Here is a 57,671-nt window from a genome sequence, read left to right on the forward strand (position 1 = left end):
CCAGGGCGAAATCGGGCTGGGCGAAGGGTTCGCCGCCGGACAGGGTCACCCCTCCGCCCGAACGGGCGTAGAACCGTTCGTCCTCCTCCACCCTGCGCAGGACCTTGTCCACGCTCTGTTCCTCGCCGTAGACGATGATGGCGTTGCCGGGGCAGACGCAGGCCAGGGCGAAATCATCCCCCACCATATCGTGGTCCATGCGGATTTTGCCGTCGTCGCCCACGGTGATGGATCCGTCGGCGCGGTGATTCAGGCAGTGGGTGCATTTGTCTGCGCCGATACAGTTGTTGCTGTTGTAGGCGATCTGGGGGGCGAACGCCTGCGATTCGGGATTGGAGCACCATGCGCAGTGCAGGGGGCAGCCTTTCATGAACACGATGGTTCGAATGCCCGGCCCGTCATGGACGGAGTACTTCTGGACACTGAATACGGTCCCGGTCGTCTTCTTGTCTGAAATGGAGCTCATTGCGTTTCCTCGTCCCTCGGAAAAGGTGTGAAAAAGGGACAGGAGTTTCCCCCTGTCCCTTATGGACTGACAGTTGCCGGTTAGATGGTTTCGTGGGCGGTTCTGGCGATCAGGTCGTCCTGGAGGTCCTTGGACAGGTCGCAGAAGTAGGCGGAGTATCCGGCGATGCGCACGATCAGGTTGCGGTACTGCTCGGGATGCTGCTGCGCCTTGATCAAGGTCTCGGCGTTGATGACGTTGAACTGGATGTGCCACAGGCGCAGGTCGCAGTAGGCCCGGATCAGATCGACCAGCTTGCGGGTGCCTTCCTCGCCCTCCAGGCATTTGGGCGTGAATTTGATGTTGACCAGGCGGGCGGCGCGCTCACGGTGATTGAAGTTCTTGGTGGTGTAGTTGGACATGAGGATGGCGGTGGGGCCGTTCTTGTCCGCGCCGTGGGAGGCGGAGGAGCCGTCGGACAGCGGGTACCAGGCCACGCGGCCGTTCGGGGTGGCGGAGACCACGCGGCCGAAGGGCACATGCGAGGTGAAGGGCACGTAGCGGACGTCCAGGTGCACGCCCAGCTCGTCCTGGTACTTCTCGGCGAATTCGACGCTTAGGGCGTCGACGTACTTGCCGATCTCATCGGCGTACGGGTCGTTGTTGCCGTAGCAGGGGGCCGTCTTGAGCAGGGCCTGGACATCCTCGTAGCCCTTGAAGTCGGCCTTGCAGGCGTCGATGACCTGCTGCATGGTCAGCTTCTTGTCCTCGAAGACGAGCTTCTTGATGGCGGCCAGGGAATCGACGACCGTGCCGAAGCCGATGACTTCGAAGTAGCCGAGGTCGATGCCCTCGGGAACGTCGGGCTGATGGATGTCGATGCAGTGCTTGCGGCAGAGGGCGTGCATGGCGTCGGCCAGCGGCGCGGCGAAGTGGTCCTTGCGCAGCTTGATGACGCTGACTTCCTGCGCGAAGCCGTGCTTGAGCAGGTTTCGGTGCTGGACGGTGTAGGCGGCCAGGAAGTCGTCGAAGGTCTCGAACAGGCAGGGGTCGCCGGTGGCGGGAGCGAGTTGCCGGTCGCCGTACTTGAGCATCTTGCCGTTGTACAGGACCATTTCCACGGCGGCCGCGAAGTTGATGTAGGGGCAGCCGGACGTGTAGGTATCCCGGTTGGGCATGCGGATTTCGGCGCAGCCGGAGATGGCGTAGTCGTAGATCTCCGAGAACTTGGCGCCCTTGGCCAGGTGCAGGGGGATGACTTCCTCGTCGTTGATCAGCTTGGGGAAGCCGGAGCCTTCCTTGATGGTTTCCGCGATCTCGGCCAGGAACCGCTGGGGCGCGCGGGCGTGGATGCGGGCCGCCAGGTCGGGGTAGTGGTGCGGGAACTCGCGCTTGGAGCGCAGGAACAGGTAGGACAGTTCATTGGTGGCGTCGAGGCCGTCCTTGGTCTGGCCACCGATGGTCACCGCTTCCCAGTGGGCGTAGCCTTCGTTGAAGTCGCCGCCTTGGGGGGAGATGTAGAGGTCGATGAACTGGGCCATGCTGACGAACATGCATTCGATCAGCTCCATGGCCTTGACCTCGTCCATGGTGCCCGCCTCGACGTCCTTTTCATAATAGGGGTAGAGGTACTGGTCCATCCGGCCGTTGGAGACGATGGTGCCGGTCTTCTGCTCCAGGCGGGAGAACATCTGGGTGAACCACTGGGACTGCACGGCCTCGTAAAAGGTCTCGGCCGGATGCTCGGGGACCTTGCTGCAAATGCGGGCCATTTCCCGCAGCTCGGCCTTGCGGACCGGGTCCTTTTCCTCGCTCGCCTTCTGCTCGGCCAGGGCGGCATGACGGTTGGCCCACAGGATGACGGCGTCGCAGACCAGGATGATGGCTTCGATGAAGGGCTTCTTCTCCACGTTGTCCACCGGGGAAAGCGGATCAAGGGCGTCGAGCTTTTCCTGCATTTCCTTGCGGATGCCGCCGAAACCGCGCTTCAGGATGACTTCGTAGTCATGCACCCACTGGAGGCAGGAGCGGAAGGAGGAGGTTTCATTGACGATGTACCGGGAGTGCAGACCATCGGGGTCGTTGTAGGTCAGGGCGTGGGTCTCGGGGGCGAACGCTTTGTTCAAGGCCTCATGGTAGGTCTTGCCCTTCCAGTATGGGGCGATCTCGTGGACGACGACGTCGGCGTCGGCCTGGGAGATGGTGAACGGAGAGCTTTCACGGTTGGGCAGTTCCTTGAGGGCCAGGTCCAGGAAGTCGCCGTCCAGCTCGGGGTAGAGGATGCCGTAGCGGCCCTGGGCGCCGGCGCGGCCGCAGAGAAGGTTGTCGTCGTCGATGTAGACGTCGATGTTCTCGGCGATGTTGTACAGGGCCTTGGCCCAGCGCAGGGTCAGATGCTCGCCTTCCGTCTCCTGCATGGACTTGGTGAAATACAGGGCGCGCTGGATGTCTATGGAAGGGGTCAGGTTCTCGATGCTTTCAAGAATCTTGAACACGCGTTTGTGGGTTTCCCTATACGGGTTATCGAGTCCCTTGAGCTTGTTTTCCAACATCTGTTCTTGGTGTGAAAGGCAGCATTCCATCTGTCTGTTCTCCTATTGATGTGTTTAAATTATTGCTTCGGTTGCCCCGGCCGTCCGGGCGGTATGATCCCTACTTAAGCATAGTTTGTGCCAATATATTCTGACAGCTAACATGCTTGAATATAAATGCTTTTTTGCATACTGCCGAAGAGGATTTCCTTCGGGGCGCCGGCATGGTGCGGGGGTGCACCATTTTCCGCGTGAAATGAGTTTTATCAAATAAAAAAAAGTAGATAGTTGCATGTTGCGTTTCGGCATCCGTGGGAAAAACGGTGCAAAATAGAAACATGATTCCTAGATAGCCCTCAACGCGCTTTTATAAATGAATTTTTCTTGTTGGATCTTGAATTGCGGCGCGCACAAGAAAAAGCCCTGCGATTGGTCGCAGGGCTTTTTCAATGTGGTTGTTCGGGGGGGTCAGCGGAGGACGAACATGGATATTTCCGGGATGTAGGTCACCAGCAGCAGGACGACGATCATCAGGGCGAGGATCGGCCAGATCTGCTTGCTGATGTCGTCCAGCTTCACCTTGGCCACGCCCGAGGCGACGAAGAGGTTCACGCCCACCGGCGGGGTGATGAACCCGATGGCCAGGTTGACGACCATGATGATGCCGAAGTGGGTCGGGTCGATGCCGACCTGTGTGGCGATGGGCAGCAGGATGGGGACCAGGATGACGATGGCCGCCAACGCTTCCATGAACGTGCCGATGAACAGCAAAAACGCGTTGAAGAGCAACAGGATCATGATCTTGCTGTTGGTCAGCCCCAGGATGTACGAGGCGATCTGCGCGGGAATTTCCTCCACGGTCATGATCTGGCCGAAGACCTTGGCCATGGCCATGAGAATGATGATGATGGCCGAAGTGGCGCAGATGTCCAGCATCGTGGGGATGATGTTGTGTCTGTTCAACCCCTTGTAGACGAACATGCCCACGATCAGGCCATAGAAGGCGGCCACGGCGGCGGCCTCCGTCGGGGTCATCAGGCCGCTGTAGATGCCGCCGAGAACGATGACCGGGACCATGAGGGCCAGCTTGGCGTCCCAGATGGCCTTGACGAAGGTGCCGAAGGTCCGGGTCTTCTTCTCGCCCATCCAGCCCTTTCGCTTGGAGATCCAGTAGCTGTAGCCCATGAGCACCAGGCCGGTGAGCACGCCGGGGATGATGCCCGCGAGGAACAGGTCGCCGATGGAGGTCTGGGACGCGATGCCGTAGATGACGAAAGGATTGCTCGGGGGAATCATGACGCCGATGGCGCCGCCCGCAGCCACGATGGCGCAGGCGAAATAGGTGTTGTAGCCGCGCTCGATCATGGCCGGGATGGTCAGGGAGCCGATGGCGGCAACGGTGGCCGGACCGGAACCGGAAATGGCGGCGAAGAACATGCAGGTGGCTACGGAGGCCATGGCCATGCCGCCCGGGAGCGCGCCCAGCATTTCATCGGCCAGGTTGAGCAGTCGGGTGGACAGGCCGCCCGCGCCCATGAAGATGCCCGCCGCCACGAAGAAGGGGATGGCCATGATCGGGAAGCTGTCAATGGATGTGAAGCTGATCTGGGCGATGTAGCCGAGGTCGATGGTGCCGGTGGCCAGGATGGTCAGCAGCGAGGCCAGGCCCAGGCTGATGCCGATGGGGACGCCGATGGCGATGACCACCAGGAAGTAGCTGAACAGGACGATGGTCGCCGAAGGCTCGAAATTCTCGAAGGCCTGGAAGTCCGGCAGGTACCACAGAATATAAGCCGGAGCGATGATGACGGCGCTGACGGCCACGGCGATGGCCAGGTCCTTCATGCCGCAGGTTTTCACTTCACGGTAGATGTCCTGGAACAAGCGCAGGCTGATCAGCGCAAAGCCCAGGGGGATGATGCTGTAGGGAATATAATAGGGGATCTGCATGGCCGGGGCCATCTGGGGGTAGCGCATGCCCTCGCCGATCATGTGCACGCCCAGGCAGGTCACGTAGAGGCTGAGGAAGAGAAAGCACAGGTCGTTGACGACCCAGAATATGCTCTGCCATCTGGGATTGAATTTGTCGTAGAGAATGTTGACGCGGATGTTGTCCCGGTTCTTGATGGCCAGAGGCACGGCCAGATAGGATATCCAGATGAAGATGAAGCGGGAGAGTTCCTCGGTCCAGACCGCGGCGCTGGCTGTATCCGAAAAGTTGACGATCAGGTACCGATAGGCGGTCTGGAACGTGATGATCAGGATGATCGCCAGAAGCCCGATACACAGAAAGGGCTTCTCCGCGTTGTCGTCAAGCCAGGCCAGCCAGCCTGTTTTGTTGGGGGCAGTGGGGGACGTGGTCATTCTGCGATCCTTTTGACCCGCCGCGTCGCTCCTTGCCGGATGGAGCGGCGCGGCGGGGTATGTCGTTTCCGTGTTCGGGGTTATTGCTGGGTGGCGGCGATCATGTCAAAGAGCTCGGCCGGGATGTCCTGGCGGAACTTGTCCCAGACGGGGCGGGTGAGTTCCTTGAACTCGGCCAGTTCGGGATCGGTCAACTGGTGGATCTGGATGCCCTCGTCGAGCATCTTCTGGGTGGCCTTGGCCTCCAACTCGGTGGAAATGCCGCGCTGGTAAGTCAGGGCTTCCCGGGCCGCCTGCTTGATCCATTGCTGCTGCTGGGGCTTCAAGCCCTTCCACCACTTGTTGTTGCACATGAGGATATGCATGCTGTAGTTGTGCCGGGAATCGACGGCGTACTTGATGACCTCGTCGTGCTTGGCGTCGCAGAGCAGGGAGAAGGTGTTGCCTTCGCCGTCCACGGTGCCCTGCTGCATGGCGGTATAGACCTCGGCCCAGGCGATGGGGGTGGGGTTCATGCCGAGGGCCTTGGCGGTTTCAACCTCGACAGGGGAGGCCGTGGTGCGCACCTTCAGCTTGGCCAGGTCGGCGGCCTTGGTGATGGGCTTGTCGGAAGTCACGAAGTTGCGGTAGCCGTATTCGCTGAACATGATCGGGCGCAGGTTGATCTCCTCGGCCAGGTCGTCGAAGTATTTGCCCAGCGCGCCGTTGTCGAGAGCCGCGTACAGGTTCTTCTGGTATTTCCGGTTGGTTACGTACGGAAGGTCGAATATAAGGAATTTTTTGGAGAAGTTGGCCATGTTCGGGGAGGAACTGGAGGCCATTTCAATGGAGCCGCGCTGGGTCGCTTCCATGCCGTCCCGGTCCGAGCCCATCATGCAGTTGGGGAAGAGTTGGACTTTGATCTGGCCGCCGGAGATGTCTTCCAGGACCTCTTTGAATTTTTCGTATCCCAGGGTCACGTTGTTGCCCGGAGCCATGGGATGGGCCAGGCGGATTTTCAGCTTGCGGGCGTGGGCCGTGCCGGGGGTGGCGCCCAGGACGAAGATCGCGCAGATGAAAAGCATGCCTGCGATCAGGCCTTTTCGGGCTAAAGACTGTGTCATCGGTTCCTCCATGTTTTCGGTTGGGGTATGGTCCTTTTTTCACATGGTTAGCAAGGAGCATTCCATGATGCCGCCGAGGCGGCGAGGACGAATTACTGTCGGGTTGTCTAGATTTTTCCAGGCGTTTCCGGGAGAGAAGGTCCGCCCCCTCTCTCCCGGAAAGCGGCTATTGATGTCGTATTGCACCGTGGTGTTGTGCCGGAATTCACATTTCCCGATTACCGCCATGATTTCCTAGGATATTTTCCCGATGTTGCGATATTGCACCATGTTGCAAAAACGAGACATCAGTGTAACCTGTTGATATAACAGAATTCATTCTGATGGGATTCTCGGAAGATTCTGTTACCAGTTGGCATGCCGGATTACAAACCCAGGATACGGGCCGCGTTTTTGTACATGACCTTTTCGTAGACGTCCTTTTCAAAGGGCAGATTCGCGTATTTTTCGAGCTGTTCGCGGTAGTCGATGAAGGGGTGGGCCGAGGCGAAGAGCATCTTGTCGGAGATGAGTTCGTTGGCGGCCTTGGTGTAGGCTTCGGCGTGGGGCCACAGCTCGTATTCGGACATCTCGATGAAGACGTTCTTGTTGCGCTGGGTGACGATGATGGCTTCGGAAACCCAAGGGTAGCCGCCGTGGCTCATGATAATCTTGAGCTCGGGGAAGTCCCGGGCCACGTAGTCGATGAAGCGGGGGGCGACGTGGTCGATCACCGCGCCGGGAACGAAGCTGGCGGTGCCGGTGGTCATGATGATGGGAATCCCGAGTTCGCAGCACTTTGCGTACACCGGATAATACTTGGCGTCATGGGGATAGATTTTGGCCAGATAGGGATCGATGGCCGCGCCCTGGATGCTTTCGTTGTTCTTTACCGCCTGCTCAAGGTCGCGGATGGCGGCCATGCCCTTGTGCGGGTCGATGCCCCAGAACCCGACGAACGTATCGGGCGCCTGCTTGCAGAACTCCAGCAGGCTGCCGTTGCCGTTGGCCATGGAGGCGTAGGTCGTTTCGCAGTCGCGCCCGGTGATGACGGCCTTGATAACGTGGTGCTGCTCCAATCCCTTGATGATGTCGTCAAAGGGTTCCGGGCGGCATTTGTCGAAGTGGGTGGCCTCGCACAGGTCTTTGAACATGGCGCTGGTGGCGATGCCGTTGACTACTTCCGGGGTATGGGGCCTGAATCTGAAATCAATAACATTCATTAGGATCGCTCCTTTGAGGGTTTTGTGATCAAGTTTTCGGGTAAAAGCAAAAAACAGGCCAATAATTTGGGCCTTTTCCGGCCTGGTTTTTGCTTTTGTGATCCCCAAAACGCTCAAAACGCGAGATTGGAATGACATTGATCGTTTTCGCCGTATCCTGGTGCATCGCCGGGTTTGTGAACCACGTGGTGGGGCTGGGGGCCGCCATGGTGGCCATGCCCATCGTGGTCCATTTCATCCCCCTGAGCCTGGCCGTGCCCAGCTCCACGCTGATCGTGCTGGTGCTGAACCTCCAGCTCGCCTGGAGCTACCGGCAAAGCATACGCTGGGCGCATCTGGCGTATGTCTTTGTGGGCTGCGTCCTGGGGGTGGTGGCCGGGATTTATCTCATCAGGACGTTGAACAACGAGTGGCTGAAGGCGCTGATGGGCCTCTTTCTCATCGTTTACGCCGTGTACTCCCTGTTCTTCGAGAAGCGGGAGCCCCGGAGCATACGGCCTGCGTGGGGCATTCCCGTGGGGGTGTGCTCGACTTTTTTCGGTACGGCCTTCGGCTTTAACGGGCCGCCTCTGGCCGTGTTCTCCACCCTGTCCGGCTGGAACGCGGGCGAGGCCAAGGGCTTTCTCGGCGCGGCCTTCATCCTCAGCGGAACCGCCATCGTCGGCGGTCAATGCCTGGCCGGGCTGCAAACCGCGCAGACCCTGACTTATTTCCTTTTGGCGTGCCCGGCCTCGCTCCTGGGCGGCCTCCTCGGCATCCGGTTTTCCCGGCGGTTCGCCTCGAAGTCCAACCGCCGTCTCCTGCTGTGCGTGTTGCTTTTTGCCGGGATCTCACAGATACTGTCCACCTTTCAGGAGTTTTTCCAATGATTCTCGAAACACCCCATCACCAGCACATCCTACAGAAGCGCAAAAGCCTGATTGCGACATATCTTTGCCATATTTTCGATACCTTGAACGATGGGCTTTACATCACGGACAAAAACGGCGTGACCCTGGCCGTGAACGCCATGTATGAGAACCTCACCGGGTTGAAGTCCCAGGATATTTTGGGAAAGAACGTCTCGGATCTTGTGGCCCAGGGGGTCTTTGACGTGGCGTTGAACGGCGAGGTGGTCCAGACGAAGAAAACCGCCACGGCCGTCCAGATCAACCGCAAGACCCGCAAGGTTATCCTGGTTGCCCATCCCATTTTCGACTATGACGACGACGTCGAGATGGTCGTTACTTACGTGCGCGACATCGCACTCATTTCCCAGCTCAAGAACCAGGTTTCGGCCCAGCGGCAACTGATCGAATCCTTCCAGTACGGCATCTGCCAGGAAAACTCCTCCCTCTATCTGACCCCCAAAAGCCAGATCATGCGGGAGTTGTTCCGTCAACTGCACAAGATCGCCAAGACCGACGCCACGGTGCTTTTCCTGGGGGAAACCGGCGTGGGCAAGGACGTCATGGCCAGGGAGCTGCACAACAACAGCACCCGCCGGAACAATTCCCTGGTCAAGGTCGATTGCACCTGCATTCCCGAGAATCTCATCGAATCGGAACTGTTCGGCTATGCGCCGGGGTCCTTTTCCGGGGCCGATCCCAAGGGCAAGGCGGGGCTTTTCGAGATAGCGGACAAGGGGACCCTGTTCCTGGACGAGATCGGCGAGTTGCCCCTGCCCATGCAGGGCAAACTCCTGCGCGTGCTCCAGGATGGCGAAATCAAGCGGGTGGGGGCCACCTCGGCCAAGAAGGTCAACGTCCGGGTCATCGCCGCAACCAACCGCGATTTGGCGGAGGAAGCGGAGAATGGGGATTTCAGGCGTGATCTCTTTTACCGGCTCCAGGTGGCGGTGATCAACATCCCGCCGCTGCGCGACCGGGGCGAGGACCTGCTGGAGCTGATCTATTTCTTCCTCGAACAGTTCAACGTCCGCTACAAACGGCGCGTCCGCCTTTCGGCCATGGCCGAGGAACTCATGCTCAGCTACGGCTGGCCGGGCAACCTCCGCGAACTGGAGAACCTGATCCACAGCCTCGTGGTCACCTGCGACAGCAACATGGTCCAGGTGGAGGACCTGCCGTGCACCATCGTGGCCAAGAATGCGGCGATGGATTCGCGCAATAGCATCACCCTGGGGCTGAATAATTTCAAAGGCCAGGATTTCAAAACGATAATGGGCCAGCTGGAAACGCAGATCCTGAAAAACGCGGTCTCGGCCTATGGGTCCATTCCCAAGGCCGCCAAGGCCCTGGGCCTGAACAGGAGCACCGTCTTCAGAAAATTGCAGAAGGCGGAGCCCGCCGAATCGGAAGAATAGGCGACGCCGCGTCCGTCCTGGCGGCAGCAAAAAAGCCCCATGGCGCGCCATGGGGCTTTTTTATATAAGGATTGTCCGTCCGGACCGGCTAGAACTTCTCGAATCCCTCGGTGCCGTCGCCATCTTCCCGGGTCGCGCCGGGGAGGGCTCTTGGGCGGGACGGCTGCGCGATCAGGGGGCGTTCATACTTGTCGATCTTGAAGAACGACATGGATTTCTTCAGGTAGCCCGCCTGCGTGGTCAATTCCTCCGAGGTCGAGGCCACCTGCTCGGAGGCTGCCGCGGTCTGCTGGATGACTTGATCCAGTTCCTGGACCGCCCGGTTGACCGTTTCGGCGTTGGCGCTCTGCGCGTCGGAGGCGTCGGTGATGGCGACGACGAGCTCGGCAGTGTGCTTGATGTCCGGGACCATCTTGTCGAGCATGGTGCCCGCGTCCTCGGCGACGGACACGCTGTGGACCGAGAGTTCGCTGATCTCCGCGGCCGCGCCGCCGGATCGTTCGGCCAGCTTCCGGACTTCGGCCGCCACGACGGCGAATCCCTTGCCGTGCTCCCCGGCGCGGGCCGCCTCGATGGCGGCGTTGAGGGCCAGCAGGTTGGTTTGGCGGGCGATCTCTTCGATGATGGAGATCTTGTCCGCTATCTTGCGCATGGCCTTCACGGTCTCGTCCACGGATTTGCCGCCCTTTTCGGCGTCGATGGCGGAAGAGCGTGAAGTCTGTTCCGTCTCCTTGGCGTTTTCCGCGTTTTTGCCGATGGTTGCGGCCATCTCGTCCATGGATGCCGCGACCTCCTCGACGTTGGCCGCCTGCTCGGTGGCTCCCTGGGCGAGGGCCTCGGAAGTGGCGGACAATTCGTGGGCGCTCCTGTTGACGCTGTCGACCGCGCGGCCGACTTCGCCGACGACGTGCCTGAGCCGGTCGCCCATTGCCCGCATGGTATGCATCAACTGTCCGATTTCATCTTCCCGGGTGGAGCCGGATTCCTCCATGGCCCGGAGGTCGCCGCCGCCTATGCGTTGCAGGGTCGCTTTGACCGATTCCAGCGGTTTGAAGATCAGCGACGAAGTGAAGTAGTAAACGATGAGCGCGGACAGCAGCAGGGCGACGATGGCCATGATCGTGTTCAGGTAGAGATTCTTGGTGGAGTCGGCCTTGATTTCGGCCAGCCTTTCATAGGTCCATACCTTCCAGTTGAGCCCGTCGATGACGTATACGCTGCCCTGGTAGGCCTCGCCGTCGATGGTGAATTGGATCTGTCCCGCCGTGGAGCGGTCGGCGTACTTCTTGAGGGAGGGAACGATTTCCCACAGGCTTTTTCCGATATGCTCCTTGTTCGGGCTGGCCATGATGTAGCCGTCGTTTCGTGTCAGGAATATATCTTTGAAATCGAGTACGTTGTTCGTGAATTTGGTGATGTCGGTCAGGCCCAGGTTAATGCACAGGGTACCCCAGACAGCTCCGTTCCGCAGCAGGGGGACGCCTACCGCCATGACCGTTGCGCCGATGGACGAGGTGTAGGGCGTCGTCATGATGCGCTTCTCCCCGGCCCAGATGCGTTTGTACCATTCGCGCTTCACCGCCTTAGCCTTGAAGTTGGGGATCAGTCCCCTGGGCTCGGCGGTGTAGGTGGTGCCGTCCTTCAGGCTATAATAGGCTTCCCCCACGCCAGTCTGCTGTCTGAGCTGGTCCAACAGGTCGATTCGGTATTCATTCAGGGCCGTTTCATCCTGTTGCTGCACCACGTTGAACATCCGCGCCGCAAGCTCCAGGGAGGTGAAATACATCTCCGTCTTTTCGGAGACGGCCTTGCCGACTGCCCTTGCGATGGTGTCGAGGCTCTCCGTTTTCATCTTCTCCGAAGATTCGCTGAAGCTTCGGTACGAGACCGTGCTCAGGATGACGACGACCAGCGTGAAGAACGCGACCATCGCCAAAACCATTTTACTTTTAACACTGATTTTCATGGGTCACTCCTCATCAATTCATAATGGATATTGATCCGCGAATTAACCGATTCTGTATAATACATTGTTTTTATGGCGTTTTCGGCTAAATCAAATGCATGTCGATATACAAGAAAGGTGCCAGGGGCAAGGGCAGTGACGATTTCCGCTGAAATTATAGTTCCCCGATATGATAGTTGTTTTCTGATGGTGCGCGGCTTGGCGCGCGTTGAGGCGTTAAGGGAGGGCCTCGCGAAAAAGGCCGGCGGTCCCACGACCGTCGGCCTTTGTGACGTTGCCGAGTTTTATCCTCGGAGCCGGCTAGAAAAACATGCGGCTGATGCGCATGATCGCCGGGGCGAGGAGGATGACCAGGATGACTCGGGTCATGTGAAAGGTCAGGACCAGGAAGATGTCCACGTTCAGGCCGCCCGCCATGCCGGTCATGGCTGTCATGGCGCCGGGGCTGGTGCTGATGAAGGCCGTTCCCGGGTCGATGCCCCAGAATTTGGTGAAGACCACGGCCATGACGCTGCCCAGGAGGATCAACAGCAGAGCCGAGATCAGGATGGGCACCGCGTAGTGCCCGAGCTGTTTGAGCATGTCCGGGGAGAAGCTCGAACCGACGGTGGCGCCGACCACGATCTGGATGAAAAACGACCACTGCTTGGGCAGGGCCAGGGGAGCCGCCAGGCACAGCTTCAGGAGGATGACGCCGAGCATGGCGCCTATGATGATGCTGCCGGGTATGTTTAGGCGACTGGCGAGCAGACCGCCCGCAAGGGCGGCTCCCATGATCAGTGCGAGATGGATGAGTTGTTGCATTGTATCACCCCGGGGAGCGGTGGCCTGTCCGCTGTTTTTTCTCGCCCGAAGGCAAGGGCCGATTGTTGTCGAGGATGTCGTGTCCGGCCGCCGACGGACGACGATGTCCACCGGGGGCCGGGGAGGACCTGTAGCCCTGTCCCGCCTCGTTGGCAACCGTCTTTTGCGGTCGGGCCCCATGCGCGGGGGCGGACGGCCGGGCCTGTCACCCCGCTCCGGCCAGGGGCGGCAGGGTCAGGGATGCCGCCAGGATGAGGATCAGGAATGCGGCCCCGGCGACCCAGTGTCTGTGCCGGCTCACGGCGCCACCCTCTGCTCCGTGACCCGAACGCCCTCGTACCCGGTGACGCCGTCCGCCGGAGGCTCGCCCAGTCTGGCCGAGTCCAGGATCCGTCGCAGGTCCGCTTCGGGGTAGACACGCACCCGGTCCAGTCGGTCCTTGAACTCCCTGGCGTTGGGGAAGGTGTGCCCGACCAGTTCGTCCAGCCCGGCGACGTCCACGGCCGGGGTCAGGCCTTGAATCTCGGCCGAGGTCAGCCGGTAACGCTCGGGGCGGTAGGTCTGGAGCATGAACACGTTTTGCAGGAAGAACAGGGAAACGAAGCAGATGACCGCGGCCAGCACCGGGGTCACCGCCCAACTGCTGCATATGGCACCCACCGTGCGCCAGCGGATGGCGCGCCCGCCCTTGAGCAGGCCGATGCCGATGACCGCGCCGACGATGGCCTGGGAACTGGATACCGGGACCAGGGGGATGGCGGGCAGACCGACGGAGACGAAGGCGTCGCTCAACTCCTGGGAGGAGAAGATGGTCAGAACCAGGGAGTGGGAGACCACTACGATGAAGGCGGCCACGGGCGAGAGCTTCATGATGCCTCCGCCCCCGACGGTCATGATGACCTTTTTGGAATAGGTGAACACGCCCAGGGCGATGGCCAGGCCGCCCAGGAAGAAGAGCTGCTGGGCCGCGGACAGGGTGACCAGGTTGAAGAGATTGATCTCCGAGAAGTTGGAGATGGGCACGAATACGCCCATGACCGTGGAGATGTTGTTGGCCCCCAGGGCGTAGGAACCGAAGATCCCGGCCGTCAGCAGGCCCATGCGGGTCAGGAAGTCCTGGGTGAGCATGTGCGGCTTGGTCCAGCGGAGCAGTCGGCGGCACAGGAGGTACATGAGCATGGAGAAGAGCGCGGCCAGGATCGGGCAGAAGACCCAGGTGGACAGAATCCGGGTCAGCGCGCCGTAGTCGATGAGCGAGCCCGAGAAGAGGTTCCAGCCCACGATGGACCCAACGATGGTCTGGGAGGTGGACGCCGGATAGCTCGCCTTGGTCATCAGGAACATGGTCACGGCCGAGGCCAGGGCGACCATGAAGGCCCCGGGCATGGCGTTGATGGAGCCCAGCTTGCCCAGGGTCTCGGAGGCGCCGCTTCCGCTGATCACCGAGCCGAGGATGACGAAGACGCTGCACCAGATGGCGGCGGTGCGGAAGCGGATCATCCGGGTGCCCACGGCCGTGCCGAAGACGTTGGACATGTTGTTGGCGCCCAGGGACCAGCCCAGGAAAATGCCGCTGGAGAAGAAAATGGAGGTCATTTCCGGCCTTTCTCCTACAGCGAGCGCTTGATGACGTAGATGGCCAGCTTGTCGGCGACGTCCTCGGCCTTGTCCGCGATCTTGTCCAGGCTGCCCGTGTAGTCGCGCAACTGCATCTTGTGGCTCAGGCGCAGGGTGTCGTCGCGGAAGATGTCCCGCTGCAGGCGCGAGACGATCTTGTCGCACTCGGTTTCCCAGAAGGAGACCTTGTGCATGTGGTTGGTGATCGTGGACAGGTCCTTGAAGAAGGCCCGGGCCGAGAGGACGATGGCTTCGGCGGTCTTGATGACGTTGTCGCTCAATTCGAGGATGCCCGCGTGAAAGCGTTCGGGGATCTCGGGGGATTCGATCTCGATGCGCCACAGCGCGCCCTTGAACCCGCCCAGCAGGTAATCCAGGCTCTCCAGCAGCTCCAGCACGTCGCCGCGCGATTCGGGAATGAGGGTCTTGGAGTACAGGGCCGTCTCGATGGTCCGGCGCAGTTCGTCGCCCCGGTGTTCCTTGCGGGTGATGTCGATCAGTTTGGCCTCGAAGCCTTCGGCGTCGCCCGTCAGATAGGACTCGGTGCCGGACTTGAAGATCAGCCCGGATTCACTGATTTGATTCAGAAATTCGTCTATTTGTCTTTGGATTTTGATGCTGGAGCGCAGAATGTTGATTCCCATGATGCAAATCCCGGAGGTTGGAAGGTTTGAGACAACGGTCGATCGCCCCCGGGCGGATCGACCGGGAAGAAAGTTCACGGCTCCGGAGGCGGAGTCGCGATATGACAAGGAGGTCCGGCGCGGAGGCGGGGTGGACCCTCCGCGCCGGGAAGGGGGCACTACCAGAGTTTGCTGTCGAATCCCATGAGGGGCATGACGTACTGCACCCAGGGGACCAAACACAGCATGACGACGGTTTGCATCACGACGCCGTATTTGAATGACTCGAAACTGGAGTAGTGGTTGGCGAGGTAACAGATGGTTGCCGGTTTGCTGTTGAAGTAGAGGACATAGACCTGGTTGATCAGGAAGGCCATGGGCAGCGCGAAGCCGAGCACGTCCCACCCGAAGTTCTGGGCGACGCCGATGATGATCGGGAAGAAGATCATGGTCCGCGCGGTCTTGCTTTGGTTCAGGATGGACGAGTAGTTGAACAGCGTGGCGAGGACCATGAAGATCAGGAGCTTGTTGGGGTCGCCGTTGAGGCCCATGGAGTCAAACAGGTTGTTGATGCCGATGCCGACGATGTTCGTGGCCTTGATGCCGCCGCCCAGGACGTAGGCACCGAAGCTGAACATGAGCAGGTGCCAGGGGATGTCGGTGTTGTTCCAGTCGATGACGCCGATCTTGGGAAGGCGGGAGAAGGACGGCAGCAGGCAGATGCCCGCGCCGGTCAGGGCCACCGCCGTGGCGCTCAGTCCGTGCAGCTTGTCCGTGGCCCAGAAACCGAGGACCAGGAGAAAGATCACGGCGGCCTTGATTTCATTCAGGGTCACGGGACCCATCTTTTCCAGTTCGCTGCGAAGCCGGTCCAGGCCGCCTTCGATAGAGGGATAGTTCTCTTGGCCCCGGATCGGAAAGACGAACCTCACGCCGATCAGCCAGCCCAGAATGAGCACGATGAAGGCCAAGGGGGCCAGAGCCACGAACCAGTCCATGTAGAAGATTTGGGCGCCCGCGCCCGCCAGCATGCTGGCGGCCACCAGGTTGGCGGCGGAACCGGTCATGTAGGCGCTGCACGACACGTTGATGCCGAGCAGGTTCTGGAGCACGAGGTTGCGGGCGAAGTTGTTGCGCGAATCGCCTCCCGTTGCGCCGTAGATGGCGCTGATGACCATGAAGATGGGCATCAGCAGGGCCGCCTTGGCTGCGGTGGCGTTGATGAACGCGCCGAGTATCAGGTTGAGGATCAGGAAGGTCCAGAAGACGGGCGTCGCGCGATGGCCCGCCTTGATGATGAATTTCAGGGCCAGCCGTTTGGCCAGGCCGGTGGCCACCAGCATGCTGGCGAGGATGAAGCTCGCGATGTTGAGGATCATGACCGGATGGCCGAAGAAGGCGTAAGCCGCCTTTTCCTTGAGGATACCGGAGAAGACCACGGCGAGGATCAGGAATATGGAGGTCAGGTAGTTGGGGATGGCTTCCGAGATCCAGAGGATGAGGGATGCGCCGAAGATGCCGAGCATGGTGTAGCAGTGCGCGGCCGGGACCTTGGTCTGTGTTGCGAAGGATTGTACTTCGAAGAATTGGAAATGGAACAGGCAGAAGAAAAGCACGGCCAGCGGAACGCCGACCATCTTGATTTTTTCCATCAAAGGCCCGGCGGGAAGCGTGGGCAGCTTCTCCAGCGTGTAGTTACGCATGTCCAGGGGATCAAAAGAGACACTGTCGGAAACTGTTTTTGGGGCAGCGGTCATGTCATTCTCCTTCCATCATCGGCACCCGGGGCCCTCACCGGCCCCGGGGGGTCTCTTTCGCACGGTGCTCGGGGCACCAGCAGATATTTACACCATTCCGATGACGCTCTTTGCGGCTTTGAGGTAGTTTCTGTTCTCGAAGGAACCGATTTCCAGTGCTTCAATGGCCTTGGTCATGCCTGCGTAATCTTCGCTTTCGCAGCAGGCGGTCTCCAGGACGGCGCCGTTGAACTCGATGATGCCATATTCGCAAATGATCTTGTCCACGGAGAAGCCGAAGCGCTTCTTGAACACGGACACTGCGGCCAGGCCGGGATGGGCGTTCACGATGGCGATGAAGTCGTCGAGGGTGTACTCATCCTTGGTCAGATCCACCTTGGCCTTCATGTTTTCAAGGATGGTGGCCACTTCGGCCCTGCCCACCGGGAACTGGAACTTGCCGCGCGGCTGGAAAATCTCGTAGCCGTTCTCTGTCTCGCCCACCTTGGTCTTGATGTCGAGCAGGCCGTCGCGGACCTTGACGTTGGCCTCGTTGGTGTAGGCGGACAGGAAGTAGGTTTCGCGGCTTTCGCGGACCTTGAAGAGCTTGGCCTGCGCCTTCCACATGGATTTCTTCACGATGTCGAGGATGCCCTGGCCGAAAACGCGGAATTCCGCGCGGGGGACGATTTTCGAGGCTTCTTCGGCCGAAGTGGCCGTGTTGGCGGTGTATACGTCTGTCATACTTTTCTCCGGATGCTCAGTGGTTACCAGGTGGTGTACGGGTTGGCGACCAGGTTGGAGTTGTAGTAGCGGGGGTCGCCGGTGACTTCCTCGCCGACCCAGGAGGGTTTTTCAAAGGCCTGGTCTTCGCTCTTGAGTTCGATCTCGGCGACTACGAGGCCCTTGTTGACGCCGAAGAACTCGTCCACTTCCCAAATGAATCCGCCGAACTCGATCTTGTAGCGGGCCTTTTCGATGATCGGCTGCTCGGCCAGGTTGTCGAGCATCTCGGTGCAGTCGCTGTGCGGAATCTCGTATTCGTATTCCACGCGGGTCGCGCCGGTGGTGATGCCCTTGATGGTCAGAAAGCCCTTGTCGTCGATGGTCCGGACGCGGACGGTACGCTCCTTGGCGCTGTTCAGGTACCCCTGACGGTAGTGGGTGCCCTTGGCCAACTCGCGCCAGTCGTCGCCGACCAGCAGGAACTTGCGTTCGATTTCTTTAGCCATTGGATTCTCCGATAAAAGTTTTGAGACAATGTTTGGTTGTTCAACAATGGACATTTATTACCGCGTCATTTATGATAAAAACAAATAATATCTAAGCATAATTGGTATGACGTGAAGTTATGAATGAGACATCGCTGAAAGTATTCATGGCCGTGTGCGAGACCGGCAGTTTCACCAAGGCGGCCGGGGAATTGTTCATCACTCAACCAGCGGTCAGCCGTCATGTGCAGGCCCTGGAACACCGCTACGGGGTGGACCTGTTCGAGCGTCGGGGGCGGAGCATCGAGCTGACGCCCAACGGGGAGATCCTGCGGGCCAAGGCGCGGGAGCTGTTTGCCCTGCACGCGGAGGTGGAGTCCTTGTTCGACGACATAGTCGAACTCCGGCGCGGGCGGATCACCATCGCGGCCTCGGCGGCCATCGCCACTTACCTGCTGCCGCCGGCCATCGCGGCTTTCCGCACGCAGTTCCCGGGCGTGACTATCGAACAGCTCTCGGGCAACACCCACGTGGTCAAGCAACTCGTCGGCGACGGCGAGGCGGATATCGGTTTCGGCGGGGCCGCAGGCGTGGAGAGCCGACAGCTTCTCTGGGCCATGGTGCACAAGGAACGGTTGGTCATCGTGACCCGCACCGACAGCGAGATTTGCAAGAAATCGGTGGTCACCCCGGAGGACATGCGGGGATATCAGTTCGTCTGGCGCGAGAAGGGCACGCAGACCCGGCTCTACGTGCGCGAGCTGTTCAAGAACACGCCGATGCAGGAGCCGGGCGTGGTGGTCAACCGCGTGGCCACGGCCAAGCGGTTCGCCCAGGTGGAGGGTTGCCTGACGGCCCTGCCCTATTCGGCGGTCAAGCGGGAGGTGGACGACGGCAGGTTGGCCATCCTGAACGTCAAGGGGTTCGATTTCACCATGGACTTCAATGCGTTCGTCAACGCCAACCGTCGCCTTGGCACGGCCTGCCAGGCCTTTTTGCAACACCTGCTGAACCGGGCCGACTTCACCAATTCACGTTCCCTCAAGAAGCTTCTCCATCTCACCGGGTAGGGGCGGCGGACCGCACTGGGCGCATGAAAGGGGGATGTCTTTCGTTGACGCCTTTTCGCAAACGAGAAAGGCCGCGCCGGATGCGGTGCGTTTCGAAGGGAGCCCCCCGGGCGGATGAATCGCGGCGAAGGCGTCCGATGCTCGCCGCGTGACGGCTTTCGAGAAAAAAGGCTCCAGGCCGGGAATTCCCTGCCTGGAGCGCGAGTTAGAGCCGACCCTCTAGTTGGCGGTCTTGCCGCCGGATCATTTCATCAGCGTCGGGGTCCGTCCACGTTTGACGTTGACCTTGAGGAAGGCCGCGTTGGCGTCGCCCACGGCATTGACGGCTGCGCCCCGGTTGGCCAGGGCAGCCACGATTTTTTTCAGTTCGGTCCGGTCCGGGCCCGCGAAGGCCACAAGTACCCCGTCCTTCATGCCCGCAATGACGGCCGAGCAAGGGCCGGAACCCGGACCGTCGAGCACGACCACCGGAAGCGCCTTGCCGTTCTCCTTCACCAAGGTCTGACGAACCGAACCGGCGGCGGCCCGCTTCCCGTAGGTTGCGGCGACCTTTTCGGCGGCGGAGTCCGTTTTGCCCAGCAGGACGTTCACGGTGCCGTCCGCGTTGCGGCATTGCGGTCCTTCCAGCGCCTTCAGGAAGTCGTCCGAGGCGTGGAACCGTCCGGAGAGGCCGAGGCTTATTTCGGTTTTGGACGCGCCTGGATCGGCCGCCAGCAGGCCGTTTCGCTTGAGCGTGGCGGACAACCATCGGTCGCGGGCGTCCAGCTTGGCCTTCTTCGCAATGTCGCCGGAAAAGCCGATTTCGGCCAGTACGGGAACGGTGTCGCCCTTGACGGTCCAGACCTGGAGCTCGACTCCCTTGCCTTTGAACTCGCCTTGGATGATCGAGCCCTTGAATTTACCCATGCTCATGACCGGGCTCGCGCCGATATTGGCCAGGCCCTGGGCGCGCAGTCCCCGGGTGAGCGCATAGAAGGCGGGGTCCCGCCGTTCGAGGAGCGCGAACACTTCGGCGGGCGTTGTGGTAGTCAGGTCGAGGTCGTCCCGGCGCACAGGGGTGTCCACGGAGTAGGAATAGGCCTCCTCGCCGAAGAACGCGTCGATTTCGCCGCCCGGCTTCCGGCCGAAGAACGTGACCTTGCCCACGTCGGCGCTGCGGGATTTCAGCGTGATCTTGGATTTTTCCGGCTTCTTGAGGTCGAAGCGCACGCGCAGGACCTGGTTGCGTTTCTTTAGGTAGCGGTCATAGGTGTCGATGTAGAACCCTTCCTTGTATGCGGGCTTGTTCTTCCACTTGATGAAGGGGGTTTTCTCCATGAACGCCTTGGACAGCTTGCCCGTGCCCGGAATCAGCGCTCCGGCGGGATCGAGCTGGTAGTGATATTCGATGTCGGTCATGTCGCCCTTGGTGGCGAACTGTTGCCTGGCCCCGTACTGGGGCAGGTACTCCACCTTGACCGCGGAAACGCCGGGGGCCAGGGAAGCGAACAGGGAGGCGGCGTTCTTCAACTGGGCCTCGGTACGGTCCGCGCGCCCCTTGCTGAAACGGCTGGACTTGTTGTTCATGACCCAGGCGTTCTTTTCGTGAAAGAGCTCACCGGCGATGCGGGCGGGTTCGCCTCCCACCAGGGCCGCGTGGCCGTACTTCTCGCTGTATCCGTCGCCTTTGACCGAGCCGTCTTCGGGGCGGACGAAACCGTGCCGGTAGGTCTGTCCCCAGGGCGATTTGGCTTCTTCCCCGAGAATGAAGCGGCCGTCCTTGTCGATGATCCAGATGTAGTCCGTGTCCTCGTCCACGAAGAGGGGAGTCTCGGGGCTTGCTATCTGCATGTAGGGATTGGTGGCGACCCTGCCCGAGTAATCCGTATCGTAATATTTCAGGTAGCCGGGAGCGGAAAGCGCTCCGAATCGGCTGTCCAAGTCCGATCCGGCGAATGCCGTCGCGGCGACGGACGCCGCCAGCAGGGCGGCGGCGCAAAACCGGACCGCCGACCGCATGAAGCCAACACTGTGCATAACACGACCTCTTTGGTGAAAGGGTGAATGGGGACCTAGGGCCTGAATCGCTATCGAGCCGTCCTGAACCGGTATACTCCCGAGGGAGCGTCCACGACGTGGTCATTGCCGCTGATCAGGAGGAACGTGCCGTCGTCCATGAACGCCATCCCTTCCACCTCGGAGGGCATGGCATGCGTGGTGCGGTCCCTGGAAGACGAAACTGCCGCCCGGGCGGTTCTTGCGACGTACTGCAAGGCGCCGCTCTTTTGCTATACAAGGCCAAGCAATGACACCCTATCGGCATGGAAGGAAGGTGGTCCAATACCGTCTCGACATGTATCGCATGCGGGAAAGACATGAATAACGGCGTTTCTTGGCCAGAAAACGGGAATATTCGGGGCGTGCGGATTGCGATCCGCGCTATCCCCGTTGTTCCGCGTCGTTGGTGGAAAAGGCGGGAGGATGACTACAGTTTCAATTCGCTGTTTGTGACCGTGTGAAATGCCGTGCTGCCAATGGGCAACCGCCCGAGGGTCAGGATGCGTCGTTCAGCATGTGGAGTTTGCGGGCGCAGACGGGGCAGAGCCCGTTCTCGTCCAGGGCGGCCGTTTTGGCTCGGCACCGTTTGCAGGTCCCGGTATCGCCCCGGAACAGCACCCGGGGAGAGGCCGCAAGGGATTCGAGGCTTGCCGGAGAGAGGGAGAGAACGCTCGGCAGGCAGACCTTGACGCAGGCTCCGCAGGCGACGCAGAGGGCGGGGGTGAACGTCAGCGTCCGCACGCTGTCTCCGGTCAGCGTTAGCGCCCCGGTCGCGCAGGCTTTGGCGCAGGCCCCGCAGGCCGTGCAGTTGCCGTTGCTTCGCATGGTCCCTGCAGCCATCCCGCCGGGGAGGGGCCCCCGGGCGTCCAGCGTTCGCAAGAGCCCGGCCAGCGATGCCCGTTTGCCTGTGCCGGGGGTCGGGGCCTTGGCGGCGGATTCGGTCCGGCCGCCACGCAGCAAGCCCAGGAAATTTCTTCGAGAGAGCGACACGTCGCCTTCCCGCCGTGGGGGCGCGTCGCTTTTTAACGTCGTCTTCACGGCGAAGGGCTGTGCCGGGGCGTCCTTCGACCGGGCCAGGACGGCTTCGGCCTGGGCCAGGGTGGCCGTGAAGGTGTTGTTCCCGTCGCCGTTTTGGCAGGCGGAGCAATCCCCGGTGAGAAACGTGACGGTTCGCCTGTGGAGAAGCCAAAGGGCGAGCAGGGTCTCAAGCCCGAGGCAGGAAAGGCAGCCCTGGACCCGGTGCTCGCGCTGTTCGGTCGGCCCGGCTTGGGGGCAGCGCAGGACCTGAGCGGCGTGGCCCGTGCCTTTCGGGATATCCCGGAGCAGGACGGCCGCGGCCGGATGGGCCAGCGCCTCCGTGGGGCATACGGAGGCGCAGGCTCCGCAGCGTCTGCACGCATCGGCCTTGATGGCCGGTTCGCCGTGCAGACTGAGCGCCTCCGTCGGGCACGCCGCCAGACATCGTCCGCACCGGACGCCGAGGCGCTCCGGGCAGCGCGAGGGGGTGATGACTGGCGTATCGAGTATGGCGGCGTCCCGATGGAAGCTAGGCTTGCCCAGGTTGCAGGAGGTCGGCAGCCTGGGCCAGGGTGTCGGCGCAAAGGATGGAAACGGCCTTGTAGAAGGACGCGTTCTCGTGGTTGGCGACCACCTCCAGGAACCGGGTGGCCCAGCGCGAGAGGTGGGCGTTCACGAATCTGCCGGCCATGGCGAAGTGCTTGGCCGCGGCTTCCGTGTCGTCTTGCTCGGCGGCTTCGGCCAAACAGCCCATGACACCGCCGAGGAAGGATACTTCAAGGCCGAAGTGGTCGTCGGGCTCATGGTCGGGGTTGGGCGAGGCGAGGCCGTATTCGGCGTAGGCGTCGCGCACGTCGAACATGGGCCCGTCGAAGAGGAGCCGGTCCTTGGTGGTCCAGACGGATTCCCAAAGGGGAATGGCGTTGTCCGGGCCGATGAAGAGGGCGGCATATTCCGCCAGCAGCGCGGTCTGGGCCGCTTCGTCGTGGGTCGCGACGCCCTCCTTCAGGAAAAGCAGCGCCTCGGCCGAGTCCTCGTTCGACGGTTCGAGCGGCCATTCCTCAAAGACCTTGTTTTCGCGGACCAGTTCGATGAAACGGGCGTCCGGCGGTTCGATGAAGAGCCGGGCGAGGAAATTCAGTGTAAGGGCGCAAGCGCCGATGTTTGCTGCGTTCATGGTGTCCGTGGCGGCCCGGAGGCGAACCTCCGGGCCTTGTTTTCGTTTAGATGCCGATGCGCATGTAGGTCCCGTAGAACATCAGCCTGTCGATGATCTCCCCGGCCATGATCAGCGCGAGGGCGCACAGGGCGGGGTTCGTGGCCATGCGGAGCTGCTTGGCGCCGATGGCCTTGAGGCCGAACCAGGTGAAGATGCCGACGCCCGCGCAGATCATGGCGATGCGGACCACCAGCACGGTCAGCCCTTCGCCCGCCACCATGTCGAGGCCGCTGACTCCGAGGCTGTCGACACTGCTCAGGGCGACCATGTTCAGGACGATGGCGATGAACTTGAGGGCGAGGCCGACCTGCGCGGAGACGCAGAGCAGCCCGGTTACGGAAGCGCAGGGCTCGCCGCATTCCTTGCCGCTGTTCTCGATGCTGCCGATCACGCCGCAGACGACCGCTCCGGCCAGGAGCGTGGTCCCGTAGAAACTGAAGGCGGTGGCCACGGTGTTCCAGACGGGAACGGTTTCCAGCAGGTAGACCTTGGTCATGACGAAGACCGCGAACAGCCCCAGGAGCATGGCGAGCAGGGAAAGGGGTGCGGCCTTGGCCTCATCGTTGCGCATCCGCACGAAGGCGAGCGCGAGGATGGCGGCGAAGAAGGCGGACACGGACAGGATTTCCCGGCTGAGCCACGAGTGCCCGAGGTTCATGATGGTGAACACGCTGTGCAGGGGGGTGCCGAGGTGGGTCAGGGACAGGACCAGGCCGAGGGCGGTCAGGACGCATGCCACCGGAGTCTGCAGGCGCAACGCGGCGCCTTTTGCGCCGGAGAAGAGCCGGGCGCCTTCCGTTATGACCACGATCCCCACCGCGCTCTGAACGAGGATGGTGAACAGGACGAGGCTCCAATCACTGGAAAACATGCTACACCTCCTCGGGGTTGCTGATTTTGCCCATTCTCGAACCGCCGGGCTTGGCGGTCGGGCCAGGCGTGACGATGATGTTGGGCTGGGTTATTTTCGGATCGGGCAGGGGCGCGACGATGTTCAGTTTGCCGTACTTGGCGACAAGGTCCTCGTATTCCCCGAAGTCGAGCGCGCGACAGGGGCAGGCGGCGACGCAGGCGGGCTCCTTGCCCTCCTGGAGGTAGTCGCGGCAGAAGTCGCACTTGGTCATCTTGCCGATCTCCGGATTGTACTGGGGAGCGGAATAGGGACAGCCCCATTCGCAGTAGCGGCAGCCGACACATTTGTCGTGATCGACGGAGACGATGCCGTCCTCGCCCTTGTGCATGGCCGTGGTGGGACACGAGCGGACGCAGATGGGGTTTTCACAGTGGTTGCAGGAGATGGACAGGTAGTAGCTGAACACGTTTTGCGTGTACGTGCCGTCAGGGCGTTCCACCCACTCTCCTCCGACGTATTCGGTCACTCTCCGCCACATGACGCCGAGAGGCAGATCGTGCTTGTCGATACAGGCGACCATGCACGTCTTGCATCCGGTGCAGCGGGAGATATCTATATGAAAAGCTGGACGCTTCAACATGAACTTCTCCTTAAGCCTTCACGACTTCGACGAGGTTGGTGTGCTGGGGATTGCCTTTGGAGAGCGGGCTGGGACGCTGCGAGGTCAGCATGTTCACGCAGCCGCCGTGGTCCGCCCCGTCGGCACCGGGCGTGAACCAGGCTCCCTGGGGCAGGCTGAGGACGCCGGGCATGATGCGCATGGTCACCTTCGCCGGGATGAAGACCGTGCCCCGGTCGTTGAACACCTTCACCATTTCGCCATGCTTGATGCCGCGTCTTTCCGCATCCAGCGGGTTGATCCAGAGCTCCTGCGGAGCGACCTGCTTCAACCAGTCCACGTTGCCATAGGTGGAGTGCGTGCGCTGCTTGTAATGGTGGCCGATCAACTGGAGGGGGAAGTCCTTCCGCTTGGGGTCGCCGACGCCTTCCCAGGTGGCCAGGTATTCCGGCAGCGCCGGAATGCGGTCGCCCTTGGCCAATTTCCAGGTTTGTCCGATGTCCCACAGCTTCTTGCTGAAGAGTTCAATCTTGCCGGAAGGCGTGGGCAGCGGGTTGGCTTCGGGGTCTTCCCGGAACGCCCGGTAGGGCACGGGGGTCGGACCCTCGATCTTTTCCTTGTACACGCCGACCTTGAAGGCGTCTTCGATCGTGGGGGGCAAGGTCGGAAGGTTCGCTCGGGAATCTTCGTAGATCTTGCGCAGCCATTGGTCGCGCGTCCGCCCCTCGGTGAAGGCCTGTTCCACGCCCATGCGCTTGGCCACGCCGGCGCAGATGTCGTACACGGAACGCGATTCGAAGAAGGGCTCGACCGCCTTCTGGGCGAAGATGACGTACTTGAGGTACGCGCTCTTCCCGCCGTTGGCGAAGTCATCCTCTTCCAGGTTTGCGGTCCCGGGGAGCAGGATGTCGGCGTAGCGGGCGCTGGAGGTCAGGAAGTTGTCGATGACCACGATGGTCTCGCACTTGCTTTCATCTTCCAGGATGCGCCGGGTGGTGGTGATGTCGGAGTGCTGGTTGATGATGCAGTTGCCCGCGAAGTTCCAGATGAACTTGATGGGTACTTCCAGCTTGTCGCGGCCGCGCACGCCGTCGGCCAGGGCCGTCATCTCGGGGCCGCGCTCGATGGCGTCGGTCCACATGAAGACGGAAATGGCCGTGGAAACGGGGTTCTTCAGCGTGGGGAACGCGCTGAACTTTACCGCGCTGTCGCCTTCACGGGCTCCGGTGTTGCCGCCCTGGATGCCCACGTTGCCGGTGAGAACGGCCAGGGCGCAGATGGCGAGCGAGGTGTGTTCGCCGTTGGCGTGGCGCTGGGAGCCCCATCCCTGGACGATGAAGCACGGCTTGGCTCCGGCGATCTCGCGGGCCAGCTTGATGATCCGTTCCTTGGGAATGCCGGTGATGGACGCGGCCCATTCGGGCGTCTTGGGCGTGCCGTCGGGGCCGGTGCCCATGATGTATGATTTGTAGGAATTGCCGGCCGGAACGCCTTCGGGCATGGAGTCCTCGGAGAATCCCACCGTGTACCGCTTGATGAAGTCTTCGTCCGCCAGGCCCTCGCTGATCATGACGTAGGCGAGGCCGCTGACCAGGGCGGCGTCCGTGCCGGGATGGATGGGAATCCATTCGTCGGCGGCGGCCGCGGCGGTGTCGGTGTGCCTGGGATCAATGACGATGACGCGGGTGTTTCCCTTTTTCTTGGCTTCGAGCAGATCGTATACGGTGCCGCCGCCACTCATGCGTGTCCCGGCCGGGTTGTTGCCGAAGAAGACCGCGAGTTGGGCTTGGGAGACGTCGTTGATGTGGTTGCCATTGACCCAGCCCCCGCCGTACATGTAAGGCAGGGATACGGATATTTGCGACGTGCTGTAGGTACCGTAGTGATTGAGGTACCCGCCCATACAGTTCATGAGCCGGGCCACCGGACTGGTGGACGGCGGCCAGGACTTGGACAGTACGGCACCCAGGTTGCCGGTGGCGTAGCTGAGATAGACGGCTTCGTTGCCGTATTCATCAAGGGTCTTCTTCAGCCGCTTGGCGATCTCGTCAAAGGCTTCGTCCCAGGAAATGCGCTCGAACTTGCCTTCGCCGCGCTTGCCCACGCGCTTCATGGGGTATTTCAGCCGGTCCGGGGCGTACAGGCGGCGGCGCATGGAGCGGCCGCGCAGGCAAGCCCGGATCTCATGCAGGCCATAGGTCTCGTCGCCGCCGTTGTCCGTCTCGATGCGGGTGAGTACGCCGTCGGTGACATGGGCGCGCAGCAGGCACCGGCTGCCGCAGTTGACGTTGCATGACGTCCAGACGGTCTTTTCGTCCTTGGTGGCCTCGCCGTTTGCTTGTTTCAGTCCGTAGAAGAGCCCTCCGCCGGATACGGCGGCTATACTGCCCAGCATGGCGCCCCATTTGAGGACGCTCCGTCGCTTGACGCTGCCGAATGCGGGGGCGTCGGTTGTCTTTTCCTTGTTCATTAATACTCCCTGCTTCTTTCAAGAGTAACAACATTCACAAACTGCCGGTTACTTAACAACAATCATGCCAATGTCTTTGTCTTGAAGAAACAGATGGTTGCGGATTCGTTGCATGGGCGTGGCCCGCTTATCCCGCTTGCGTGGGAAGGATTCCGTGCACTTGTTGCGGAATGTCCGGAAAAAGTGGAATGGGTCAATCCTTTTCCAGGCCGTACTTTCGCAGTTGCGCGTACAGGCGGCTTTTGCCCAGCCCGGAGAGCCGGGATGCCTGCTTGATGTTGCCGTCGCACGCTTCGAAGAGCCGAGTGAAATAGCGCTGCTCCGCCCGGGTCAGCACCTCCTGCCGGAACGACTTGTAGGGCAATATCTCTCCGTCCGCCTGGATTGCGTTGTCGATCTCCGTTTCATCGGGGGCGTCGGCAAGGCATGCCGAGCCGCCGTCGTTTCTGGACATGGACTCCTTGAGTATGCGGATGCGCAGTTGCTCGGGAAGGTTGTGGACGTACAGCTCGGGCATCTCGTAGGCGTTGGCCACGGAACTCTCCAGGACGTTGCCCAGTTCCCTGACGTTGCCCGGCCAGTCGTAGGCCGTGAAGACGTCCACGACCTCGCAGGTGAGCGTCTTGGGCGGCACGCCGTATCCGGCGCAGATGCGCCGGATGACACATTCGGCGAGCTCCTTGATGTCATCCCGCCGGTCGCGCAGCGGCGGCAGTTCGATGACCATGGCCCCCAGGCGGTACAAGAGGTCCTGTCGAAAGAGGCCGCCGTCAACCATTGTTCCAAGATTGCGGTGGGTTGCGGCTACCATACGGAAATCGCTTTCTTCCTCGTGATTGGCCCCCACCGGACGGTACCGCCGTTCCTGGAGGACGCGCAGCAGCCTTTTTTGCAGGTCGAGCGACATCTCGCCGATTTCGTCCAGGAAGAGCGTTCCCTTGTCGGCCTTGAGGACCAGGCCCTGGCTGGGTCTGTCGGCACCGGTGAAGGCCCCCTTGACGTGGCCGAAGAGGGTGCTTTCCAACAAGGTGGCCGGAATGGCCGCGCAATCGACCACGATGAAGGGGCCGGAGGACCGGCGGCTGTTGTTGTGCAGCGCCTTGGCGAAGAGCTCCTTGCCGGTGCCGGTTTCGCCGGTGATCAGGACGCTTGCTTCACTCCGGGCGGCCGAGGCGAGTTTCTCCAGGGCGTTGGTGATGGCCGGGCTGGTTCCGACGATGCCACACCGGTCGAAGGTGTCGGGCAGCTTGGCGTGCTTGCGTAGCGTGTCCCTGTATTTCAGGACCCGTTGCAGGGGGAGCAGAATCTTCTTGGGGGACAGGGGTTTTTGCAGGTAATCCCAGGCGCCGTTGCGGATGGCCAGTTCCGCGCCGTCCGGGTCGCCGAGGCCGGTCAGTATGATGACCTCGGGCGGAAGTTGCCGTTGCCGCAAGGTCGGAAGAATGCTGAGTCCGTTGGCGTCGGGCAGTCGGATGTCCAGAAAGACGACGTCGAAATCCCCGCCTTCGGCCTTGGCTACGCCGTCCCGGGCGGTCAGGGCGAAATCGGCTTCATGGCCGATGTTTCTTACGAGTTCCGCCAGGGCTTCGCAGGTCGGTTGGTCGTCGTCGATGATCAGTACGTTTGCCATGGGTTTCCTCTGTTAACGCTGGTTGCTGTTGAACAGGCCGTCGCCCGGGCCGAGGAACCGGCTGACGGCCGTGGCCAGGCTGCGCAGCTCGACGGGCTTGTTCAGAAAGGTTTCGATGCCGATCGCCTTGGCGTCTTGCTCGCCGAAGGTGTGGCTGTACCCCGTGCACAGGATGATCGGGAGGTCGGGACGGATGGCGAGAATCTGTTTCGCCAGCTTGTCTCCCTGCAGGCCGGGCATGTTGTAGTCGGTGATGACCAGGTCGAAGCCGTCGGGGGAGGCCTCGAACATGGCGAGCGCCTTCCGGCTGTCGGTGACGGGGTGGACCTTGTAGCCGAGGCTCGTCAGCAGTTCGCTGTAGGATTCGGCTAATTCGTCCTCGTCGTCAACGAAGAGGATCGTGCCCGTCCCGCCGGGAAGTTTGCGCCGCAGGACCTGGCCGGGCAGGTCGAACGGCTCGTCGGCGCGCGACGGGATGTAGATGCGGAATGTCGTTCCCTTGTTTTCGGTCGAGTTCATCCAGACGAATCCGCCCCACGCCTTGACGATGCCCTGGACCACGGCCAGGCCCAGTCCTGTGCCCTGCCCCAGGGTCTTGGTGGTGAAGAAGGGGTCGAAGATCCGTTCCTGGATGCTTTCGGGGATGCCCTTGCCCGTGTCGCTCACCGTGAGGCAGAGGCAGTTGCCGCTCCGCATGCCCTTGCCGTCCTCTCCGGCCGGCGGTTCGGCCATGTTCAGGCTGATGGAGAGGGTGCCGCCGTTGTCTTCCATGGCGTGAGCCGAGTTGGTGCACAGGTTCATGATGACCTGGTGGACCTGGGTCGGGTCGGCCCGCACGGGCGGTTCCGGCTTGCCGATCTCGTATTCGATGTTGATCGAGGCCGGGAGGGACGCCTTCAGGAATTTTACCGCCTCCTTGATGATCGGACTTATGTTGATGAGCCGCGCTTCTTCGCTGCCCCGGCTGGTGAAGCTCAATATCTGGCTGACCAGGTCCCGTCCCCTGTAGGCGGCGGTCAGAATGGCCCGCGTCTTGGACTTCAGCGCCTGGTTGCCGTCGATGTGGAAGAGTTCGATCATCTCGCCGTTGGCCACGATGACGCCGAGCAGGTTGTTGAAGTCGTGGGCGATGCCGCCCGCGAGGGTGCCGAGGGCTTCCATCCGCTGCACCCGTTGGAGCTGGCGCTCCTTGTCGTGCAGCGAGATTTCCGTGCGTTTCCGCTGGAGCGCCTCGTCGAACGCGAAGAGGACCTCGGTCAACAGGGAGATCTCGTTGTCCGTATACTCCCGGCGCGAACGCAGGACGGTGATCACCGGCTGGTTCGCGCTGGAATCAGCCTTGAGGGGAACCGCCACGATCTGTTTGGCCTCGTTCTCGATGGACACCCGGACGTGACGCCCCGCTTCGAGCTCCGCGACCTGTTCCGGCGTCAATTCGACCGAATCGTCGTCGTGCTCGGTCGTGTCTTCGACGAAGTCGTCGCCGGAAATGGAGAGAATGCGCGTCATGACCCGGTCCTTGTGGATCAGGCACAGGGAGGTCTGGTCGCTTGCGGACATGGTTTTGGCCTCGGCCAGGCAGCGGAACATGACCTCCTGCGCGGTCCGGCAGTCCAGGGACCCGAGCAGGACCTTGTTGATGGAGCTCAAGGTCAGGGTCCGCTGGTTGACCTGCCGTTTGAGGCTTCGGTTCCAGAACAGGATCAGCACGATGCTGCCGAAGATGACGCCGCAGACCGCGAATACGGAGAACCAGAACGTTCGGCTGGCCCAGAAGGGGCGGTATTGGAGCGACAGCCATTCCTCTTCCGCGACCTGCCGTTCATGCGGCAGGACGAGACTCAACCCCTTGCGCAGGATGTTGCCGAGCATGGGCGCGTCCTTGCGCGAGGCGATGCGCAGTTCGATGGAGTAGTTGGTGATGCCCGCGATGCGCAGGTTGCTGATGCGGGCGTTGGCGATGTAGCGCGAGGCCAGGGCCATGTCGCAGATCAGGGCGTCCACGTCGCCCACCGCCAGCGACCGGAGGCCGCCGATGTAGCCGCCCACCATAGGGACGATGGTGTAGCCCCCGTCGGGGTAGCGTTCGTGCAGGTACTTGGTGAAGTGGTCGGAGACGGTGACGCCTATGCGCATGCCGGAGAGTTTGTCCAGCGTCAGGTCCTCGGTGAACTCCTTGCGGCAGATGATGGCGGCGGGCACGCTGATGTACGGCTGCGTGAAATCCAGATCCTCGCGGAGCTGGGGGTCATCTCCAAGGCGGCCATCACCTGGACCTCTCCCGACAGGAGCGCCTTGAGGGTCTCCTGGCGATTGCGGAAACGCACGGGCTTGAATTCGAGCCCCGTCTTTTCGCTGATGAGGCTGATGAAGTCGGCGCTCAACCCCTGGTACGAGCCGTTGAGGTCGAAGGTCTCGTAGGGCGGGTAGTGCAGGCCCACGCCGACCTTCACGCCGTCCGGGTGGTCCTTGACCCATCGGCGTTCTTCGGGGGTGAGCGGGCTCTCGCCTTCGAGGAGGGCACATCCCGCCAGGATCGCGAAGGCCAGCAGGGCGAGAAGAATGGCGGTCGGGCGTCGCATTGTCATGAATAGCTCTCTCAGTTTCTTTTCCCGCTGGATTTACAATAAGCATACCATGTTGGGCGGACAGAAATATTCTTTGTGTACGAATGGATATGTCTTTTCAGCATGGAGTGAAGGCATTTGTTTCCACTGAAGTTGGACGATCCTTCCCGAATTCGCCAGTATTTTTTCCGATTTTTTTGGAATTGGCGGGTGCCGCCCTGGGGGCCCGGCGATATCCGTGCACGTTCAGGATTGATGTCCCCCGGAGTTCGAGGCCGCAGACCTTGTGTTTGTGACAGCGCACGGAGACCGAAAGAGTTCGTTTGCAGGGCGCCCGGACTCATGGTACCTCTGCCCGGCGACAACCTGGGCGACGGGAAGATAACCGTGGCCCGTCCCTGCGCGACGAACCGTAAATGGAATACAGGCCGGACCGGTGACAACCAAGACCCGCAACATCTCGCGATTGATCGTTTTCCTGCTGTTGGCATTGTGGCTGATGCCGATGGACAGCGGCGGCTTCGTTGACGACAGGCGGGGGTTGGACCATGGCTCCAGCTTTCTTTATTCCTCCCTCGGATGCGCCGGAGCGGAGGCTGGTCTCGTCGAGACGCCTCAGCGGACGCGCGTCGTGGTTCTCGAACAAAAACATGTTGCCGCCTTGAGTCCCGGCAAATTCTCCATTGAGTTCGTCAGGGCCGCGGCATTCCTGTCCAAGGAACCCGTCAAAGGTTTCATCCCGCATTTCGCACGCCGGTCGATACCGACCCGAGCACCTCCGTTTGCCATAATCGAATTATAGATTTGGCTGATGCCACCAAGGCCGTTGTCGTCTTGGGTGGGCTTATTACTCGTTGTAAAACAGAGGTTCTCTTGCCATATGTCCAATCTTGCATCTTCCCGTGCGGAAAAGTCGTCTTTGTCGGTGTCTGAAATCGATTGTACCCCCAAGCAGTACTCCTTCAAGGAGCTGTTCATCATAGGATTGAAGTTCGCCCTCTGCACCGCGATCTTTCTCCTGCCCATTTGGTTCATCGAATCGTAAGCGATACCAGAACGATCGCCCCTTGGTGGAGATTCCTTCGCCAGGGGCGATGTTTCCCGCTCCAGGGCCTTTCCGCCGGACGGTGCCGATTGGCAAACGCGGCCGGAAGGGTTGCCGGGCGGGAGAGATAGCGGGCGGCCCCGGAATTTCCGGGGCCGCCCTTGCTGTTGTGATGGGGGGGGGCTACAGGGCCTTGAGGCCCGCCAGCACCTTTTCGGGATAGGCGGGCAATTCGCGGATGCGCACGCCGCAGGCGTTGTAGATGGCGTTGATGATCGCCGGGTGCGGGCCGCACAGCGGGACCTCGCCCACGCCGGAAGCGCCGAAGGGGCCGTCGGGGCGCGGGGATTCGACGTAGATGATCTCCATGTCGTCCGGGACGTCCTTGATGTAGGGGATGCCCGCGCCGGCCATGGTGGAGTGCTTCTTGATGTCCTCGTAGTCCTCGGTCAGGGCCAGGCCGATGCCCTGGGCCAGGCCGCCGTAGATCTGGCCGTCCACCACCAGGTAGTTGTTGACCGTGCCCACGTCGGCCACCATGGTCATCTTTTCCACCGTGGTCTTGCCGGTGGCCACGTCCACGGCCACCTCGGCCAGGAACACGCCGTACATGTAGCAGCAGAAGGGATTGCCCTGGCCGTTCTCGTCGCAGTCGTTGGCGGGCGCCGTGAACTTGCCGTTGTAGCGCAGCTCCAGTTTCTCGGCCACCATCTCGTCATAGGTGCGGAAGGAGCCGTCGGGCTTTTTCATGGCCGCCACCAACTGGTCGCAGGCGTTCTTGGTGGCCCCGCCGACCATGACCTGGGAGCGGCTGCCCCCGGCCGGGCCCGCGTTGGGCGCCAGGCTGGAATCGCCCATGACCAGGCGAATCTGGTTCGGGCCGAGGTTCAGCGGGCGCAAGGCCTCGTGAGCCGTGCCCAGGGTGCCCATGTCCGCGCCCTGGCCGTGGTCGCCCCAGCAGGAGTAGATGGTCACGGTGCCGTCCGCGTTGAGTTCGGAATCCACCTCGGCGGTGTCCGGGCCGTCCAGGCCGGAGCCGTAGATGCCGAGGGCCACGCCCACGCCGCGTTTGACCTCGGCGGTGGAGTTGGCGGCGGCCTTCTTCTTGGCCTCTTCGTACTTGGGCCGCGCGATGTCGATCATCTCGGGCAGGGAATAGACCTCCGGATCCTGGCCGGTGGGCGTGGTGGAACCCTCCCGGTAGACGTTCCTGTAACGCAGTTCCAGCGGGTCCATGCCCAGCTTTTCGGCCAGTTCGTCCATCAGCACCTCGGAGGGGAATTCCGCCTCTGGGCCGCCGTAGCCACGGAAGGCCGCACCCCAGCAGTGGTTGGTGCAGACGGTGCGTCCCTCGCCACGGATGGCCGGGATGTTGTAGCCCGCTCCGATGAATTGAGCGCCGCGCAGGGTCAGCAGGTCGCCGAATTCGGAATAGGGGCCGTGATCCACGGTCCAGTCGGATTCCAGGCCGAGCAATTGGCCGTCCTTGGTGGCGGCCATGCGCACGGTGGTGAATTGCGGGGAGCGTTTGCCGGTGTAGGTCTGCTGTTGATACCAGTTGTAGCGCATGAAGACCGGGTGCCCGGTGGCCAGGGTCGCCGCGCCGACCAGGGCCTCCATGGTGGGCGAGAACTTGTAGCCGAAGGTGCCGCCCGTGGGGTTCTGCACCAGAGCCATGTTCTCGGGCTCCACGCCCAGGCCGGGGGCGATCATGAACAGATGCAGATGCACGCCGATGGACTTTGAGTGGATGAACAGCTTGCCGTTCTCATCCGTGTAGGCGAATCCGACGTCCGGCTCGATGGGCATGTGCGGCTGGCGTTGGGTGTAGTAGTCGCCTTCCAGGACCACGTCGGCCTTGTCGAAAATGGGCGCGGTGTCTTCGCCCTTGGCCACTTTCTGGGTGTAGTAGACGTTGGGCGTGCCGGGGTGGATCTCGATGGCGTCGTCGGACATGGCCGCTTGGGCGCTCATGTACTCGGGCAGTTGTTCCAGCTCCACCTTGACCTTGGCCACGGCGTCGTGGGCGTGGTCCTCGGTGTCGGCGCAGACGATGGCGATGGCGTCGCCATATTGGAAGACCTTCTCATCGCACAGGATGGGACGGTCCCAGCCGTCGCCCTTGTTGCTCGGGAAGGTAATCAGGCCGGTGATGCGGTTTTTGCCCTTGATGTCCTTGTGGGTGACGACCTTGTACACGCCGGGCATCTTCTCGGCTTCGGTCACGTCGATGGATTTGATGTTCGCGTGGGAGACCTCGGCCTGGACCAGGGCGCAATGCAGGGTGTCGTCGGGCAGCTTGAGCCCGAGGTCCGCACCGAAGTCCCAGGTGCCGGTGACCTTGGCCACGGCCGAGGGGCGCGGGTACTTGGTGCCCCAGATGCGGCCGTCCTCGGGAAGCTTGAATTCCAGGTCGGAGAAGGGCCGGTCGCCGCGCATGACTTCGGCGGCGGCCATCACGGCGTCCACCAGGGGTTTGTAGCCGGTGCACCGGCAGACATTGCGGTACTTCTGGAACCAGTCGCGGACCTCGGCGCGCGTGGGAGCGGGGTTGCTCTCCAGCAGGGCGTAGGTCGAAACAATAAAGCCGGGCGTGCAGAACCCGCACTGGGCGGCGCCGTGGACCATCCAGGCCATCTGGATGGGGTGCAGCGTCTGGGGCGTGCCAATGCCTTCCAGGGTGGTGATCACCGCGCCCTCGGGGACGCGGCCCATTTTGCGGGTGCAGGAACGTACCAGTTTGCCGTCGAGAATGATGCTGCAGGAGCCGCATTGCCCCTGCCCGCAACCTATCTTGACGCTCGTCAATCCAAGGCTTTTTCGGAGGACGTCCGCCAGCAGGTCGGTGGATCTGGCCACCACCATGCGGCTGACGCCGTTTACCATCAGTGTCTTCTTCATCAGCTTCTCCTCGGTCCGGGGTTGGCGATTGGCGTCCGACCAATCAATCGTGTTTGCCAAAGGAACAAAGCGGATAGCGGCAGGTGTCGCATCCGGCGCAGAATCCGCCATGCCCCAAGGAAATGATGTCCGAGCGCGTGACCCGTTGTCCGGACAACAGCCGGGGCACCACGAGATCGAAGATGGAAGCCCGGTAGTACATGACGCAACCGGGCAGCCCCAGGATGGGGATGTCGTCGAGATAGGCCAGCAGGAACATGGCGCCGGGGAAGGTGGGCGACCCGTACGTCACCACATGGGCGCCGGTGGCCCGTATGCCCGCCGGGGTCTGGTCGTCCGGGTCCACGGACATGCCGCCGGTGACCATGATCATGTCGGCCCCGTCGGCAACAAAGCGCAGGATGGCGTCGCGGGTCGCCTCGACCTCGTCGCCGACAAAGGTCTGGCCCATGGCCTTCGATCCCAGGAGGCCGAGCTTTTTGTTGAGCACCGGGCCGAACTTGTCCTTGATGCGGCCGTGGAAGATTTCGCTGCCGGTGGTTACGATGCCCACGGACTTGGATTGCAGCGGCCGGACCTGGATGACCGGATAATTGGCGGCACAGATGGTCTCCACGCGTTCGATCTTCTTTTCGTCCACGATGAGGGGCACCACGCGAGTCCCGGCCACGTCGCGCGGGGCGGTGAAGGTTGTGCCGCTGTGCATGGTGGCCAGTACGATCTCTTCGATGGCGTTGATTTCGTAGAGGGCCTCGACGTTGATGTCGAGCAGGCCTGGAGCGGCGGTCATGTTCACGCGGCCCTCGCATACGGAAGACAGGGTCAGCCCGGGGCCGGCGGCGGCCTTGGCGATGCGCAGGGCGGCCTCGTCCTCGTGGATCTTGCCTGGGGGCATGTCCAGTACGTAAATGTGCTCCTTGCCGATCCGCAGCAGGGCGGGGATGTCGCTTTCGGCGATCACGTGTCCCTTGCGGAAGGCGGGGCCCTTATATTCGTCCGGGACGATGCGCGTCATGTCGTGACAGAGCACCATGCCCACGGCGTTTTCAACCGGAACCACCTTCATGTCCAAGACTCCTTTAGCTGTATCTTGACTATTGACCTGGCTCAAAAAATAGAATATAAAATTCGATTTAAATTTTTTTAAATTTTCCAAAAAGAAAAAATACAAACTAACTACCTGTTTTATATGTTTATTTTGTCTATTTGATAAAAATTTCACATGAATTTTGCGTTTGACGCCGTTTCAGACCTGCGTTAGGCCGGACTTGTGGACACCGCGTGAGCGGTGTCGGCGGGGCCGATGACAGGCAGGCGGGTATGGGTATCGATAGCCGCCTGTCACCGGGCCCACTCAACAGTTAATGCGCCGTGCCGCAGGCTGGTCGTGTCGGAGCGCCGCCTGGGCCCTGGGCGTGAAAACAATCGGAGCTAATATGAAGATAGCTATTGAAATCAACGTGTTCGGAGAGAATATTTCCAAGGTCGTGGAATACCCGGGTACCCCGGCGAGCCAGGGCGAAGTCATTCAGTGGCTCATGAGCCAGACCGACTACAAGTGGGCCGACTATGAGCACGCTCCCCAGGCGGACCGGCTGCTGTACAACTACCGGGAAGGTTCCATCAACTAAACTCCGCATCGACCCTCCCCGTCCGCTCGGGTATTGCGGCTGATCTCGAGCCCCCCTTCGCCCAGGCGCAGTCGGTAACGTCTTACCGACAAGCTCAGGCGATCCAGGGACTCCGCCACCCGGATCGGGACGGCATTGGCATTGCCCGAGAGGGCGGGGAGCCCCGCAAAGGGGATGCAGATATGGTCGCTGTAGTGCATCACGCCGTGCAGCCAGCGATCCATGGATTCCTTCGGCAGCCGGAAGCGCTCCTGGACAAACCCCTGGAGGTTGTCCACGCATTGCAGCGAACGGAGTATCTCCGGGTTCAGTTCAATGAGGCAGTATCCGGCCTTGTCGTCGAACAAGGCCTTCTGAATGGGTTGCAGGTAGCAGGTGAACCTCCCGTCGCGGATTTTGATGCGGCCTGATTCCAGCCTGCGCAGTGATTCGGTCACTCGGCGTTTGTCAACAACTCCCGCCCTTTTGAGCACTTCCCTTGTCAGATCCCTAAGGTCCATCTTGCGGGCGCAGGGAGCTGAGGATTTTTGCGCGGGGAACCGTGCTGCGCAGGCCAGAAAAACGTCCTGGTCGAACTGGTCGAGCCGCACGCCGGTGTAGCGAAGGGTGCGGTGTGTGCAGGTCGACTGGATGGGATAGTCGCGCACATGCGTCCGGCGCCGTACGTACTGCCCCTGGAACAATTCGGAAGCGAAAAACAACTCCGGCGGCAAACTGAGAAATGCGCACTCCTTCTGCGTGAGGACGTCGGCTCCGCTGCCGTTTCCGGAGCCCGGGGTCCAGTCCCGTCCCATCCATCCATCCACCAGTGTGTCGTCGTCGTACATCCGTGCATCTCCTCTATCGCTTGACAGGCTGAGCCGTTTCGGGCCCGGACGCGCGCCGGAGGTGTGGCCCGGGGCGGTTGCCGCCGCCCCGGACCACGGAGGCTAAGGCGAGGCGTCTATAACTCGTTGGGCAGTTGCCGAAGCTGCGCATAGGTAAAGACCGGGCCGTCCTTGCAGACATATTTGGTGCCGATGTTGCATCGGCCACAGATGCCCACCCCGCACTTCATCCGCTTCTCCAGAGTCGTGACGATCTGTTCGTCATTGAATCCCAGCGAATGTAAGGCCTCGATGGTAAACTTGATCATGATCGGCGGCCCGCAGGTCACGGCGAAGGCGTTCTCCGCCGAGGGAGCCATCTCCTTGAGCACGTTGGGGATCAGTCCCACATGGTGCTTCCAGTCCGGCGTGCCGTTGTCCACGGTCAGTTCGGTGGTCATGTCCTCGCGTTCGAGCCACTCGGGCAGCTCGTAGCTGAAGGCCATGTCCGAAGGGCTGCGGGCGCCATAGAGCAGCGAGATCTTGCCGTAGTCCTCGCGATTGTCGAGCATGTAGAGGAGCAGCGTCCGCAACGGGGCCATGCCGATGCCGCCGCCGACGAAGACGATGTCCTTGCCCTTCATGTCCTCATAGGGAAAACAGTTGCCCAGGGGGGCGCGCACGCCGACCTGGTCGCCGGGGCGCAGCTTGTGCAGCTTCTCGGTGATCTCGCCCACGCGCATGACGCTGAATTGGAGGTAGTCCATGCGGGTGGGCGAGGAGTTGATGACGAAAGTGGATTCGCCCACGCCGAATACGGACAATTGCCCCACCTGTCCCGGCTCGAAGCGGAACCTTCGCATGGCGTCGGGATTGTTGAGGGTGATGCGGAACGTCTTGATGTTGGACGTCTCCTGAATCACCTCCTGTATGGTGGCCATATCGGGAAGATACAGATTGGTCGCGTCGGTACTAGTCATTGACGTGCTCCTCTTTGGCCAAGGCGCGGTCCCGCGCCTGGTCGACGATGGCCCGGACGTCCATGGACACGGGGCAATGCACGATGCATCGTCCGCACCCTACGCAGGCAAGATTGCCGTCGTGCAGTTCGGGGTAATAGCTGAACTTGTGGCCGATCCGGTTGCGCATGCGCTGGGCCTTTCCGTCGCGGGGATTGTGGCCGCTGCCTTCCAGGGTGAACTGGAAGGACATGCAGTTGTCCCAGGTCCGTATCCGGACGCCGTCATCGCCCTTGATCTCATCGGTCATGTTGAAGCAGTAGCAGGTCGGGCAGAGGTAACTGCACGCTCCGCAGCTCAGACATTTGGACGTTATTCCCTCCCAGAATCCCTTGTCGTCGAAGAGTTCGAGCACTTTGCTCTGGATTCCGACGAGGGGCGCTTCATCGGGCATGGCGTCGCTCACGGCCTCGCGGACCTTGCGGGCCTCCTCCGTTCTGTCTTCGGCCTCCACCAAGGGCTGTTCCAGCAGGAACGCATCGCCCCGTTCGGTCACGGCTTCGACCACGAAGCCTCCCTTCACGGGCGTGAACAGGATGTCCGCGCCATCCGTCTCGCCCGGGCCGCCGCCCACGCGGTTGCAGAAGCAGGTGTCCGCGGGATCGGTGCAGGCCAGCACCGCCACCAGGGTCTTGTCCCGGCGGGAACAGTAGTAGATGTCGCGGCGGGTTCCGGCGTCATAGACGCGGTCGAACACGGTGAACCCTTTTGCGTCGCAGGGCCTGGCGCCGAAGAGGAACGTCTCCTGGTCGGGCAGGGTCTCCCGCAATTCGAGCTCGGTCCTGGACGGCACCCCCTCGCTCTTGGAGTAGTGAAACTCGAACAGGGTCTCGCAACGGGGGAGCAGGGCCGCCTTGGCCGAGGCGTCGGCCAGTCCTTTCAGATCCAGGCGGCTGTCCGCGTCCAGGGGCGCGAAGAGGGTTTGTCCGCCCACCTGCACCGGGGCCAGTACCTGCCGCGTTTCGGTCAGGGACAGGAGCCAGGGCAAAAGCTTGTCGTTGGCGATATATCGTGCGGTGAGCATTACCACTCCCTTTCCTTGATGTTTTTCTCCTCTTCACGGAATTCGAACAGCGGCGGGGCCTGGTCCGGGTCGGTTCCGGCCCGGTAGTCGAAGAGATCCTGGATGCTGCGGTTGAGGGCCTGCTTCAGGGTCATGATGGGCAGCCCCATGGGGCAGGCCCGCTCGCATTCGCCACACTCGGTGCAGCGCCCGGCCGTGTGCAGGGCGTGGATGGCCTGGAACATGAGCTTTTCCCTGGGGTGGTCGGTCTGGTCCACCCAATGGGGTTCGCGGCTCTGGGCCGCGCAGTGGTCCTGGCAGACGCACAGGGGACATGCGGATCGGCAGGCATAGCAGCGGATGCACCGGGTCATCTGGTCTTCCCAGAAGTGGAGGCGCTCTTCCATGCTCATGGCCTCCAGCTCCTCCAGGGTCGAGGCGGGCCGTTCCCCCACCTGGGGCGGCAGGCCGTGCTCGCCGATGAAGTGATCGCAGACCTCGGCGTCGGCCCCGGTGCAGGTGAAGCATTTTTGCTGCAATGTCTCGCCCAGGGGCAGGGTCTTGGCTTCCCCGGCCACGGTGAACCGGGCCGTCGCGCCGTCTATGGCGACGTCCTCGACCCCACGGGACGAGCCGAGGGCCTTGCGTGTCGTCCGGGCGTCCACGGCCCCGGTGCAATGGAGGCCGAAGATGGTCACGTCTTCGCGGTCGATGAGCTTTTCCTGCAACAATTCGACGATGGACCGGGCGTCGCACCCTTTGGCCACGACGCCGACCTTTTTCCCGCGCAGACCAGTCAGATATCCGGCCAGGTTCTGGGAACAGCGGGGGTCCCATGCAATGCGTTCGATGTCCGCTTCGTCGGTGATGAACAGCGGTGTATGGCTCAACGGGTCGGGCCCAGCCGTCCAGGCAATGACCATGTCCAGGTCGGGCAGCGCCTCTTTGATCGCCGATTTCAAATCATCAATGGATGATGCCATTGCGGGCCTCCTTTAAAGGACCTGGTTTTGGTCCATGTGACACAGGCACATGTCCAGGCTGGTTCCGGACTTGAAACCGGGCATGGGGCCCAGCGCGTGCACCTGTTCGGTGAAGCTGGTGACCACCGACCGCCAACGCTGACCCTCGGAGGCCGAGACCCAGGTGTATTCGAAGCGGCCGGGATCGACGCCGAGGACGGGCAGCAGGGCCTTGAGGACTTCAAGCCGCCTGCGGGCGTAGAAGTTGCCTTCGGAGTAATGGCAGTCACGGGGATGGCAGCCCGAGACGAGCACGCCGTCGGCACCGTTCATGAACGCGCGGACGATGAACAGCGGGTTGATGCGGCCCGTGCAGGGCAATCGGACGATGCGCAGGTCCGTGGGTTGGGCGAACCGGCCCACGCCCGCGGTATCGGCGCCCGCGTAGGAGCACCAGTTGCAAAGGAATCCGATGATCCGCAGTTCCTTTCCTTCGTTTACAGACATAAGGTGTTCACCTCGGCGAGTATCTGGTTGTCGGTGAAGTGGCGCAACTGGATGGCCCCCTGCGGGCAGGCGGCCGTGCAGACGCCGCAGCCCTGGCACACGGTCTCGATGACCGAGGCCTTGGGCATGCCCCGGAAATCGACCATTTCGATGGCCCCGAAGGGGCAGACCGATTCGCACTTGCCGCAGCCGATGCAGCGCACCAGCTTGACGTTGGAGACCTGGGGATCGCTGGCCAGCTTGTCCTTGGAGAACAGGACCAGCACCTTGGCCGCGGCTGCGTCGCCCTGGGCCACGGAGGAAGGAATGTCCTTGGGCCCTTGGCAGGACCCCGCGAGGTAGATGCCTGCGGTGTTGGTCTCGACGGGCTTGAGCTTGGGATGGCCTTCCATGAAGAATCCGTAGGGGTCGTAGGAGATGCGGAGTTTCTCCGCCAGTTCGTTCGAGCCTTTGGCGGCCTCGGCTCCCACGGCGAGAACGACGAGGTCGGCCTCGACTTCCACCTGCTGGCCCAGGAGCGTGTCCGCGCCCTTGACCAGATAGCGGCCGTTTTTCGGCTGGATGGCGGAAACCCTGCCTCGGATGTACCGGGCGCCATATTCCTCCATGGCACGCCGGGTAAACTCGTCGTAGTTCTTACCGGGCGAACGGATGTCCATGTAGAAGACGTAGGACTGGGAGTCGGGCATGTGGTCCTTGGTCAGGATGGTCTGCTTGGCCGTGTACATGCAGCAGAAACCGGAACAGTAGGGACGGCCGATGGACTTGTCGCGGGACCCCACGCACTGGATGAAGACGATGTCCTTGGGCTCGGCGCCGTCCGAGGGCCGCTTTATGTGCCCTTCGGTGGGACCGGAGGCCGAGAGCAGGCGTTCGTACTGCATGGACGTGATCACGTCCGGGTACCGGCCGCCGCCGTATTGGCCGTACTTGGTGAAGTCGAACAGATCGTAGCCCGTGGCCGCGATGATCGCCCCCACCCGCTCGGTGATCAGTTCATCCTGTTGGTCGAAACGGATCGCTTCGGTGGGACAGACCTTGGCGCAGACACCGCACTTGCCCTTGGTCAGCTTGATGCAGGCGTCCGCATTGATGCTCGCCTTCTTGGGGATGGCCTGGGGGAAGGGGATGTTGATGGCCGTGGTATTGCCGATGAATTCGTTGAAACGGTCCGGGGTCTTCTTGCTCGGACACTTGGTGGTGCATTCGCCGCAACCTGTGCAGGCGTCCCAGTCCACGTAGGCGGCCTTGCGGCGCACGGTGACGTCGAAGTTACCCACGAACCCTTTCACGGAGTCCACCTCGGACAGGGTGTACAGGGTGATGTTGGGATGCTGGGCCACATCCACCATCTTGGGGCCGAGGATGCAGCTTGAACAGTCCACGGTGGGGAACGTCTTGTCGAGCTTGGACATCTTGCCGCCGATGCTCGGCTCGCGCTCCACCAGAATCACTTCGAGTCCGCCGTCGGCGCAGTCCAGGGCGGCCTGGATGCCCGCCACACCGCCGCCGATGACCATGACCCGCTTGTTGATTTCGAACTCGCCCGCTTCGAGGTAGTCGTTGCGGCGCAGTTTCTCGACGGCCATGTGGACCAGTTCGGAGGCCTTGCGGGTGTTGGCCTCCATGTCCTTGCCGACCCAGGAGACGTGCTCCCGGATGTTGGCCATCTCGAACATGTATTTGTTCAGGCCCGCCCGTTCCAGGGTGCGCCGGAAGGTCGCTTCGTGCATGCGCGGGGTGCAGGAGGCCACCACCACGCCGTCCAGGTCATAGGTCTTGATGGCGTCCACGATGCCCGCCTGGCCGGGTTCGGAGCAGGCGTACATGGTGTCCGTGGCGAAGACCACTTCGCGGAAACTCAGGGCGGCCTTGGCCACGGCCTCGGTATCCACGGTCCCGGCAATGTTGCTGCCGCAGTGGCAGACGAAGACTCCGATATTCATTAGGCCCCCTCTCCGGTGTGCCCGGCCAGCGCGGCGAGCAGGGGGCGCGGACTGACGCAGAGTTTGTCCAGCATGGTGCTCGTCTCGCCCTGCCCGGCGGCAAGGCCGGCAAGTTGCGAATAATAGAAAACGGGCATGTTGTGCCCGCTGTGATTGGCTTTGTTGATCTGCGACTGGCGCATGTCCAGATTCATCTGGCACAGGGGGCAGGCCGTGACGATGGCGTCGGCTCCGGCCTCTTCGGCCGCATCCAGGATCCGCCCGGAAAGTTTGGCGATCACGTCCTTGCGGGTAGTCCCCAGCGAGGCGCCGCAACAGTCGGTTTTCAGGGGGAAGGGCAGTACCTCGGCTCCCAGTTCCGTCAGCAGATTATCCAGGGCCATGGGATTTTCCGGGTCGTCGAACTGCATGATCCGCGGCGGGCGGACCATGATGCAACCGTAGTAGGGAACCACCTTGAGGCCTGCGAGCGGGGCTTTGACCAGTTGGGCCAGGGCCTGGAGGCCGAGGTCCTCGACCACCACCTGGAGCACGGACTTGATGGGCAGGTCGGCGCGCAGGGGCCGCCCCACCACCAACTCCACCTTGCGGTGGAATTCGGGGTCCGCCAGGCGATACTGGGTGGTCTTGAGATTCTTCAGGCAACTGGGGCACGGCGTGATGATGCCGTCGAGTTCCCGTGCCTCGGCCATGTCGTCGGCAATGCCCAGGTTGCGGCCCACCAGGCAGGCGGACAACAGATGATCGACGGCGTGGGCCGGGGTGGACCCGCAGCAATTCCAATCGGGAATGTCCACCAACTCGATGCCGAGGTTCCGGCACAGGGCTCGGGTGGAGATGTCGTACTCGAGCGAGGTGCCGAGTCCCGAGCATCCCGGGTAATATGCGTAACACAGACTCATTACTTTTGCTCCCGGTAGCGGTCGAAGATCCCTCGAATTTCAGCTAATTTCTTGATGTCGTGGGCCTTCAGGCCCAGCTTGCCCTTGCGTAGGGCCATGGGCGCCAGGTCCACGTCGGTGAACATCCGGCCCGTCTTGCCCACATAGTTGGCCATGAGGCCGAGTTCGAAGACGCGGCCATGTTTCTCCACGGACTCCAGGAAGGCCTTCCAGAAGGCGCCGACGGCCTTTTCGCTGACGATGTTTTCCCGGCGCGCCATATGGCGCAGCACATCCATGACCCTGGCCACATCGATGTCGTTGGGACAGCGGGTGGTGCAGGTCTCGCAGGAGGCGCACAGCCAGATGGCGTGGGAGGACAGGGCTTCCTGCTTCCTCCCGGTCTGGACCAGGCGCATGATCTGGTTGACGGGATAATCGTATGCGAAGGAAACCGGGCAGCCGGCGGTGCAGTTGCCGCATTGGTAGCACAGGGCGAGGTTCTGTTCGCTCTCCCGCTGCACTTCGGCGATGAACTCGGTATCAAAGGCTTTTGGGCTGGATGACATGGATTTGAAACTCCGATTTGTATGAAACGGGACGGTGCCCGGGCACTGTCCGAAAACGAAATATCTCCCGATAGGGGCGGAGCCGAAGCCCCGCCCCCATTGGAAGGAAGGACCTACATAGCTGCTTCGTAGATGGCCATGACATCCATGTCTTTGGGGCAGCGGGGGTTGGTCAGGCCGCAGGCGTCCTTCTGGGCGTTTTCGGTCATGATCTTGATGTCCTTGATCTTGACGTCCTTGCCGTAGCGCTTGCCGAGCTCGACCAGGCCGGCGGGAATGCCGACGTCGGTGGAAAGCTGCTTGATGGCTTCGAGGCACAGTTCGGCCGCGTTGCGCTTGCTCATGCCTTCGATGTTCTGGTCCATCATCTCGGCCATCTCGGCGAAACGCTCGACCCGGGCGATGAGGTTGAACTTTTCCACGTGGGGCAGCAGGATCGCGTTGCATTCGCCGTGCGGCAGGTCATAGAAGCCGCCGAGCTGGTGGGCCATGGCGTGAACGTGACCGAGGCTGGCGTTGTTGAAGGCCATGCCGGCCAGGTACTGGGCGTAGCACATGCCTTCGCGGGCTTCGATGTCGGAGCCGTTGGCAACGGCGCGGCGCAGGTATTTGAAGACGAGGCGGATGGCCTTTTCGGCGCAGGCGTCGGTCATCGGAGTGGCGATGGTGGAAACATAGGCCTCCACGGCGTGGGTCAGGGCGTCCATGCCGGTGGCGGCGGTCAGCGCCGGGGGCATGCCCATCATCAGCAGCGGGTCGTCCAGGGCGATGCCCGGGGTGACGCGCCAGTCGACGATGGCCATTTTGACCTTGCGGGAGGTGTCGGTGATGATGCAGAAGCGGGTCATTTCGGATGCGGTACCGGCCGTGGTGTTCACCGCGATATACGGGGGCATGGGATTAGAGGACTTGTCCACGCCTTCATAGTCATGAATCTTGCCGCCGTTGGCCACGACCAGGCCGATGCCCTTGCCGCAGTCGTGCGAGCTGCCGCCGCCCAGGGTGATCAGGGAGTCGCACTTGTTGTCCTTGTAGACCTTCACGCCGTCGGCCACATTCTTGTCGGTGGGGTTGGGGACCGTCTCGTCATAGACCACGCAATTCATCTTCTGGCTCTTGAGCAGATCGACGATCTGCTGGGTGATGCCGCAGGCAGTGATGCCTTTGTCCGTCACGAGCAGGGGTTTTTTGCTGCCCAGGGCCTTGATCTTGGCCGGAATCTCCTTGTGGGCGCCGATGCCGATGAGGGTCACGCTGGGAATGAAAAAACCATTAACTTGTTCGGTAACTGCCATAATGTTCCATCCTTGTGGTTAAGGGTGACTGAGCTCGGGGACAAGTGCCTGCCACATCGTCGTGACGTCTTTTCCATGAGCAAGGAACGGGCCATTTGGCTTATTCCAGATATCATGGCGTGTTGCGATGGTTCCACCCTGGAGGACTCTGTACCCCTTCTCCCCTCATCTTTGGGCCAGTATGACCCCAGGTCTTCCTGTTTGAGTACTAAATTTAGTTATTTTAATCTGTTACGTTGTGTGTTGTTTTGATACACAGAAATAGAGCGAATGGGTCACAATTTCAAGGCGGGTGACAATGGAAAAACCCGTCGGAATAACGGGTTTTCTGGTTGAGGCGATGTCTACGCTGAAATGGGAGGGATTAGCTCAGTCCGAATTTCTCGATTTTCCGGTATAGGGTCTTTCTGCCTATGCCCAGGGCCTTGGCCGCCTGGAGCCGGTTGCCGTCGTAGAACTGGAGGGCGCGCTGGATGTGCTCGCGCTCCAACTCCTCCAGGGAGAAGACGGTGCCGTCACTCTGGTCCGCCACACGCTCCACCAACTCCCGGGGCAGGGCCTGGTTGGTGATCACGCCTCCCTCCGCCAGGATGATGCTCCGTTCGAGCACATTGCGCAACTCGCGGATGTTGCCGGGCCATTCGTACTGCGTCAGGCACTGCACGGCCTTGTCGGTGATGGTCAGCCGTTCGCGGCGCATGGCGATGCTCATGCGGCCGAGGAAATGTTCGACCAGCAGCGGGATGTCCTCCTTGCGCTGGCAGAGCGGGGGGACGGGGATGTTGAAGACGTTGATGCGGTGGTACAGGGCCTCGTTGAACCGCCCGGCCTCGACCTCTTCGGCGAGGTTCCGGCTGGTGGCGAACAGGAATCGGATGTCCACGTGCCGTTCGTTCTTTTCGCCCATGCGGCGGTACATCTTGGCTTCCAGCACCCTGAGGAGCCCGCCCTGGACTTCCAGGGGCAGTTCGCCGATCTCGTCCAGGAAGAGGGTGCCGGTGTCGGCGTAGGTCATCAGGCCGTCCCGGTTGTCCGTGGCCCCGGTGAAGGAGCCCCGCGTATGGCCGAACAGCTCGCTGCGCATGAGTTCCTTTTGCAGCGTGGCGCAGTTCTTGACGATGAAGGGCCGCTCGCTGCGTTCGCTCTGCTCCTGGATGCTGTGGGCGACCACGTCCTTGCCCACGCCGCTTTCGCCGGTGATCAGCACGGCCACGTCCGTGGGGGCGACCTTGCCTATAAGGTATTTGATCTGTTTGATGGGCGCGGAGTTCCCCACCAGCTTGGTGGAGGTCACGGCCTGATCGGAATGCCGGAAGCTGCGGTTCTCGCGCTGGAGGCAGACCCGCTGGTAGGCCCGTTCGATGACCAGCTCCACCCGATCGAGATGAAACGGCTTGGTCAGGTAGTCGTAGGCCCCGATACGCATGGCCTCGACCGCGTTGTCGATGTTGCCGTGCCCGGTGATCAGCACCACCTCGATATCGGGGTAGGCCGTCTTGAACTGCACGAGCATGTCCAGGCCGTCGCCGTCCGGCAGGCGTATGTCCGAAACCACGACGTCATAATGGCCTTTGGAGAATTTCTCCAGCCCGAGAGTGGCCGAGGAAGCCGTGTCCACGATGCGCTCCTCGGTGCTCAATTCGTGCTGGAGCAGCCTGAGTATGGATTCCTCGTCGTCTATGACCAGGACCTTGTAGGCGTTAGCCATGCCGTCCTCGTTTCCCGATGGGCAGGGTGACCGAGAAGCACGTTCCGGTACCTTCCTCGCTGTTGAATGATATCTCGCCGCCGTGGTCCTGGACGATGTGGTAGCAGGTGGACAGCCCGATGCCGATGCCCTTGCCCACGGGCTTGGTGGTAAAGAACGGTTCGAACGGCTTGTCCTTGTCCTTGTCCGGGATGCCGCAACCGGTGTCGCTCACCGACATGCGCACCCCGCCCTCGTGCAGGGAGGTGGATACGCACAGTTCCCCTTCTTCTCCTATGGCGTCCACCGCGTTGGTCAGGAGGTTCAGGACGACCTGCTTCAGTTGGGCCTCATCACCGTAGATCATGGGCAGAACTTCGGCCAGGGACATGGACACCTTGAGCTTGGGGTGCCTCCTGAAATGGTGCTGCAGAATGCGGATGGTGTCCTTGACCACGCGGTTGACGCTGACCTGGGTGAAATCGGCCATCATGGGCCGGCTGAAGGTCAAGAGGGTCTGGACGATCTTCTGGCAGCGCGAGCACTCCTTGAGGATGGTGTCGGTATACTCCTTGAAATCCTCATAGAGGGTGTCGTCCACGACGTTTTCCAGCCGGGGAAGTCGGCGCTTGAGCCCTTCGGCAAAGCCCGCCACCGCGGTCAGGGGATTGTTGACCTCATGGGCCACGCCCGCCGCCAGCACGCCGATGGTGGCCATCTTTTCAGCCTGGTAGAACTTGGCCTGGTATTCCTTTTCCATGGTCACGTCCCGCTTGAAGATCAGCACCCTGTGCTGGGGCAGGTGAGGGTTCTTCAGGGGCGCCGCGACCATCTGGAATTGCCTGTTGCGCCCGCCGATGCGGAAGATGGCGGTTTCCCGACAGACGGCATCGGTGCTGAGGGACCGGAACGCCGGACATTCGTTGCACGGGTAGTCGGTGTTTCGGAACACTTCGTAGCAGTAGCGCCCGATAGGGTTGATGCCCGGAAAGAGTTCCAGGAAGACGTGATTCACCGAGATGATTTCGAGATTCTCCGACAGGACCATCATGACGTCGGTGATGCCTTCGAGGATGGCCGCGATTTCGAGGCGCTGGTCCTCGGATTCCCGATGGCTGGCCGTCAGTTTCTCGATGCTCTGGCGCAGTTCCTGAAAAAAGTTGAGCTTGCTGTGCTCAATGCCCATGAGGTCTTCGAGCGTTGTGTTTGAAGTACTCACCATGCAGCCTCGCATATGCTCATCAGGTCCTTGCAGGTCGCTTCGCGGGGGTTGGTCAAAGTGCAGGCGTCGGGCAGCGCCTTCTTGCAGAGCAACTCCAGCTCGCTGTCGTCGGGCAGGATGTCGTTCAACCTGCATGTCGCGCCCAGATCCAGGAACAACTGTTCAAGGTATTCGATGCCCTTCATGGCCTGCACCTCTTCTGACCGGCATTGCACCCCGGTTATCTGGAAGCCCACGCGGGCCAGCTTTTTCGGCCTGGACGCGAGGTTGAAGCGCATGACCGAGGGCAGGAGCACGGGGTGAACCATGCCGTGCAGTACGTCGAATCGTCCGCCGATGGAGTGGGCCAGGGAGTGGGCGATGCCCAGGCCCGCGTTGCTGAAGGCCATGCCCGCCGCCGTGCTGGCGATGCTCAGGTTCTTGAGCGCCTCCGGGGATTTTGAATCCACCGCCTCCCGGACGTTCTCCATGAACAGTTGGATGGCCTGCATGGACTGCGGTTCGCTGAAGGGCGACGCCATCCTGGAGACATAGGATTCCACGGCGTGGGCCAGGGCGTCCACGGCCGAGGCGGCGATCAGCTCCCGGCTCTTGGTCGCCAGGATCATGGGGTCGATGATGGAAAGATTGGGCACCAGCGAACGGCTGATGATGGACATCTTCACCTGTCGTTCGACGTCGGTGATGATGCAGAACTGGGAGACGTCCGAGCCGCTGCCCGCGGTGGAGGGGATGAAGATCATGGGGGGAAGCGGGCGCATGATCTTGTTGGCGCCCTCGTAATCCCTGATCCGCCCGCCGTTGCCCACGATGGTGGAGATCCCCTTGGCTGCGTCGATGGGGCTGCCCCCGCCGATGCCGACGATGACGTCGGCGCCGTTCTCGATGTACAACTCCGCGCCCTTGTGTACCTGCACGTCGCGGGGGTTGGAACTGACTTCATTGAAGTAGACGCATTCGATGGCGTCCTTGCGGAGCAGGTCCATGACCACCTCCACCCAGCCCGCCTTTTCGACCCCGGGATCGCTGACCAGCAGGACGCGCTTGGCCCCCAGGCGACGGGCGCAGGGCGCAAGGTATTTTATGCTGCCGTTGCCGAAAATGACTTCCGGGATGGCGAATTTGGTGATGAGCATGGCGTCTCCGCACGTAATTAGATGGACCTCAGCGTACCCAGTTTCCCCGAACTTAGGCAAGTCCTTTGCCGAGGTTCTCATTTTTGCACCGGGGCGTTGGCCCGTGCCGCCTGTCCGTGCGCGGCAAGACCTCCGTCAGCCGGTCCGGTCGTTTTTGCGAGGCAATTCTCGCTGACGCCGGTTGACATATCTTTTCGCCCGGAGTATTCGTTTTTGAAGTCGAAACGCCGTCCGACAATGTCGCACGCAAAGGTAGCCATGTCCGAAGGAAGAATTATCCAGTCCGTAGCCCGGGCGCTGAATATCTTGGAACTGTTTGAAAGTTCCACCGATCTCAGCGTGACGGAAATCGCTAATCGGCTCGATTTGAGCAAAAGCACGGCCTTCGGTCTGATCAACACCCTCGCGCACAAAGGCTACTTGGAGCAGAACCCCCGTGATTCCCGATATTCGTTGGGTCTCAAGCTGCTCCGGCTGGGGGGGGCGGTCCAGCGGCACAATATCATCGTCAAGCGGGCCAAGCCCTTTATGGAAAAACTCGTCCAGGAGTTCGCGGAAACGGTTCATCTGACCGTCGAACGTAACGGCATGGTGGTCTACATCGAGAAGATCCGGGGCGAAAAGGCCATCTTCATGCAGTCGGCCGTCGGCGCGGAAAATCCGATGTATTGTACCGGCGTCGGGAAATGCCTGCTTGCCTATATGCCTGCGGCGAAGCTGGAGCGGCTGCTCCAGAAGATGCAGCCGCTGGAACGGCGCGGGCCGAACACCATTATGGACATCGAGGAGCTGCGCCAGGAGTTGCAGGTCATTCGCGAACGCGGCATCAGTATCGACGATGAGGAGCATGTCCCCGGCCTGATGTGCATCGCCGCCCCGATCCGGAATCACGATGGAGAGGTCATCGCGGCCATCAGTATTTCCGGGGCCAAGGCGGGCATTTCGTCGAAGCTGGTCGGTCGGATATCGGAAAAGGTGGCGTGGACCGCGCAGCAGATCAGTGCGGCCATGTAATTTTTTTTCACATACGATGCGAACACTGTGCTACATTGTCGCACGACAGAAGTGTGACTCAGGGGCAATCCTGTAGGAAAACCCTGTGTTGAGCACACGGAATTGACGGAAAACAGCATGTTGAAATGTGCCCACGCCGGTCTGCGAAGGTGGTGGGCAGTGCCCCGGGAGTAGGGCGGACTGTGCGCAAAGTCCTCCACTGACGGTGCCGTGTTCGCTTTTTGTGCGAACGATGTCCGGTAATGTCGGACAAATGGTGAGCCCGTTTATTGAGTGAGCGGGAGGGCTGGTCGGGATTGTGAAGACGCAACCTGTGCCTCGGCGGGCCCTGTCATGCTGATGGTTGATGGAGCCCCAGGCCGGTTGCGGAGCGGGAGGTGTGCTTGGGGGAATATTTTTCACCTCTGGTGTGAATGTCGTGCGATATAGTCGCACAAGGCGGTTGCGGTTCAGTGAAAATAGGCAGCTCCATGGCGAAACGTCCGAGCGAGGGCATGGGCGGCTGCCGAACACTTCGTGAGGGGATAATCGTTAAATGACGGAGGGTAATGTCTAGTGGTGTTTTTCCCGCCGCTGCCCGGCTGTTCGACAGCCAAGGCGCGCGGGACGAACAAGGCGCGTCAGACTGCTTGCCAATCCGGCGGCAAACTGCTTTGACGGGGCTCCCGCCCTCGGGGGCATGTCATAATTCCCAATCCCACGCCGGAGGGAAATTCCCGTCCACCGTTGTCGCGGCGGTGGAAGAAAACCGGCCCGGTCGGCAGGACAATGCGCGTCATCGTCCGCCAAATCTGGAAACGAGGCGACGGTCCGAAGGACCGAAAAAATGGCGACTTTTTGTTGCCGTATTCATCACCGCTGAAGGGGCGGGTCCGATAGACCGCATCGAGTGTCTCAGGGGTGTTGAAAATTATCATGATGGAATGCAATGAAATGAAAATCGTCGGGACAGGGAAGGCAGGACGGATGCACAGGCGACGCATCGGCACCTTTGAGTGTTCCCGACATAAATAAATGAGAATATTATGACACCAGTACTGTTTTTGATCATTCTTGCGATTGCTATCATCTTCTTGATGTTGCTGATTATGAAAGTCAAAATGCATCCTGTGCTCGCCCTCTTCCTGACGAGCATCGGACTCAGCCTGGCGTTTGGCAACACTCTCATCGATTCCGTTAACCTGATCAACACCGGATTCGGTGGAACCCTCAAGGGCATCGGCGTCACGATCATCCTCGGTTCGATTTTGGCCATGGGTATCCAGGACACCGGCGCGGCCACTTCGATCTGCAACTTTTTCACGCGCCTGTTCCGCGGACGGGCTCTCGAACTGGCTCCGGCGCTCACGGCGTACATCGTTTCCATCCCGGTGTTCGGCGACATCACCATGGTCCTGACCGCGCCGATCGCTTCCATCCTGTCCCGGCGCAAGAAGATTTCCATGTCCTCCATGTCCTCGTTCATCGGCATGGGCCTCGGGCTTACGCACGGCCTGGTGCCGCCCACCCCCGGCATCCTGGCCATCGCGCTGATGTACGGCGCGGATCTCGGCCTGACCATCTTCTGGGGGATCATCATTTCGTTCGTGGCCTTCATCGGAACCTGGCTGTTGCTGCGCAAGTGGGCCGCCAAGGAATGGATCGAGCCTCGGGAGGATTTCGTGGAAGGCATCGAGCCCGCCAAGTCCGATTCGATTGATGACATCATCATTCACGAGAAGGGGCTGCCCAATGCGTTCATGTCCCTGCTGCCCGTTCTGATTCCCGTGGTGCTCATCACTTTCGCCTCCTTCGCCAAAGTCTATATGAAGGACGGCGGCGCGACCCTGACTTTCTTCACCTCCGTGGGCGACAGGGTTATGGCCCTGCTGCTGGGCGTCGTGTTCACCGTCGTGCTCGGCTACCTCAAGGCCGACAAGGTCAAGGCCCACCATCTTCGCAACTCCGGCAATGACGGCGCGAGCCTGAGCCAGATCCTTCTCGGCACCTGGGTCGGACGCGGCCTCGTGGTCGCGCTGCTGCCCTTGCTGATCACCGCCATGGGCGGCGCCATGGGCGGCATCCTGAAAAGCGTTCCCGTGGTCAAGGACCTGGGCGTCATGGTCGCGGACACCAATCTGCTGCCCATCATGATTCCCTTCCTGACCGCCTCCATCCTGATGACGGCCATCGGTTCCATGACCACCGCGGGCCTGACCGCCGCCGCCATCGTCCTGCCCATGCTGGACTCCCTGGGGATCTCCCCGGTGGCCGCCACGCTGTCCATCGGTTGCGGCACCATGATCTTCAGCCACCTGAGCGACAGCGGCTTCTGGATCATGACCCAGTTCTTCAACCTGAACACGACCCAGGGCCTGAAGTACCTGACCCTTCCGCGCGCCGTCAGCGGCGTGATCGGATTCATTACGCTGTCGATCCTCGTTTCGATGGGGCTGATCTAGCCGCGTATTCGTCCGGACTTCGGAGACGACTTTTAAGCAGGCCGGAATTCCGGCCAAGATGTGACAATACAATAAGGAGTTACCAATGTCTTTTGACGCATTCAAGGGAGTCATCCCGCCCGTTTCGACCATCATGAACGACAAGGGCGAATTCGACGCCGACGGGATGGGAATATTCATAGACAGGTTGGTCGAAAGCGACGTGAATGCGCTGCTGTTTTTGGGCAGCGCGGGAGAATTCTCCCAGATGACGAACGCCACGCGCAAACAGGTCGCGGAATTCTGCGTGAAGCGCGTGGCCGGGCGCAAGCCGGTCATCATCGGCACCGGCGCCTGCGGCACGGCGGAGGTCATCGAGCTGAGCGAGCATGCGGCCCACATCGGGGCCGACGCCGTGATCGTGGTGAATCCGTACTATGCGTCCATGAGTGAAGAGCGGCTCTACCGCCACTACCGGACCATCGCGGAGAGCGTCTCGATTCCGGTGCTGATGTACAACTTCCCGGCCTTGACCGGCCAGGATCTGTCGCCCGCGCTGGTGACGCGCATCGCCAAGGACTGCCCGAACGTGATCGGCATCAAGGACACCGTGGACTGCATCAGCCACATCCGGGACCTGATCTTTCAGGCCAAGGGCGCCCGTCCGGACTTCAAGGTCATCTGCGGATACGACGAGTATCTGTTCACGACGCTGGCCCTGGGCGGCGACGGCGGCATCGTCGGCACCTCGAACTTTGCCCCCGAGATTACTTGCGGCATCTACAAGGCCTTTCAGGAGAAGGACATGGCGGCAATCGCCGAACTGCTTCCGCGCCTGAGCATACTGTCCCAGCTCTATTCGTTGGATACGCCGTTTTCCTGGCTGCTGAAAGAAGCCGTCCGCGCGACCGGTTCGGATATCCCCACTGGCGTGGCCGCCCCGGCCAGCGAACCCGACGAAGACGTCAAGAAGCGTTTCCGGGAAATCCTCAAGCAGGCGGGCTTCTAGAGAAGCGTCCACGAAGGGCGCGATTCGAATCGCAACACTGTGAAAAGGAGATATTACCTTGCAAAAACAAAGATGTGAACGCGTACGCGATCTCTGGTCCCAGGTCGACGCCCTCATGATGGGCATGAACTGGACGCGGGAAGACGTTGAAAAACCGCAGATCCTGGTTGACGATGTCCAGGGCGACAGCCATCCCGGCAGCTACCATCTCGACGTACTGAGTGAAGAGGCGTCCATCGGCGTCTACGAGGCGGGCGGACGTCCGGCCAAGTTCCACGTCACCGACATCTGCGACGGCTGGGCTCAGGGGCATGAAGGCATGAACTTCATTCTCTGCTCGCGCGGCATCATCGCCGACATGGTGGAGATCCACGCCTCCGTCATTCCGTGGGACGGCATGCTGCTGCTCTCCGGATGCGACAAATCCACTCCCGCCCACCTGATGGCGGCTGCCCGCATGGACATCCCCACCATCCATATCCCCGCCGGGGCCATGCGTTCCGGTCCGGGCAACTCCACCTCCGGCCTGGCCGGTCCGCTGTCCGCCCGCAAGAAAAAGGGCCATGTGGACCTCGCGGAGATGCGCGACTACAAGCTCACGGGTTGCCCCTCCTGCGGCGCCTGCCAGTTCATGGGCACGGCCAGCACCATGCAGTGCATGTCCGAGGCCCTGGGCATGGCCCTGCCCGGCACCGCGCTCATGCCCGCGACCATGGCCGAAATCCGGCGCATGGCCCGGGCGGCGGGAAAGCATATCCTGTACCTGGCGGAGAAGGGCATCACGGCCCGCAAGATCATGACCAAGGCGAACTTCACCAACGCCATGAAGGTTCATGCGGCCATCGGAGGCAGCACCAACGCCTACATCCATATGCCCGCCATCGCCCATGAACTCGGGCTCGAACTCCATCCCAGGGAGTTCGACGCCATCGGGCAGGAGATTAAATACATCACCAACATCCAGCCCAGCGGCAAGTACACGGCCGAGCTGTTCTGGTTCGCGGGCGGCATCCCCATGGTGCAGCACATGCTTCGTGACCAGCTCGACCTGGACGTCCTGACTGTGACCGGACACTCCCTGGGCGATTCGCTGGCCATGCTGGAGCAGGACGGCTTCTTCAACCGTTGCCTCGGCCACCTGAAGAGCTACGGCATTCCGCGCGAGGACGTCATCCGTACCACCGAGCAGTCGGACAAGTGCGGTTCCATCGCCGTGCTGGAAGGCAATCTGGCTCCCCAGGGGGCGGTGGTGAAGTATGCGGCCGTGAAGCCTGACATGCACCGGCATATCGGCCCCGCTGCCGTCTTCGACAGCGAGGACGATGCCCAGTCCGCGATCATCGCGGGCAAAATCCGTCCCGGTTCCGTCGTGGTCATCCGCTATGAAGGCCCCAAGGGTAGCGGCATGCCGGAGATGTTCATGACCACCGACGCCATCGTCTACGACGAGACCCTCAACGGCACGGTCGCGATCGTGACGGACGGCCGTTTCTCCGGCGCGACCAGCGGTCCCTGCATCGGCCACGTTTCCCCCGAGGCGGTCGATGGCGGTCCCATCGCCCTGCTGGAAAACGACGATCTGATCGAGATCAACATCCCCGAGCGCGCCCTGCGCGTGGTCGGCGTGAAGGGCGAGGAGAAGACCTCCGAGGAAGTGGAGGCGGTCCTGGCCGAACGCCGGAAGAATTGGACCCTGCCGGAACGCCCGGAAAAGCGCGGCGTGCTCAAGCGGTATTCCGACAGCGCCGTTTCCGCCATGGAAGGAGCTTACATGCGCTAGGCTTCCCGCGCTGGGAAGTCCGTGGCACCGCGAAAATACCACAACCTCCACCCCCGCAAGGCGTCTGCCGACGGCCCGGGCCCCCATCTGCGGGCTTCGGCAGGTGCCCGTGGGGGGGCAGCTGATGGCTTCGCGAAACATTCTGGCCCCGCAAGAGCAGTACGCCCTTGCGGGGCCGGGATTTCTTTGGCAGATGTGGCCTGGCGCGCGCTGTCGGTCACCGGCTGGGCGGTTCGGCAAAGGGCTCCCCGCAGCGGCCGTCGGCCATGACGGTCGGTCCGTCTTTTTCGTCACTTCGACACGTCAGGATTGAAAGTGGAAAACTTCATCGTCATCAGTGTGTTCGTCTGCATCGGGGGGCTGCTCAGGCGGCTTCCGGTCTTCCCGGCCCAGACCGCCCAGGCGCTCAATCTCTTCGCGCTCTACGTGGCGCTGCCCGCCGTCATCCTTCTCAAGGCTCCCCATATCCGGTTCTCGCAGGAAATGCTGCTCCCGGCGGTCGTTCCCTGGGCCATGCTGCTCTTTTCCGCCGCATTGGTCCTGTGGGGCGGGAAGGTCTTCCGCTGGTCTCGGGAAGTGGTGGGCGTGTTGCTGCTGGTCGTACCCATAGGGAATACTTCCTTCATGGGCGTCCCCATGGTGACGGCGTTCTTCGGAGAGCAGGGGCTTCCCGCGCTGATAATATACGATCAGGTGGGGACGACACTCATCTTTGCCGTTTACGGTTCCGTGATCCTCGCCGTCTATGGAAGCAACATGCGGATACGGCCGGGCAAGATCGCCGGAAGAGCCCTCTTGTTTCCCCCGACCATGGCGCTCATCCTCGGCCTGTGCATCCGCTCCTGGCCCTATCCTGAACCGGTGCTCGATTTCCTGAAAACACTTTCCGCCATGCTCACACCGCTGGTCATGACGGCAATAGGATTCCAGCTCAAGATCCGTCTCAGCCCGACCACACTTCGCCCATTGGGATTCGGACTGATCCTCAAGTTGGTTGCGGCGCCCTTGATCGCCCTGGCTGGCTGCCGTCTGCTCGGTTTCGACACCCTGGCCGCGAACGTCTCCATATTCGAGGCCGGGATGCCCCCCATGGTGGTTGCGGGCACCATGGCCATGGCCGCCGGATTGGCCCCGGAGTTGGCCGCCGCCACCATCAGCCTGGGCATGGTCTTGTCCTTCCTCTCGCTACCGTTGTTGTATTGGGTGCTCTAAGCCACGTTCAGCGACGCGAGGCGGGCCCCTGGAGGCGGTCTGTTGGCCGTTTCGAGCCCGATAATTTGACTTTTCGACGGGAGCGGCCTAGTTGGTCAACGAGTTTGTGCATGATATGCGGACCCATCGTAAAGAGCGGGATCTTCCATTATCTTGAAACACATCGTTCAGTGGCCCGGAAATACGAAGCCACCTGTCCCGCAGGCTGTCCCTGAATGGAACGACCAATACATCTTT

47 protein-coding genes and 1 pseudogene (1 of these 48 running past the window's edge) are annotated in these 57,671 nt (G+C 61.4%); 11 read left to right on the plus strand and 37 right to left on the minus strand.

Annotated features, from left to right (window positions below; all coding sequences use genetic code 11):
- The 5 genes from hpsH to J0909_RS02450 all read right to left on the minus strand — a co-directional run.
- Window positions 1-466, minus strand: the start of a protein-coding gene (hpsH, locus tag J0909_RS02430; protein ID WP_207260187.1) for a (2S)-3-sulfopropanediol dehydratase activating enzyme. It extends 470 nt beyond the left edge of the window; 466 of the gene's 936 nt are visible here — the first part of the coding sequence; the start codon lies at window positions 464-466; its stop codon lies beyond the left edge, outside the window.
- Between the two features lie 80 nt (window positions 467-546).
- Window positions 547-3,027: a (2S)-3-sulfopropanediol dehydratase gene (gene hpsG / locus J0909_RS02435; RefSeq protein WP_207260189.1), complete on the minus strand. Its 2,481-nt coding sequence runs from the start codon at window positions 3,025-3,027 to the stop codon at window positions 547-549.
- Window positions 3,028-3,444: 417 nt separating this feature from the next.
- Window positions 3,445-5,340, minus strand: coding sequence for a TRAP transporter large permease (locus J0909_RS02440; protein WP_207260190.1), 1,896 nt, complete (start codon window positions 5,338-5,340; stop codon window positions 3,445-3,447).
- Between the two features lie 80 nt (window positions 5,341-5,420).
- Window positions 5,421-6,443 carry a TRAP transporter substrate-binding protein gene (locus J0909_RS02445; RefSeq protein ID WP_286181699.1) on the minus strand — a complete coding sequence of 341 codons (1,023 nt, stop codon included), beginning with the start codon at window positions 6,441-6,443 and terminating at the stop codon, window positions 5,421-5,423.
- 365 nt (window positions 6,444-6,808) lie between these two features.
- Window positions 6,809-7,645 carry an amidohydrolase family protein gene (locus tag J0909_RS02450; RefSeq protein ID WP_207260191.1) on the minus strand — a complete coding sequence of 279 codons (837 nt, stop codon included), beginning with the start codon at window positions 7,643-7,645 and terminating at the stop codon, window positions 6,809-6,811.
- Between the two features lie 131 nt (window positions 7,646-7,776).
- Between J0909_RS02450 and J0909_RS02455 the strand changes: the two genes are divergently transcribed.
- Both J0909_RS02455 and J0909_RS02460 read left to right on the plus strand, forming a co-directional pair.
- Window positions 7,777-8,514: a sulfite exporter TauE/SafE family protein gene (locus tag J0909_RS02455; protein WP_207260192.1), complete on the plus strand. Its 738-nt coding sequence runs from the start codon at window positions 7,777-7,779 to the stop codon at window positions 8,512-8,514.
- Window positions 8,511-9,950 (plus strand): sigma-54 interaction domain-containing protein, encoded by a 1,440-nt coding sequence (locus J0909_RS02460; RefSeq protein WP_207260194.1) that lies wholly within the window; start codon window positions 8,511-8,513, stop codon window positions 9,948-9,950. Before J0909_RS02455 ends, J0909_RS02460 begins: the two co-directional genes overlap by 4 nt.
- A gap of 88 nt (window positions 9,951-10,038) precedes the next feature.
- On the opposite strand, the gene J0909_RS02465 is transcribed toward J0909_RS02460, so the two are convergent.
- The 7 genes from J0909_RS02465 to J0909_RS02495 form a co-directional block, all read right to left on the minus strand.
- Window positions 10,039-11,916 carry a methyl-accepting chemotaxis protein gene (locus J0909_RS02465; RefSeq protein ID WP_207260195.1) on the minus strand — a complete coding sequence of 626 codons (1,878 nt, stop codon included), beginning with the start codon at window positions 11,914-11,916 and terminating at the stop codon, window positions 10,039-10,041.
- Window positions 11,917-12,216: 300 nt separating this feature from the next.
- The gene (locus J0909_RS02470; RefSeq protein ID WP_286181700.1) at window positions 12,217-12,900 is read right to left on the minus strand and encodes an AbrB family transcriptional regulator; all 684 of its coding nucleotides are present in this window, start codon (window positions 12,898-12,900) and stop codon (window positions 12,217-12,219) included.
- Between the two features lie 117 nt (window positions 12,901-13,017).
- Window positions 13,018-14,316 carry an inorganic phosphate transporter gene (locus tag J0909_RS02475; protein WP_207260198.1) on the minus strand — a complete coding sequence of 433 codons (1,299 nt, stop codon included), beginning with the start codon at window positions 14,314-14,316 and terminating at the stop codon, window positions 13,018-13,020.
- 14 nt (window positions 14,317-14,330) lie between these two features.
- A complete protein-coding gene (locus J0909_RS02480) occupies window positions 14,331-14,981 on the minus strand; it encodes a DUF47 domain-containing protein (protein ID WP_207260199.1) in 651 nt (216 codons plus the stop codon).
- A 158-nt stretch (window positions 14,982-15,139) separates the two neighbouring features.
- A complete protein-coding gene (locus tag J0909_RS02485; RefSeq protein WP_207260200.1) occupies window positions 15,140-16,717 on the minus strand; it encodes an SLC13 family permease in 1,578 nt (525 codons plus the stop codon).
- Between the two features lie 87 nt (window positions 16,718-16,804).
- Window positions 16,805-17,440 carry a hypothetical protein gene (locus J0909_RS02490; RefSeq protein ID WP_207260201.1) on the minus strand — a complete coding sequence of 212 codons (636 nt, stop codon included), beginning with the start codon at window positions 17,438-17,440 and terminating at the stop codon, window positions 16,805-16,807.
- Window positions 17,441-17,463: 23 nt separating this feature from the next.
- Window positions 17,464-17,928, minus strand: coding sequence for a CYTH domain-containing protein (locus J0909_RS02495; protein ID WP_207260203.1), 465 nt, complete (start codon window positions 17,926-17,928; stop codon window positions 17,464-17,466).
- Between the two features lie 119 nt (window positions 17,929-18,047).
- Between J0909_RS02495 and J0909_RS02500 the strand changes: the two genes are divergently transcribed.
- Window positions 18,048-18,977 carry a LysR family transcriptional regulator gene (locus tag J0909_RS02500; protein ID WP_207260204.1) on the plus strand — a complete coding sequence of 310 codons (930 nt, stop codon included), beginning with the start codon at window positions 18,048-18,050 and terminating at the stop codon, window positions 18,975-18,977.
- Window positions 18,978-19,220: 243 nt separating this feature from the next.
- Here the strand turns inward: J0909_RS02500 and J0909_RS02505 are convergent, their stop codons facing one another.
- The 10 genes and pseudogenes from J0909_RS02505 to J0909_RS02550 all read right to left on the minus strand — a co-directional run bounded on the left by J0909_RS02505 (window position 19,221) and on the right by J0909_RS02550 (window position 31,410).
- On the minus strand, window positions 19,221-20,993 hold the full coding sequence (locus tag J0909_RS02505) for a hypothetical protein (RefSeq protein ID WP_207260206.1): 1,773 nt from the start codon (window positions 20,991-20,993) through the stop codon (window positions 19,221-19,223).
- 516 nt (window positions 20,994-21,509) lie between these two features.
- On the minus strand, window positions 21,510-22,004 hold the full coding sequence (locus tag J0909_RS18525) for a 4Fe-4S dicluster domain-containing protein (protein WP_207260208.1): 495 nt from the start codon (window positions 22,002-22,004) through the stop codon (window positions 21,510-21,512).
- Between the two features lie 360 nt (window positions 22,005-22,364).
- Window positions 22,365-22,592, minus strand: a pseudogene (locus J0909_RS18530) (4Fe-4S dicluster domain-containing protein); the annotation flags it as partial.
- On the minus strand, window positions 22,561-23,208 hold the full coding sequence (locus J0909_RS02520; protein ID WP_207260209.1) for a TorD/DmsD family molecular chaperone: 648 nt from the start codon (window positions 23,206-23,208) through the stop codon (window positions 22,561-22,563). The gene J0909_RS02520 and the pseudogene J0909_RS18530, both read right to left, overlap by 32 nt.
- A gap of 46 nt (window positions 23,209-23,254) precedes the next feature.
- Window positions 23,255-24,121: a dimethyl sulfoxide reductase anchor subunit family protein gene (locus tag J0909_RS02525; RefSeq protein WP_207260210.1), complete on the minus strand. Its 867-nt coding sequence runs from the start codon at window positions 24,119-24,121 to the stop codon at window positions 23,255-23,257.
- A gap of 1 nt (window position 24,122) precedes the next feature.
- Complete coding sequence (locus J0909_RS02530; RefSeq protein WP_207260211.1) at window positions 24,123-24,743, minus strand: DMSO/selenate family reductase complex B subunit; 621 nt, start codon at window positions 24,741-24,743, stop codon at window positions 24,123-24,125.
- A 10-nt stretch (window positions 24,744-24,753) separates the two neighbouring features.
- Window positions 24,754-27,192 carry a DMSO/selenate family reductase complex A subunit gene (locus J0909_RS02535; protein WP_207260214.1) on the minus strand — a complete coding sequence of 813 codons (2,439 nt, stop codon included), beginning with the start codon at window positions 27,190-27,192 and terminating at the stop codon, window positions 24,754-24,756.
- 193 nt (window positions 27,193-27,385) lie between these two features.
- Window positions 27,386-28,822 (minus strand): sigma-54-dependent transcriptional regulator, encoded by a 1,437-nt coding sequence (locus J0909_RS02540; protein ID WP_207260215.1) that lies wholly within the window; start codon window positions 28,820-28,822, stop codon window positions 27,386-27,388.
- Window positions 28,823-28,834: 12 nt separating this feature from the next.
- The gene (locus J0909_RS02545) at window positions 28,835-31,024 is read right to left on the minus strand and encodes an ATP-binding protein (protein WP_207260217.1); all 2,190 of its coding nucleotides are present in this window, start codon (window positions 31,022-31,024) and stop codon (window positions 28,835-28,837) included.
- Complete coding sequence (locus J0909_RS02550; protein WP_207260218.1) at window positions 30,979-31,410, minus strand: transporter substrate-binding domain-containing protein; 432 nt, start codon at window positions 31,408-31,410, stop codon at window positions 30,979-30,981. Before J0909_RS02550 ends, J0909_RS02545 begins: the two co-directional genes overlap by 46 nt.
- A 415-nt stretch (window positions 31,411-31,825) precedes the next feature.
- Here J0909_RS02550 and J0909_RS02555 point away from each other — a divergent pair, with 415 nt between their 5' ends.
- Both J0909_RS02555 and J0909_RS18335 read left to right on the plus strand, forming a co-directional pair.
- Window positions 31,826-32,191 carry a hypothetical protein gene (locus J0909_RS02555; RefSeq protein WP_207260220.1) on the plus strand — a complete coding sequence of 122 codons (366 nt, stop codon included), beginning with the start codon at window positions 31,826-31,828 and terminating at the stop codon, window positions 32,189-32,191.
- A 117-nt stretch (window positions 32,192-32,308) separates the two neighbouring features.
- On the plus strand, window positions 32,309-32,434 hold the full coding sequence (locus J0909_RS18335) for a hypothetical protein (RefSeq protein WP_286181702.1): 126 nt from the start codon (window positions 32,309-32,311) through the stop codon (window positions 32,432-32,434).
- A 183-nt stretch (window positions 32,435-32,617) separates the two neighbouring features.
- Here J0909_RS18335 and J0909_RS02560 read toward each other — a convergent pair whose 3' ends face one another.
- Both J0909_RS02560 and J0909_RS02565 read right to left on the minus strand, forming a co-directional pair.
- Window positions 32,618-35,338 carry a molybdopterin-dependent aldehyde oxidoreductase gene (locus J0909_RS02560; RefSeq protein WP_207260302.1) on the minus strand — a complete coding sequence of 907 codons (2,721 nt, stop codon included), beginning with the start codon at window positions 35,336-35,338 and terminating at the stop codon, window positions 32,618-32,620.
- A 40-nt stretch (window positions 35,339-35,378) separates the two neighbouring features.
- On the minus strand, window positions 35,379-36,401 hold the full coding sequence (locus J0909_RS02565) for a molybdopterin-binding protein (RefSeq protein ID WP_207260221.1): 1,023 nt from the start codon (window positions 36,399-36,401) through the stop codon (window positions 35,379-35,381).
- A 370-nt stretch (window positions 36,402-36,771) separates the two neighbouring features.
- Between J0909_RS02565 and J0909_RS02570 the strand changes: the two genes are divergently transcribed.
- A complete protein-coding gene (locus tag J0909_RS02570; RefSeq protein WP_207260222.1) occupies window positions 36,772-36,966 on the plus strand; it encodes a hypothetical protein in 195 nt (64 codons plus the stop codon).
- Here J0909_RS02570 and J0909_RS02575 read toward each other — a convergent pair.
- The 12 genes from J0909_RS02575 to J0909_RS02630 all read right to left on the minus strand — a co-directional run bounded on the left by J0909_RS02575 (window position 36,963) and on the right by J0909_RS02630 (window position 49,999).
- Window positions 36,963-37,793 (minus strand): hypothetical protein, encoded by an 831-nt coding sequence (locus J0909_RS02575; protein ID WP_207260223.1) that lies wholly within the window; start codon window positions 37,791-37,793, stop codon window positions 36,963-36,965. The genes J0909_RS02570 and J0909_RS02575 overlap by 4 nt on opposite strands.
- Window positions 37,794-37,909: 116 nt before the next feature.
- The gene (locus J0909_RS02580) at window positions 37,910-38,752 is read right to left on the minus strand and encodes an FAD/NAD(P)-binding protein (RefSeq protein ID WP_207260224.1); all 843 of its coding nucleotides are present in this window, start codon (window positions 38,750-38,752) and stop codon (window positions 37,910-37,912) included.
- The gene (locus tag J0909_RS02585) at window positions 38,745-39,815 is read right to left on the minus strand and encodes a 4Fe-4S dicluster domain-containing protein (protein ID WP_207260228.1); all 1,071 of its coding nucleotides are present in this window, start codon (window positions 39,813-39,815) and stop codon (window positions 38,745-38,747) included. Before J0909_RS02585 ends, J0909_RS02580 begins: the two co-directional genes overlap by 8 nt.
- Complete coding sequence (locus J0909_RS02590; RefSeq protein WP_207260230.1) at window positions 39,815-40,777, minus strand: 4Fe-4S dicluster domain-containing protein; 963 nt, start codon at window positions 40,775-40,777, stop codon at window positions 39,815-39,817. Before J0909_RS02590 ends, J0909_RS02585 begins: the two co-directional genes overlap by 1 nt.
- Before the next feature lie 12 nt (window positions 40,778-40,789).
- Complete coding sequence (locus J0909_RS02595; RefSeq protein WP_207260231.1) at window positions 40,790-41,263, minus strand: hydrogenase iron-sulfur subunit; 474 nt, start codon at window positions 41,261-41,263, stop codon at window positions 40,790-40,792.
- Window positions 41,254-43,209, minus strand: a complete 1,956-nt coding sequence (locus tag J0909_RS02600) for a CoB--CoM heterodisulfide reductase iron-sulfur subunit A family protein (RefSeq protein WP_207260232.1) — start codon at window positions 43,207-43,209, stop codon at window positions 41,254-41,256. Before J0909_RS02600 ends, J0909_RS02595 begins: the two co-directional genes overlap by 10 nt.
- Entirely contained in the window at window positions 43,209-44,111 is a 903-nt protein-coding gene (locus tag J0909_RS02605; RefSeq protein ID WP_207260233.1) for a CoB--CoM heterodisulfide reductase iron-sulfur subunit B family protein, read from the minus strand. Before J0909_RS02605 ends, J0909_RS02600 begins: the two co-directional genes overlap by 1 nt.
- Complete coding sequence (locus J0909_RS02610) at window positions 44,111-44,659, minus strand: 4Fe-4S dicluster domain-containing protein (protein ID WP_207260234.1); 549 nt, start codon at window positions 44,657-44,659, stop codon at window positions 44,111-44,113. Before J0909_RS02610 ends, J0909_RS02605 begins: the two co-directional genes overlap by 1 nt.
- A 113-nt stretch (window positions 44,660-44,772) precedes the next feature.
- The gene (locus J0909_RS02615) at window positions 44,773-45,954 is read right to left on the minus strand and encodes an iron-containing alcohol dehydrogenase (RefSeq protein WP_207260236.1); all 1,182 of its coding nucleotides are present in this window, start codon (window positions 45,952-45,954) and stop codon (window positions 44,773-44,775) included.
- Between the two features lie 364 nt (window positions 45,955-46,318).
- Window positions 46,319-47,662, minus strand: a complete 1,344-nt coding sequence (locus tag J0909_RS02620; RefSeq protein WP_207260240.1) for a sigma-54-dependent transcriptional regulator — start codon at window positions 47,660-47,662, stop codon at window positions 46,319-46,321.
- On the minus strand, window positions 47,655-48,863 hold the full coding sequence (locus J0909_RS02625) for a two-component system sensor histidine kinase NtrB (RefSeq protein WP_286181705.1): 1,209 nt from the start codon (window positions 48,861-48,863) through the stop codon (window positions 47,655-47,657). Before J0909_RS02625 ends, J0909_RS02620 begins: the two co-directional genes overlap by 8 nt.
- Entirely contained in the window at window positions 48,857-49,999 is a 1,143-nt protein-coding gene (locus tag J0909_RS02630; RefSeq protein ID WP_207260243.1) for an iron-containing alcohol dehydrogenase, read from the minus strand. Before J0909_RS02630 ends, J0909_RS02625 begins: the two co-directional genes overlap by 7 nt.
- 258 nt (window positions 50,000-50,257) lie before the next feature.
- Here J0909_RS02630 and J0909_RS02635 point away from each other — a divergent pair, with 258 nt between their 5' ends.
- Window positions 50,258-51,013, plus strand: a complete 756-nt coding sequence (locus J0909_RS02635; RefSeq protein WP_207260245.1) for an IclR family transcriptional regulator — start codon at window positions 50,258-50,260, stop codon at window positions 51,011-51,013.
- A 620-nt stretch (window positions 51,014-51,633) separates the two neighbouring features.
- On the opposite strand, the gene J0909_RS02640 is transcribed toward J0909_RS02635, so the two are convergent.
- Complete coding sequence (locus tag J0909_RS02640) at window positions 51,634-52,119, minus strand: hypothetical protein (RefSeq protein ID WP_207260246.1); 486 nt, start codon at window positions 52,117-52,119, stop codon at window positions 51,634-51,636.
- Between J0909_RS02640 and J0909_RS02645 the strand changes: the two genes are divergently transcribed.
- The 4 genes from J0909_RS02645 to J0909_RS02660 all read left to right on the plus strand — a co-directional run bounded on the left by J0909_RS02645 (window position 52,114) and on the right by J0909_RS02660 (window position 57,434).
- On the plus strand, window positions 52,114-53,454 hold the full coding sequence (locus tag J0909_RS02645) for a GntP family permease (protein WP_286181706.1): 1,341 nt from the start codon (window positions 52,114-52,116) through the stop codon (window positions 53,452-53,454). The genes J0909_RS02640 and J0909_RS02645 overlap by 6 nt on opposite strands.
- An 85-nt stretch (window positions 53,455-53,539) precedes the next feature.
- On the plus strand, window positions 53,540-54,442 hold the full coding sequence (locus J0909_RS02650) for a dihydrodipicolinate synthase family protein (protein WP_207260248.1): 903 nt from the start codon (window positions 53,540-53,542) through the stop codon (window positions 54,440-54,442).
- A 58-nt stretch (window positions 54,443-54,500) separates the two neighbouring features.
- Window positions 54,501-56,222, plus strand: coding sequence for a dihydroxy-acid dehydratase (gene ilvD, locus J0909_RS02655; protein ID WP_207260249.1), 1,722 nt, complete (start codon window positions 54,501-54,503; stop codon window positions 56,220-56,222).
- 315 nt (window positions 56,223-56,537) lie between these two features.
- On the plus strand, window positions 56,538-57,434 hold the full coding sequence (locus J0909_RS02660; protein WP_207260250.1) for an AEC family transporter: 897 nt from the start codon (window positions 56,538-56,540) through the stop codon (window positions 57,432-57,434).
- Window positions 57,435-57,671 lie beyond the last annotated feature (237 nt).

This window comes from Desulfovibrio sp. Huiquan2017, from assembly GCF_017351175.1.
Lineage (GTDB): Bacteria > Desulfobacterota > Desulfovibrionia > Desulfovibrionales > Desulfovibrionaceae > Pseudodesulfovibrio.

Coding starts and splice junctions, on each gene's coding strand:
- hpsG (WP_207260189.1), bottom strand. CDS start 3,027: ATGGAATGCTGCCTTTCACACCAAGAACAGATGTTGGAAAACAAGCTC.
- J0909_RS02440 (WP_207260190.1), bottom strand. CDS start 5,340: ATGACCACGTCCCCCACTGCCCCCAACAAAACAGGCTGGCTGGCCTGG.
- J0909_RS02445 (WP_286181699.1), bottom strand. CDS start 6,443: ATGACACAGTCTTTAGCCCGAAAAGGCCTGATCGCAGGCATGCTTTTC.
- J0909_RS02450 (WP_207260191.1), bottom strand. CDS start 7,645: ATGAATGTTATTGATTTCAGATTCAGGCCCCATACCCCGGAAGTAGTC.
- J0909_RS02455 (WP_207260192.1), top strand. CDS start 7,777: ATGACATTGATCGTTTTCGCCGTATCCTGGTGCATCGCCGGGTTTGTG.
- J0909_RS02460 (WP_207260194.1), top strand. CDS start 8,511: ATGATTCTCGAAACACCCCATCACCAGCACATCCTACAGAAGCGCAAA.
- J0909_RS02465 (WP_207260195.1), bottom strand. CDS start 11,916: ATGAAAATCAGTGTTAAAAGTAAAATGGTTTTGGCGATGGTCGCGTTC.
- J0909_RS02470 (WP_286181700.1), bottom strand. CDS start 12,900: ATGGGGCCCGACCGCAAAAGACGGTTGCCAACGAGGCGGGACAGGGCT.
- J0909_RS02475 (WP_207260198.1), bottom strand. CDS start 14,316: ATGACCTCCATTTTCTTCTCCAGCGGCATTTTCCTGGGCTGGTCCCTG.
- J0909_RS02480 (WP_207260199.1), bottom strand. CDS start 14,981: ATGGGAATCAACATTCTGCGCTCCAGCATCAAAATCCAAAGACAAATA.
- J0909_RS02485 (WP_207260200.1), bottom strand. CDS start 16,717: ATGACCGCTGCCCCAAAAACAGTTTCCGACAGTGTCTCTTTTGATCCC.
- J0909_RS02490 (WP_207260201.1), bottom strand. CDS start 17,440: ATGACAGACGTATACACCGCCAACACGGCCACTTCGGCCGAAGAAGCC.
- J0909_RS02495 (WP_207260203.1), bottom strand. CDS start 17,928: ATGGCTAAAGAAATCGAACGCAAGTTCCTGCTGGTCGGCGACGACTGG.
- J0909_RS02500 (WP_207260204.1), top strand. CDS start 18,048: ATGAATGAGACATCGCTGAAAGTATTCATGGCCGTGTGCGAGACCGGC.
- J0909_RS02505 (WP_207260206.1), bottom strand. CDS start 20,993: ATGCACAGTGTTGGCTTCATGCGGTCGGCGGTCCGGTTTTGCGCCGCC.
- J0909_RS02520 (WP_207260209.1), bottom strand. CDS start 23,208: ATGAACGCAGCAAACATCGGCGCTTGCGCCCTTACACTGAATTTCCTC.
- J0909_RS02525 (WP_207260210.1), bottom strand. CDS start 24,121: ATGTTTTCCAGTGATTGGAGCCTCGTCCTGTTCACCATCCTCGTTCAG.
- J0909_RS02530 (WP_207260211.1), bottom strand. CDS start 24,743: ATGTTGAAGCGTCCAGCTTTTCATATAGATATCTCCCGCTGCACCGGA.
- J0909_RS02535 (WP_207260214.1), bottom strand. CDS start 27,192: ATGAACAAGGAAAAGACAACCGACGCCCCCGCATTCGGCAGCGTCAAG.
- J0909_RS02540 (WP_207260215.1), bottom strand. CDS start 28,822: ATGGCAAACGTACTGATCATCGACGACGACCAACCGACCTGCGAAGCC.
- J0909_RS02550 (WP_207260218.1), bottom strand. CDS start 31,410: ATGACAATGCGACGCCCGACCGCCATTCTTCTCGCCCTGCTGGCCTTC.
- J0909_RS02565 (WP_207260221.1), bottom strand. CDS start 36,401: ATGAAGGTGGTTCCGGTTGAAAACGCCGTGGGCATGGTGCTCTGTCAC.
- J0909_RS02570 (WP_207260222.1), top strand. CDS start 36,772: ATGAAGATAGCTATTGAAATCAACGTGTTCGGAGAGAATATTTCCAAG.
- J0909_RS02575 (WP_207260223.1), bottom strand. CDS start 37,793: ATGTACGACGACGACACACTGGTGGATGGATGGATGGGACGGGACTGG.
- J0909_RS02580 (WP_207260224.1), bottom strand. CDS start 38,752: ATGACTAGTACCGACGCGACCAATCTGTATCTTCCCGATATGGCCACC.
- J0909_RS02585 (WP_207260228.1), bottom strand. CDS start 39,815: ATGCTCACCGCACGATATATCGCCAACGACAAGCTTTTGCCCTGGCTC.
- J0909_RS02590 (WP_207260230.1), bottom strand. CDS start 40,777: ATGGCATCATCCATTGATGATTTGAAATCGGCGATCAAAGAGGCGCTG.
- J0909_RS02595 (WP_207260231.1), bottom strand. CDS start 41,263: ATGTCTGTAAACGAAGGAAAGGAACTGCGGATCATCGGATTCCTTTGC.
- J0909_RS02600 (WP_207260232.1), bottom strand. CDS start 43,209: ATGAATATCGGAGTCTTCGTCTGCCACTGCGGCAGCAACATTGCCGGG.
- J0909_RS02605 (WP_207260233.1), bottom strand. CDS start 44,111: ATGAGTCTGTGTTACGCATATTACCCGGGATGCTCGGGACTCGGCACC.
- J0909_RS02610 (WP_207260234.1), bottom strand. CDS start 44,659: ATGTCATCCAGCCCAAAAGCCTTTGATACCGAGTTCATCGCCGAAGTG.
- J0909_RS02615 (WP_207260236.1), bottom strand. CDS start 45,954: ATGGCAGTTACCGAACAAGTTAATGGTTTTTTCATTCCCAGCGTGACC.
- J0909_RS02620 (WP_207260240.1), bottom strand. CDS start 47,662: ATGGCTAACGCCTACAAGGTCCTGGTCATAGACGACGAGGAATCCATA.
- J0909_RS02625 (WP_286181705.1), bottom strand. CDS start 48,863: ATGGTGAGTACTTCAAACACAACGCTCGAAGACCTCATGGGCATTGAG.
- J0909_RS02630 (WP_207260243.1), bottom strand. CDS start 49,999: ATGCTCATCACCAAATTCGCCATCCCGGAAGTCATTTTCGGCAACGGC.
- J0909_RS02635 (WP_207260245.1), top strand. CDS start 50,258: ATGTCCGAAGGAAGAATTATCCAGTCCGTAGCCCGGGCGCTGAATATC.
- J0909_RS02645 (WP_286181706.1), top strand. CDS start 52,114: ATGCATCCTGTGCTCGCCCTCTTCCTGACGAGCATCGGACTCAGCCTG.
- J0909_RS02640 (WP_207260246.1), bottom strand. CDS start 52,119: ATGCATTTTGACTTTCATAATCAGCAACATCAAGAAGATGATAGCAAT.
- J0909_RS02650 (WP_207260248.1), top strand. CDS start 53,540: ATGTCTTTTGACGCATTCAAGGGAGTCATCCCGCCCGTTTCGACCATC.